We start from the raw sequence: 55,571 nt of genomic DNA, 5'->3' as shown, positions 1-55,571 counted from the left end.
GTGGATCGGTACGGCCCCGCAGGGTGTGCTCGAAAATGCCCTGGCGTTCCACCGGCGGTGCGATGAGAGTGGTGCCATGACGGCGACAAATGCGTCAAGGAGGACCGGCAGGTCGATTGCCGCACATTCCGTATGACGGCCTGAGAGCGAGGGTCAGTGGTGGTGAACTGGATTGACGAGCCGATCGTGGATCCCGGCATTCCCGAACGGGACAGGTGGCGCCTCATCGGCGCGTCCACACTCCTGCTCGGCCGCCCGGAGCCGGCCCCGCCGCGCTGGGCGCGCCGCCTGTTCGCGCTGGGCGCCGCCACGGCGGCGGCGGGAGGAGCCGCGCTGAGCCTCGCGGCCGTCCAGACCGGCCACGAATCCACCGGGTTCGCGGCCCTGATGGTCTTCCTCACCGCGCTGATCTTCATCGGCGTCGCCCGGCCCAGCATGGGCCAGCGCCTGGCCGGTCAGTACGGCGACCACTACGTCATCCCCGTGGAACTGGACGCCCCCGCCCTCGAACTGGTGACCCGGGCCAGGAAGGCGATCGACGAGGTCACCGCCTCCCGCGTGCACCACCTGGGTCTCCTAGACGGCATCGCCAACGACATCGTGCTGCCGGAGCGCTTATGGGAGGTCGCCCGCCTCGTACGCATCCAGGCCACCCTGCGCGCCGAGCAGGCCGAGGCGATGACCGAGCTGATGACCCCCGAGCTCACCGCCGTGCTCGAACCCCAGCGGGAGGCCCTGAACCGCTCGGTGGCGGCGGTCACCGAACGCGTCTGGGACCTGGAGACGTACGCCGCCCGCGTACGGGAGGCCGACTCGGCCCTGCGGGCGAGCGAACTGCAGAAGAGCAACGACAAGTATCGCGACCTGCTGGCCCAGACGGGCGACACGGCGGGCCTGCGCGACCTGGCCGACCAGGCCGACACCCTGACGAGGAGCCTACGCGAGGCGATCACCGCCGGCCAGACGCTGAGCCTGTAGAAGGCGTCAGGAAGGGCCGGGCCCGTGACGCCGTCAGAAGTCGTGCCACCCGTCGAACCACGCCCCGGCCTCCGCGTGCGGGACGCCCGCCCGCCTCGCCAGCCCCATGAAGGCGTCGAACGCCTCCTCCCGCAGCACGGTGTCGATCATCCCGTGCCGCTCCTCGATCGTGTTGAGCCTCTCGACGAACTCCCGCAGGATCCCCCGCGCGTCGGCCACGGCGGCCGGATGATCGTCGACCCCCAGCCCCTCGATCGCCCGCTCCGCCGCCGCGTAGGCCCGGCACGCCGCCGCGCCCCCGCGCTTGTGATCGTCGACCCAGTCGCGCAGCGGATTGTCGATGTTGACCGCCAGCCATTTGTCCGACTTGGCCCCGCTGATCCGGACCGCCACCTCACTGCCCCGGTAGCGCTGCTTGATCGCCCTGACCTGGCTGCTCCGCAGGCAACTGATGCCGAGCCGCCGCAGCGGCCCTCCGGGAGCGGGCAACATCGCGGCCTCGACCCCGTAGGCGTCGCTCAGCTCCAGGGTGTGCAGCCGGTCGAACCCGTCGAGCCCCGCCAGGGCGCCGTAGGACCCCGCCCACCGCACCCGCAGCGACTCCAGCCCGGCCGCGGCCGGCACCACCGCCTCGCCCGTCACGTCGAGCTCCAGGTCGCGCACCCCGCGCAACCCGTCGGGCGCAGCCACGCCGCCCACCAGGGCCAGGGTGATCCAGCGCCCGGCCGAGGCCGCCGTCACGACCTCCGGCGCCGCACCCCCGAGCCGTAACGACATGAGCTCCGCCGGCAGCGCGAGCCGTCGCGGCGCCCGCCCGGGAAAGACCAGGCCCCGCAGACCGGTCCGGCTCACATCGACCTCGTCAGGCGGATCCTCCCAGGTCAACGCGGTGATCATGGGCCTGCCCTCCAGCGCCCGCACGAGCCCCCGCTCGGCCCCCGCCCAGCTCAACGTGGTGACCTGCGGCAACGCGTCGAGCCCCGCCCACCGGACCTCGTCGCGATGCTCACGGAGATCCAGCCGCGACACCTGGCCGGGCCTGCGCAGCGGCGGACCGCCCAGATCCACCTCGACCTGCCGGGCGGAGGCGGCCTTGTAGGCGGCCTTGGCCGCGGCGGGCAGCCGCAGGTCCCAGTGCCGCTGCAGCTCGACCTGGAGCGCCTCGCCCTCCCACGGGCCGTAGGAGTCGCACTCGCGGGGCATGGCCGCGTGCAGCGGTAGCGACCCCAGGACCACGAAGCCGGCGGGAAGGGGCACGTCGGCGCTCACCCACGTGGGCTTCGGCCCGCCCTCCCAGCTATGGTGATCGACGCTCAGCGGGCCGGCGTCACGCAGGTCGCCGAGCACGGGCGGTGAGTCGGAGCGCCAGTCGAGCGCGCACACCATCACCAGGCCGTCACGCACGCCGGTCACCTGGCACGCGCCGTGACCTCCCAGGGGCAGTGGCATGACCACGACGTCACCCATCTCGAGCATGCCGGGGAGGCTAGCAACCGCCTACGACAACCCCGGCCGCGTCGCCCGGTCGAAGATCTCCACGAGCTCGTCCGCGACACGCCTCGCCGGGGACCCCATGTCAGCCCGGACCGCCACGTCCGGCGGCGAAGCACGCCCAGCCGGATGACAGGCAACCGCGGAACAGCCGTGATCGGTACGGACCCGCCGTACCGATCACACCGGGGGAAACTACATGTTGATCATGTGTCCGGCGAGGCCGTGGACGGCCTCCTTGACCGCTTCCCCGAGCGTCGGGTGCGCGTGGACGTTGCGCGCGACCTCGTGGACGGTCAGGTCCCACTGCTGGGCCAGGGTCAGCTCGGGCAGCAGCTCGGTCACCTCGGGACCGATCAGGTGCGCGCCGAGCAGCTCGCCGTGCGTGTTGTCACTGATGATCTTGACGAAGCCGGCCGTGTCGCCCAGGCCGTGCGCCTTGCCGTTGGCCGTGAACGGGAACTTCGCCACCTTCACGTCAAAGCCCAGCTCACGCGCCTGCGCCTCGGTGTAGCCGAAGCTCGCCACCTGCGGCTGGCAGTAGGTCGCCCGCGGGATCATCACGTAGTCGAGCTCCATGGTCTCCGCGTCGCCGATCGTCTCGGCGGCGATGATGCCCATGGACTCCGCGGCGTGCGCCAGCATCAGCTTGGCCGTGACGTCGCCGATGGCATAGATGTGCGGCACGTTCGTCCGGCACCGCCCGTCGACCTCGATCGCGCCCCGCTCGGTCAGCGCCACGCCGGTCTTCTCCAGCCCGTAGCCGTCGACACGCGGCTGGAACCCGATGGCCTGCATGACCTTGTCCGCCTCCAGCACCCGCGTCTGGCCGTCGCGCGTGACGGTGACCTTGACGGAGGAGCCGGTGTCCTCGATGCCGTCCACGCGGGTCGAGGTCAGCACCTCGATGCCGAGCCGCTTGTAACGCTTGGCCAGCTCGGCCGACACCTCCTCGTCCTCCAGCGGCACGACCCGGTCGAGGAACTCGACGATCGTCACCTTGACGCCGTAGTTGTGCAGCACGTACGCGAACTCCACGCCGATCGCGCCGGCGCCCGCGATGACGATGCTGCCCGGCAGCTCCTCGGTGAGGATCTGCTCCTCGTACGTCACCACCCGCTCCGACAACCGCGTGCCCGGGATCAGCCTGGTCGAGGCCCCCGCGGCGATGATGCAGTTGGAGAAGGTGATCGTCTCGCCGTTCACCTGGATCGTGTTGGCGTCCAGGAAGGTGCCGCGGCCGTCATATTCCGTGATGGCGTTCTTCTTCATCAGGTAGTGAACGCCCTTGACCCGCCCGTCGGCCACCTTGCGGCTGCGCTGGAAGGCCGCCCCGTAGTCGAAGGTGACCTCACCGCTGATGCCGAAGGTCTTGGCCTCGTTGTGGAAGATGTGAGCCAGCTCGGCGTTGCGCAGCAGCGCCTTGGACGGGATACAGCCCACATTGAGGCAGACGCCACCCCAGTACTTCTCCTCGACGACCGCGGTGCGCAGTCCGAGCTGGGCGGCGCGGACCGCGGCCGTGTATCCTCCCGGACCCGCGCCGAGAACGACGACGTCATAGTGAGTGCTCATGAGTCGGACCATACCGTCCGGCCGTCATGACTCCCGACGTCAGACCTCCACCTTGTACGACAGAGTCAGCTCATCTGCGGGAACCCCGCGAATTCCCCAGTTGACCTTGGGCATCTCGATGATCGTGATCTCCACGTCGGCGGCGTCGTAGCCCGACTTGTCGTAGATCTCCCGGATCAACGCCCGCTTGGCGTCGTCGCTGCGACCCGTGAAGCAGACCACCTCGATGATCAGATAGCGCTCGCTCCGCGCCGGGCACACGAAGTCGTCGGCGTCCAGCAGCAGGAACCGGTGGAACCGCTTGTCCTGCGGCACCCCCCAGGCGCTCACCAGACACGACTGGATCAGGTCGGAGACCTCCCGCTGCCGCCCGGCCCACACGTCTTTCCTGCCGTACACCTTCACCTGAGCCATGCCCGCCAATATAGGTCGGCCACTATAGAGGTGTGATCCGCATCCTCCTGGCCGACGACGAGGCCATGATCCGGGCCGGGGTCCGCGCGATCCTCGCCTCCGACCCCACGCTGGACGTCGTGGCCGAGGCCGGCGACGGCCGGCAGGCCGTGGACCTGGCCATCAGCCACCACCCCGACGTCGCGCTCCTGGACATCCGCATGCCCAGGCTCGACGGGCTGGCCGCGGCGGCGGAGATCCGCAGGGCCGCGCCGGGCACGGCCGTGGTGATGCTCACCACGTTCGGGGAGGACGACTACATCGCCAAGGCGCTCGACGTCGGGGCCAGCGGGTTCCTGCTCAAGTCGGGCGACCCGCGCGAGCTCATCGCGGGGATCCACGCGGTGGCGGACGGGGCGGCGTACCTGTCGCCGAAGGTCGCCCAGCGCGTCATCACCCAGCTCGCGGGCGGCCGGATGGCCAAGGGGGCGCTGGCCCGCGACCGCATCGCGGCGCTCACCGAACGCGAGCGGGAGGTGCTCGCCCTGCTCGGCGCGGGCATGTCCAACGCCGAGATCGCCCGTGAGCTGCACATCGTGGAGGGCACGGTGAAGGCGTACGTGAGCGCGATCCTCACCCGGCTCGACATACGCAACCGCGTACAGGCCGCGATCATCGCCTATGAGGCCGGCTTGGTAGCCTGACGCGTGATGTATCGCCTCGTGTTCTCGCAGGTCTTGCGGCGTTTCGACGCCGAGGCCGTGCACCATCTCACCGTGAGCGCCCTCGCGCTCCTCGCGCGGCTGCCGCTGCTCAAGCGGCTGCTGCACCAGGCGTTCGCGCCGCACGACCCGGCCCTGCGCGTGAGCGCGTTCGGTGTCCACTTCCCGGGGCCGCTCGGCCTGGCCGCCGGGTTCGACAAGGACGCCGCGTGCGCCGAGGCCGTCGCCTCCCTGGGCTTCGGCCACGTCGAGGTCGGCACCATCACCGCGCACGCCCAGCCGGGCAACCCGCGCCCGCGCCTGTTCAGGCTCGTCCCGGAGCGGGCGGTGATCAACCGGATGGGCTTCAACAACGCCGGCGCCGTGGCCGCCGACCGCAGGCTGCGCCGCACCCGGGGCGTCCCGGTGGTGGTCGGGGTGAACATCGGCAAGACCAAGGTGGTGCCCGAGTCCGAGGCCACGGCCGACTACGTGGCCTCCGCCAGGAGACTCGCCCCACTGGCCGACTACCTGGTGGTCAACGTCAGCTCGCCCAACACGCCGGGCCTGCGCAACCTCCAGGCGGTCTCGCTGCTGCGCCCGCTGCTGACCGCCGTCAAGGAGGTCGCCGACGCCACCCCCCGCCGCACGCCGCTCCTGGTCAAGATCGCGCCCGACCTCGCCGACGAGGACGTCGACGCGGTCGCCGAGCTGGCCGTGGAGCTGGGCCTCGACGGCATCATCGCCACCAACACCACGATCAGGCATGGGGGCGAGACCGGCGGCCTGTCGGGCCGTCCGCTGAAGGCCCGCTCGCTGGAGGTCCTCAGGCGCCTGCGCGCCAAGGTCGGCGACCGGCTCACGCTGGTGTCGGCGGGCGGGGTGGAGGACGCGGACGACGTCTGGGAGCGCCTCCTGGCCGGCGCCACCCTGGTCCAGGGCTACACGGGCTGGATCTACGGCGGCCCCCTGTGGGCCTCCCGCATCCACCGGCAGCTCTCCCGCCGCGTACGCCGCCACGGCATGAAGTCGATCACCGAGGCCATCGGCCGGACATCCTGAGGCCCCGGGAAGACCGCACCCCTTCATCTCCTATGGTGGGACGGTGATCGAAGCAGTAACGCTCGCGGGCGATGTCGTCCTCCGCCCGGTGACCGAGCGTGACACGGAGGCCCTGGTCGACGCCTACATCCGCAACCGCGATCACCTTCGCAGGTGGGAGCCCAGCAGGCCGGCGGAGTTCTTCACGCACGCCGGCCAGGCCGAGCGCCTCAAGAGCCTGCTCGAGCAGCAGGCCCGGGGCGGCGCGGTGGCCTGGGTGCTGGCCGACGGTGAGCGCGTCGTGGGCCGCATGACGCTCAGCACCATCGTCCGCGGCCCGTTCCTCAGCGCCGACCTCGGCTACTGGCTGGACGCCGGCTACACCGGCCGCGGCCTGGCCACCCAGGGGGTGCGGGCGGTGTGCCGGATGGCCGACCAGGAGCTCGGCCTGCACCGGATCGCGGCGAGCACGCTGCTCGACAACGTGGCCTCCCAGACCGTCCTGCGCAAGGCCGGGTTCGAGCCCTACGGCCTCGCCCCGCGCTACCTCGCGATCGACGGCAAATGGCAGGACCACCGGTTGTTCCAGCGCATTCTCCACGAGCGGCCCGCCTAGCTCACATGCTGGGCCGGGTCGACTCCGCGTCGTGCGTCATCGAGTCGATCCGGGCCATCACGTCCACCACGCGCACCCCGCTGGGCCGGTGCGGGCGCCGCCGCTGCCACGGGTGCGGCCCCGCCGGCGGGCGATACTCCACGCCGAGGGCGTCCAGCCGCCCGTAGTGCCCGGCCAGCCGCGCGCCGAAGTCCGCCGAGGCCGAGCCCGACCAGGCCACCTCCGCCAGCGCACAGGCCCGCGGCCACAGGCGGTAGTCCACCGTACGGGGGTCGGGCACGCGCTCGGTCCACAGTTGCGCCTGCACCCCGATGACACGGGCCCGCTCCTCCTCCGTCCAGTCCTCGGGCGCCGGCCGGAACGCGGCCACGTCCTCGACCGTGATCGCGTCGCCGATGGCCATCGGCTCGTCCGGCGAGGCGGCCTCGGCGTAGTCGAAGTACAGCGGGTAGACCGGCGTGGCCACCACGTCGTGCCCCGCCGCGGCCGCCCGCCAGCCCACGCCCATGCCGCGCCACGGCATGACGATGGTGTCCTGGCGCAGCCCGCCGCTGACGAACGCCTCGTCCCACACCACGGCCCGCGCGCCCCGCTCGGCCAGCGCGTCCGCCAGCCGCCGCAGGAACCACGCCTGCAGGTCGTTGGCCGTGGCCAGCCCGAGCGAGTCACGGTAGGCGACGATCTCCGCCGACTCCGTCCAGCGGTCGAGCACGACCTCGTCGCCGCCGATGTGCACGTAGGGTGTCTCGCCCAGCGCCCCGATCAGCTCGTCGAAGATCGTGGTCAGGAACTCCACGGTCCGCGGCAGCGGCGACAGGATCGCGGGGGAGATGCCCCACCGGTCGAGCACGTCGTGCGGTTCCCCGGTGGCCCCGAGCGCAGGGTAGGCCGCCAGGATCGCCGACGCGTGCCCCGGCACGTCGATCTCGGGCACGACGGTCACGCACCGGGACCGCGCGTAGGCGCCGATCTCGGCCAGGTCGTCGAGCGTGTAGTAGCCGCCGTGCGGGATGTCGTCGTAGGTGTCGGGCTCGCGGTAGTAGTTGGTCGCCGTGCGAGGCCGGTGCGAGGACACCTCGTGCAGCAGCGGATAGGCCCGGCTCTCCACCCGCCAGCCCTGGTCGTCCACCAGGTGCAGGTGCAGCCGGTTGAGCTTGTGCACCGCCATCAGGTCGATCAGGCGCAGGATCTCCCGCTTGGGGAAGAAGTGCCGTGCCACGTCAAGATGCAGCCCCCGCCACGCGAACCGTGGCGCGTCCTCCACCCGCACCCCCGGGACGGGCCACGAAGCGCCGTCGGAGAACCGGTAGGAGGCGTCCGGCAGCAACTGGTGCAACGACTGCGCCGCGTAGAACGCCCCGGCCCGCCCACCGGCGGTGATCTCCACTCCCCGCGACCCGGTCACCAGCCGGTAGGCCTCCGCACCCAGCGCGGGGTCCCGCCGGACCTCGATCTCGCCCGAGTCTCCGGGGCGCGGGTCGAGCCGGGGCAGCGCCAGGCGTACGGTGTCGGGAAAGTCGCCGGACACCGTCGCGCCCGAGGTCAGCACATAGGAACCGGACAGATCACTGAGCAGCTCTGGGCGAGGAATCATGCTTTGAGATAGTGCTGCAATCCGTTCGCCAGCGCCAGCGCGATCCGCTGCCGGAACTTCGGGTCCTGGAACTTGGCCGCCTCGGCGGCGTTGCGCATGTTGCCGCTCTCCACGAAGATCTTCGGCACCGTGGACAGGTTGAGCCCGCCGAGGTCGTTGCGGTAGTCGAGCGCCTTGGCGCCGATGTAGGTGGAGTAGGGCAGCCCCGTGCCCTTGGCGAAGGCGTCGCGCACGGCGATGCCCAGCTTGCTGGAGGCGCCCACGACCTTGTCGACCGGCCCGTTGATCTTCTTGGGCATGATGACGTGGAAGCCGTGGTTGGCCGCGGCCGAGCCGTCGGCGTGCACCGAGATCGCGGCGTCGGCCTCGGCCTTGTTGCCGATGGCGGCCCGCTCGGTGATGCAGGGGCCGACGCCGTTGTTGCCGGTCCTGGTCAGCTTCACGGTGGCGCCGCGGCCTTCGAGGATCTTCACCATGCGCTTGGACACGTCCCAAGTGAAGGCGGCCTCGCTGTAGCCGTTGTTGGTCGAGGTGCCGGTCGTGTCGCAGGCCTTCCACTGGGTCAGCACGTTGACCTTGCGGTTGATGGCCTTGGGGTTGCGGTAGTTGCCGCCGTTGTGGCCCGGGTCGATGACGATGACCTTGCCGTCGAGAGGCTTGGCGTCCGGCGGCGCGTCCTTCGCCTGCGCGGGTGAGGCGGCGGTGGAAGCCTGCCCCGCCCCGGCCGCGGGGGCGGCCTGACCTGCCGCGGCGTCACCGGAGCCGGTGCCGCCGCAGGCGGAGGCGATCAGGCCGCAAACGGCGAGGACTGTGGCTGGTAGAGCACGCATGGCGTCCAACTTACGTCACGCCTGGAGCTCAAGCCCGTTTTATGCCAAGTGCGGTGCGTGGCCACTCACCAGGCGTGCTCGCCGACCTCCTGCCGCTCGAGCAGGGCGGCCAGCTCCCGCGCGTCCTCGGCGTCGAGGCCGAGGACGACGCGGGGGCGGCCCCACGGATGGTCGAGCGAGTGGGCGACGTAGCTGGCGACCGATTCCGCGCCGCCATCGGTGCCCCGTCCCCTGCCCGCCCGCCAGTGTCCCCAGGCGCGCTCGAGCTCGGCCGCCGCGCGCTGGGCGCATGACACCAGTTCCGGATCACGCATGACTGTTCCCCCGGATCAGACGTGACCGGAGCGAATCCGGCCACTCTTAGCATGACCCTGCCGAGTAAACCGCCGTGCGGCCGCGCCTCCACACGGCTTGACCCAGCCTTGGTGTGTTCTTAGGCGGGACCCGTGCTCCGTCGCACGATCAGTTCTGGGCGGATCTCCCGCAGGCGCGCGAGCTTGCCGGGATCACCGATGCGGTCGCTCAGCATCGCGGCCGCCGACCTGCCCATGGCCCGGCGAGGCTGGTCGACCGAGGTGAGCGAGATGTGGCGGGACGCGGACAGGTGCGTGTTGTCGTAGCCCACCACCGAAAGGTCCTCAGGCACGCTCAGGCCCAGTTCGCTCGCGGCTGCGAGCACGCCGAGCGCCACCACGTCATTGGCGGCGAAGATCGCCGTGGGCCTGGGGTCGCGGGTCAGCAGCGCGAGCGCCGCCTCCCTGCCGCCCTCTTCGGTCGAGTCCGCGGCCTCGACCATGATGTACGGCGCCAGCGAATGCCTGCGCATCGCCACGAGATAACCCTCGCAGCGCGACGATCGCCGGCCCTCGATGTGCGCGATCCGCTTGTGACCGAATTCGACCAGGTGGTCGATGGCCAGACGGGCACCGAGCTGGTCGTCGTCGCACACGATGTCGACGCCGTCGAGCTCGATGTCACGTTCCCCTACGACGACCGTGGGGGTGTAGGCGGTCGCCTCGATCAGCGTCTCGCTGGTCGGGGCTATGCCGAGCAGGACCAGCCCGTCGACCCTGAGCTCGAGGAAGGCCTCCACGGCCTCGTCCTCGAACGCCGGGTCCCATTGGCTGTTCCCGATCAGCATGCGCAGTCCGTCGCCGTGCAGGCTCTCCTGCAGTCCGTCGAGGAACTCCGCGTAGAACGGGTTGTGCAGGTCGGCGACGAGCGCGCCCACCAGGTGTGTACGACCCTCCACGAGGCTGCGGGCGACCGCGTTCGGCCGGTAGCCGAGCTCGCGGGCGGCCTGCAGCACGGCCTGGCGCCGGTGCTCACTCACGTGCGGGGAACCGCGCAGCACGAGTGACACCAGCGATTTGGACACGCCGGCTCGTTCGGCGACGTTGCGGATGGTCGGTCTGGGCCGAGGCAGCGTATCTACCTCTCTGAGCTCAGCGATGGTTGAAGTGTTGACGGGCGGTCCTGACATGTGTCTCCCCCGCGATGCGGATATGGGCACCTGTCTGACCAAACGATCGAGTTCGCCGCAGGGTACGGCCTCCGTAACGGATTGGCTTAACATCTGTCACGGCGAGGCTGATTTTGGCGGAAAACCCACACGTCAGCTATTGGGCAGGACGTCGGATACTGTGCAGGTGTGACACCCGGGAAGTCAGCCGAGACGGCACGGCCGGCACGGCGCAGGCTCAGCGTTGACCGGCGTCGGGAAGAGCTCATGACGGCCGCGCTGGAGTTGTTCAGCACCCGCGACGCGGAAGACGTCTCGATAGACGACGTGGCCTCGGCGGCGGGGGCTTCACGGGCCCTGGTCTACCACTACTTCGGCGGCAAGCAGGAGCTCTACGTGGCGGCGCTGAGAAGCGCGGCGGAGCAACTGGAGTCCCGGCTGCGCCCCCAGGAGGGCGGCAGGCCGCTCGACGAGCTGGCCTCCGGGCTCAGGCGCTACTTCGACTTCGTCGAGGAGCACGCGGCCGGTTTCGCCGCGCTCCTGCGCGGTGGCCCGGCCAACAGGACCGGTGAGGTCGGCGAGATCGTCGACGGCGTGCGCCGGCGGCTGTTCCGCCTCATCCAGAAGCAAATGGGCGTCGAAGAACCGAGCCCGGTGCTGCGCACGACCCTGCGGTCGTGGATCGCCTCGGTCGAGACGGCCGGTCTCGACTGGCTCGAGCATCGCGACCTCGAACGGCCGATGCTCGAGAAGATGCTCGTCGAGCACATGGCCGCGCTGCTTGGCGTCGCCGCCGCGCATGACGGTGACGTCGCCGAACTGCTCGAACGCATGGCGTGACCAAGGGAAGAATGGCGCCGGGCGGGCGACGCCAACTTCCCGAACGACGTCATGTCGTCACAGTGGTGGACCGGGCCCGGTCGTGACCTGGTCCACCCTTCTAACCCCCCTGAGGTCCGTGACGACCCTTCGCTACTCGGAGCGCTGCTGCGGAATCCCCGCGAGCAGTGCGCGAACCTCGGTCTCCCGGTAACGCCGATGACCGCCGAGGGTACGAATCGACGTCAACTTGCCCGCCTTGGCCCACCGCGTAACGGTCTTGGGGTCGACCCTGAACATGGTCGCGACCTCAGCGGGCGTGAGCAGCGGCTCGGCCTCGGGTGTACGAGCTGACATTTGTGCGGCCTCTCCTCCGTGTGGACCGGCTTAGCGATCCTGTGACTGCCTTTGCGCGTGTCACGGATGTCCCCCTATGGCGCAGAGCGTGCGGCTTTTCTGAGCCATATGCGGCATCACCCGATGTGACCATACCGCCACGCAGAGCGATTGGCGAGCCCTTCTTTGACCCAACTGCCCGCCCCCCGTGGCCATGTCACGCTCGGTGATTCTAGCGACACGGTTCGTGGTATCGCAGTGAAAACGGCAAACTACTCAGTTCGCAGAAGAGAGCAGCCGCGAGACGTGACCTACTCATGCAGGTCAGACGGCCGTATTGGGGCTCAGTTGGCAGATTCCAGCTGTTGCATTGACTTCCACCGGAGAATGACCCTCTGGTACATGGCGTAGGCAAGTTCTTCTTGACCCGTGTCCAGGCCCGTCAGGGCCGCCGAGAGCTCCGCGACGGACTGGTCTGCCTGCAGCGCGTCGTCGTCCATGAGGTGCACGAGGCCGCCGTAGTCGAGCTCGACCAGGGAATGGGGGTGGAACTCCTCCAGCCACCTGGCGATGTCTTCCACGTCGAAGTTGGCCGCCACGTCGCCCAGGTGCCGGCGGAGCACGTTGAGCGCCCGCGCCGACCGCCTCCTGGCCTGCGCCATGGAGGTCACGTAGATCAGGTTACGCCCTGTAGCGGTCGTCACGTCCTGTCCAGGGTTGGCCGAGCCGAGCACCAGCCAGCGCTCGTTCCCATCAAACGGCACGAACCACGATGGCGGCACATGCCACGCCGTGGTGCGAATGTGCGTGCGCAATGCCGCCGAACCGGCCTTCCGCTTGTACCGGTCGAAGTCGTCGGCGGTCTGCTCGGCGATCGCCTTGGGCACGAGGTGATCCATCAGCTTGACCGGAGTGGTGCCACGAAGCCGTGAGAACGCCAGCCACGAGCGCAGGCGGGTTTGCCAGGGACACACGTACAAGCGGTCCTCAACACGCCGGAGATAGGCGTTGGGGCTCTCCTGGGCGGGAACGGGTTGAGGGGGCATGCCGAGCAGGCGCATGACGGACTCGCCGTGCTCCGCATTGAGCGCGTTCGCGCGGCGCGGGCGGTCACGTGAGTCGGCGTAGTCGGCCCACACCTTGCGCTCGGACTCGGCGAACGCGGTCAGTGGCTCATAGACACGGAGGTAGGCGGCATAGGGCAGCACGGAGGCATCGTGTCACGAAGCGAACCTGCATGCACCGTTGTGGCTTACTACTCTGTGAGGTGATCTCCGCCGCAATGGAGCGGTGGACCGGACAGGGAGTCACTACCGTGACCGACGTCTTCGGAGCGTCCCACAAGGACGTCCACGAGCAGGTCGTGTTCTGCGCCGACGAGCAGAGCGGCCTGCGCGCCATCATCGCCATCCACAACACGGCGCTGGGCCCGGCCCTGGGCGGCACGAGGTTCTATCCGTACGAGAGCGAGCAGGCGGCCCTGGCCGACGTGCTCAACCTGGCCAAGGGCATGGCCTACAAGAACGCGCTGGCCGGCCTCGACCTGGGCGGGGGCAAGGCGGTCATCATCGGCGACCCGGCCAGGGACAAGAGCGAGGCGCTGCTGCGCGCGTACGGTAGGTTCGTGCAGTCGCTCGGCGGGCGTTACATCACCGCCTGTGACGTCGGCACCTACAGCGAGGACATGGACATCGTCGCGCGCGAGTCGCGCTTCGTGACCGGCCGCACGCTCTCCCACGGCGGGGCCGGCGACTCCTCCATCCTCACGTCGTTCGGCGTGTTCCAGGGCATGCGCGCCTCGGCCGAGGTCGTCTACGGCACGCCGTCGCTCCATGGCAGGAGGGTCGGCGTCGAAGGCGTCGGCAAGGTGGGCCACCGCCTGGTCGACCTCCTGCGGGAGGACGGCGCCGACGTCGTCGTCTGCGACGTCGACCCCAAGGCCGTCGAGCGGGTACGCCTGCGCCATCCCGAGGTCGAGGTGGTGGCCGACGCGCGGGCGCTGGTGGCCGCCGACATCGACGTCTTCGCGCCCTGCGCGCTGGGCGGCGCGCTCGACGACGCGAGCGTGGCCGCGCTGAAGGCGAAGATCGTCTGCGGCGCGGCGAACAACCAGCTCGCCCACCCCGGGGTGGAGAAGCAGCTCGCCGAGCGCGGGATCCTGTACGCGCCCGACTACGTCGTCAATTCGGGCGGTGTGATTCAGGTCGCAGACGAGATCGAGGGTTTCGACATGGAGCGAGCCAGGTCGAAGGCGGCCCAGATCTACCAAACGACTCTGAAGATCTTCGGAATCGCCGCGGAGGAGGGCGTTCCTCCCGCGGTCGCAGCGGATAGGCTAGCCGAGCGCAGAATGTCGGAAGTCGGGCGTATTAGGGCCATTTGGCTAGGCCACTGACGCCCCACGCCCATACGGCGTACCGAGCTGGGCACAAAACAGGTACGGTAATAGGCGAACGATAGGCTGACGCCCAAAGTCAGGCGGCGTCAGTGTGTGGTGCGTTAGCGACGAGGGGTCGGGGACGACCCCACACGAGGGGGTCGAGCCAATGGGGCGCGGCCGAGCAAAGGCCAAGCAGGTCAAGGTTGCTCGCCAGCTGAAGTACAACAGCGGTGGCACGGATCTTGACCGTCTTCGCGACGAACTCGGGGTCGGAGACTCCAGTAATGACGACGCCGACGACCTCAATGATGAGCTGGCGGATCGCTATGCCGATTACGCCGATGACTATGGCGCCGGAGACGACGACGATGGCCGTACGTCCGGTCGTCGATAGCCGTTCTCCTGGTTGACGTGGCCGAGGGCCCGGCGCGGGTGCCGGTTCCTCGCTCACGATCGTCGGGCCCCACGGGCAACCGTGGGGCTTTCGTCACGTGGTCAGCCTTTTTGAGGAAGCCGGCCTGATCTGCGGCAGTTCCTCCTTGAGCGCGACGTGTCCGGTGTGGGGTACCTCACACCGGTACGCGTGAGCGCGCTGCCGGCGTAGCCGTGCCTGCCGCGATGTCCTGGAACGTGCCGACATCGGTGATCTAATGCGTCAACGGTGAGCGGTACCATTAGCGGCCATGGACTTACTGACAGGTGAGCCCCTGGCACTCGACCTGGTCAACACGCGCGTCGTCACCCCATCGGGCGCCGTCCACGACGCCCTGGACCGCGCGGACGACTTCCAGGCATGGCTGAGCGGCCAATCCCACCGGCTGACCGTTCCCGAGCGCCCTCTCACGGCCTCCGGCCTGCGGGCCGTGAAAACGCTCCGCGGCCACGTGGAGCTGATCCTCGGCGCGACCCGTGAGGCCACCCCGCCGCCCGCCGCGTCACTCGAGGCCCTGAACGAGGCGCTGAGGGCGGCGCCGCCGTACGCGTACGTGGAGGCCAGGGGCGCCGTGCTGGTGAGCGGCAGCCGCAGGGACGGCCCCGTCCTGTCCCGGCTGCTCACCGAGCTGGCCGAGGCCGCCATGACCTTGCTGACGGACCCGAGCGTGGGCAAGGTCCGATCCTGCGAGGCCCCGCACTGCCGCATGCTCTTCCTGCCGGCCCACCCCCGCCGCCGCTGGTGCTCACCGGACCTGTGCGGCAACCGGGTCCGCGTGGCCCGCTACTACCAGCGCCACAAGCCGGCCTGACCGCCCGGCGCGAACGAAAGCGGGCGGCCCCGGAAGGACCGCCCGCCCGTCAGCGCCCACGTCAGCGGTAGCGCGCCTGCCCCGAGCCGCCGACGACCTCGCCCAGCACCCAGGCCGCGAGCCCGCGCCCGCGCAGCACGCGGAGCGCCTCGTCGGCCGAGCCGGCCGCGACCACCGCGGCCATCCCGATCCCGAGGTTGAAGGTCCGGTCCATGTCCCGCTGAGCGATCCGCCCGTATCCGGCCAGCACCCCGAAGACGGGCGGCGGGGTCCACGACGACCGGTCGAGCACGGCGTCCAGGTGGGTGGGCAACGAGCGTGCCAGGTTGTTCTCCACGCCCCCGCCGGTGATGTGCGCGTAGGCGTGCACGTCCACCGCCCGTGCCAGCTCCAGGCAGTCGAGCGAGTAGATCCGGGTCGGCTCCAGGAGCTCCTCGCCCAGTGGCCGCTCCAGCTCGGGCAGCACCGTGTCCAGCGACAGCGACGACTCGCGCAGCACATGCCGTACGAGCGAGTAGCCGTTGGAGTGCACCCCGGAGGAGGCCAGCCCCAGCACCACGTCACCCTCGGTCACCCGCTCGGGCCCGAGCATGGCGGAGGCCTCCACCACGCCGGTGCCGGCGCCCGCCAGGTCGTATTCGTCGGGCCCCATCGCCCCCGGGTGCTCGGCCGTCTCGCCGCCCACCAGCGCGGCCCCGGCCAGGCGGCAGCCCTCGGCGACGCCGCCGACGATCTCCGCGATGCGCTCGGGCACCACCTTGCCGCAGGCGATGTAGTCGGTCATGAACAGCGGCTCGGCCCCCACGACCACCAGGTCGTCGAGGACCATGCCCACCAGGTCGATGCCGATCGTGTCGTGCTTGCCGTACTGCTGGGCGATCATGACCTTGGTGCCCACGCCGTCGGTGGAGCTGGCCAGCAGCGGTCGCCGGTAGCGCAGCAGCGCCGAGGCGTCGAACAGGCCCGCGAACCCGCTGGCGTCGTCGACCACCTCCGGCCGCCGGGCGCGCGCCACCTTGTCCTTCATCAGCTTGACGGCGAGCTCACCGGCCTCGATGTCGACACCCGCGGCTTCGTACGTGCTCACGCTTTCGTCTCCAAAACGAACTTGCCCACGTTGTCCTGGTCGATCGGGATCGGGTAGGAGCCGTCGAAGCAGGCCATGCAGAGGCGCTCGGCCGGGATCGTGGTGGCCTTGGTCAGGCCCTCCAGCGAGATGTAGCCGAGCGAGTCGGCCCCGAGCGAGGCGCGGATCTCCTCCACCGTCAGCGAGCCCGCGATCAGCTCGGCCCGGGTGGCGAAGTCGATGCCGTAGAAGCACGGCCAGGCCACGGGTGGCGAGGAGATGCGTACGTGCACCTCACGCGCCCCCGCCTCGCGCAGCATCTTGACGATCGCGCGCTGGGTGTTGCCGCGCACGATCGAGTCGTCCACGACCACCAGCCGCTTGCCCTCCACGACCTCGCGCAGCGGGTTGAGCTTGAGCCGGATGCCGAGTTGGCGGATGGTCTGCGAGGGCTGGATGAACGTGCGGCCCACGTAGGAGTTCTTGACCAGGCCCTGGCCGTAGGGGATGCCGCTCTCCTGCGCGTAGCCCACGGCGGCGGGCGTGCCGGACTCAGGGGTCGGGATGACCAGATCGGCCTCCACCGGGTGCTCGCGGGCCAGCTCGCGGCCCACCTCGACCCGGGTGACCTGCACGCCGCGCCCCGCGATGGTGGTGTCGGGGCGGGCGAGGTAGACGTATTCGAACAGGCAGCCCTTCGGGTCGGCCAGCGCGAAGCGGCGGGACCTGACGCCGCGCTCGTCGATGGTGAGCATCTCGCCGGGCTCGATCTCGCGGACGAACGTGGCGCCCACGATGTCGAGGGCCGCCGTCTCCGACGCCACCACCCAGCCGCGCTCCAGGCGGCCCAGGACCATCGGGCGGATGCCCTGCGGGTCACGGGCCGCGTAGAGGGTCTGCTCGTCCATGAACACCAGCGAATAGGCGCCCTTGACCTGCGGGAGCAGCTCGGCGGCCGAGTCTTCGATGGAGCGGGTGCGGTCCTGCGCGAGCAGCGTGGTCAGGACCTCGGTGTCGGTGGTGGCGCGCGTGGAGCCCGGGGTCAGACGCTGGGCCAGCTCCGGGGTGTTGATGAGGTTGCCGTTGTGGGCGAGCGCGAGCCCGCCGACGTCGGTCGAGCTCAGCGTGGGCTGAGCGTTCTCCCACACGCTGGATCCGGTCGTGGAGTAGCGGCAGTGACCGATGGCCAGGTGGCCGCGCAGGGTTCCGAGCACCGACTCGTCGAAGACCTGGGCCACCAGGCCCATGTCCTTGTAGACGAGAATGCGGCTCCCCTCGCTGACCGCGATGCCCGCGGACTCCTGGCCGCGGTGCTGCAACGCGTACAGCCCGTAGTAGGTGAGTTTGGAAACTTCCTCGCCTGGCGCCCAGACGCCGAAGACGCCACAGGCGTCTTTAGGTGCACGGTCGTGGGGGTCCAGGTCATGGCCGAGCCGGCCGTCGCCCTTCAGCACATGCCTCAGTCTAGGTTGACGACTTCCGTGCTCGCACACCCGGGGCCGATATCACGGTGCGTGTGCTGACCTGCCCGCATTCGAACCGTCCCGGATGATCTCTCCCGTGAGGTTGCGGTTCGCGGCGGATCCGAGGAAGACGATGAGCGCCGCCATGTCGTCGGCGGTGGAGAGCCGGCGGCTGGGTGTGCGGGCCGCCAGCCGGTCGAGGGCCTCCTGGGGGATGTGGACGGGCCGGTCGGTGATCGTGAGCCCGGCGACGGCCACGTTGACCAGGATGCCGTCGCGGCCGGCCTCCCATGCCAGGGCGCGGGCCAGGCCGTGCAGGGCCGCCTTCGCGGTCCCGTACGGCCCCGGCCCCGGCACCCCCTCCTCCGCGATCCCCGACGAGACGAACACGATCCGCCCGAACCCCTTACGCCGCATCTCCGGCAGCACGGCCTGGGCGAGCAGGGCGTTGCCGGTCACGTTCGCGTGCAGGGCGGCGGACCACTCGGCGGCCGGCACGTCCTCGAACGCCACGCTGCCCGGCATGAGGGTGCCCCAGCGGACGGCGTTGGCCACGAGCGCGTCCACAGGGCCGCTCTGCGCGACCGCGGGCGCGATGGTGGCGTGCTCCTCCAGGTCCAGGTGTACGGCCGCCGCCTGGCCGCCCTCCGCCCTGATCCGCTCGACCACGCCGGCCGCCCGGTCCGCGCCGGTGTTGTAGGTGATCGTGACCCGCGCGCCGGTCCTGGCGTAGGCGAGCGCGGTGGCGGCGCCGATGCCGGACGAGCCACCGGTGATGAGCACATGCATGGAAAACTCCTAGTTAGCCGACTAATTAGCCAGCTAACCCACCTGCATGGCTCCTCCGCAAGGGCGTTTCGCTAGGAGTGAAACGGCGGATGGGGCATGGCACGGATGAGCCGGGACAGCAGGTCGCGCTCTTCGGGCGTGAAGTCCCGCAACATGCTCTCGTCCATCCGGTTCCAGATCTCCTCGACCGGCTCGCGCAGGGCCTTGCCCGCGTCGGTGAGGTGCACCCGGCCCACCCGGGGCCGCTCGGGGTCGGGGGCCCGGTAGACGACGCCCGCGCGCTCCAGGCGCTGAAGGGTCTTGGTGACGGTGGGAGGTTCGACGCCGAGTCTGGCGATCAGCTCGCCCTGGGTCAGGCCGTCCTCCCGCCATAGCTGGTTGAGCAGCAGTTCCTGGCCGACGTGCAACCCGAGCGGGACCAGCGCGGCGGCCAGTTGGTTGCGGTGCGTCTTCATGACCATGATCAACGCGTACGTCAGGGTCTCGTCCAGCATGCACTCATCTTGCCCTCCGCCTGCCGTTTTGGCGCATGGTGACCCAAGGATGAGCGCCCTCTTACCGTGTCGCGCGGTTTAGCCGGCGCCTTCCGCGAAAGGGTGAAGTATCCGGCACGCAGACCCGTCGGGAGACGCAGACGTGACCACACCTGGGGACCCGCGCGAAGACCGTCCCGAAGAGGACGAGTCCGGCCACACTCCACCGCCGCACACGCCCGAGTGGTGGAGCGAGGGCACGTTGGAGGAGGACGAGCGGACGCCCGCCCAGCCCCCGCGCGAGAAGGGGGCCACGGGCGGCGAGGACCCGGGCATGTGCATGATGCCCGGCGAGGGGCCCGACGAGAAGCCCGGTGAGAGGCCCGGGGAGAGGCCGGGTGAGAGGCCCGGTGAGAGGCCCGGGGAGAGGCCGGGTGGCGAGGAGCCGATCACGCCGCGGCCGCCCGTGGTGCCGCGGCCCGACGCGCCGCCGGAGCGCGGCCCCGCCGGGGAGCCGTCCCACCCCGACCTGCCGACCTCGCCGGAGACTCCGAGGCCGACGGGGGACGACGCCGAGGAGACGCAGGTGTACCGGGTTCCGGGCGCCACCCCCACCTACCCGGGCTGGGAGGGCGCCCCACCGGAGGGCGAGGCGCCGGGCAGGCAGTCGCCGTCGCGTTACGACCAGGAGCCGAACTTCGCCCCGCCACCGGACGAGCCGTCCCGGAACGAGCCGTCCCGGAACGAGCCCCAGCAGGGCGAGCCCCGCCAGAACGAGCCGTACCAGAGTGGGCCCTACCAGAACGAGCCTTACCGGAGCGAGCCGTCCCGGAGTGACGAGCCGACGGTGCCGGGCACGACGCCCTCCAGCCCGTACGGCGGCCCGCCCGGCTACCCGCCCCCGCCCCCCGGCGCCTACGGAGCGCCCTACCAGCAGCGGGCCCAGCCGGGCAGCGGCCTGGCCACCGCCTCGCTCGTCCTCGGCGTGGCCAGCCCCTTCCTGGTGTTCGTCTGCTTCACCGGCCTGATCACCGCGATCCTGTCGATCGTCTTCGGCTGCGTGGCGCTGGCCAAGCAGGCGGGCAAGGGCCGCGCCATCGCCGGCATCGTCATCAGCATCCTGTCGCTGATCCTCTTCGCGATCGTGGCCATCTGGTTCTGGAACGTGGTCCAGGAGTGCGCCCACCTGCCCGGCCAGCTCGCCGACCAGTGCTTCGAGGACCGCTTCCCCTGGATGAACGGCAGCCGCTAGAGCGGCAGATGCGCTGACAGGTCCGCGCGGGAGCCGCTGGCGGCGACCGCGCCCTTGGCCATGGCCTCGGCCCAGGTCAGCCGGCCGAGGGCGAGCTCGATCCAGGTGCGCCCGTCCGTTTCGACCACGTTGGGCGGGGTGCCGCGGGTATGGCGGGGCCCGGGGATCGCCTGGACGGCCGCGTACGGCGGGACGCGTACTTCGACGGTCCTGCCCGGGGCCGCGGTCGCCAGTTTGTCGAGCAGATAACGCACCGCCTGCCTGGCCGCGTCGCGCTCGGGCTGCCGCCCGCGGTCGTACGCCGCCAGCACGGCGGCCACGAGCGCGTCGGGCATGGCGGACGCCGGCCCGTCGTAGGCGGGTTCGTCGAGGGCGATGAGCTGGCCGTCGAGGGCGGATCTCAGCTTTTCCTGGTCCATCTTGCGTGGTGGCACCCCAACATTGTCTCCCGGGAAGCGTTCACCGAGATGGAGGTCGTCGTTCACCTGTGGTTTCGACGGCGACCGTAGCCTCCCCGCCGTACAACCGCGCACATTTATGGAGGACCTGTGGCGAACCCCAACGGGGTCGGGCGGCCGCTGCCGCTGCTTTCCACCCCGCACAAAGGTGGCCGATCCGCCCTGACCTGCCAGTTCCGCTGCGGCAACGCGTGCGCGCATGACGTGGCGAACACGACCTCGAACGCCTACTTCGGCGACGTGGTGAAGGAGGCGCTGTCGCGGCGCGGCGTGCTGCGGGCCGGGGCGCTCGGCGCCCTCGTGGCCGGCGTGGGCGTGGCGGGGGCCGTACCGGCCCTGGCCGACGAGCCGGCACCGACTCCGACGCCGACGCGGCCCGCGCCCGGCGGACCGTCTTTCACCCCTGTGCCGCCCAACAAGGACGACGCGTTGACCGTCCCGGACGGCTACCAGTCCTCCGTGGTCGTGCGCTGGGGCGACCCCGTGCTGCCGGACGCGCCGGCCTTCGACTTCGACAACCAGACCGCCGACGCCCAGAACAAGCAGTTCGGCTACAACTGCGACTTCGTGACGGTGTTCCCGATGGGCACCGACCGGGCGCTCATGTGGGTCAACCACGAGTACTCCAGCGAAGGCATGATGTTCCGCGGTTACACCGGCGGCGCCGCGGCCACCTTGGAGCAGATCAAGATCGGGCTCGCCGCGCACGGCGGCTCCGTCGTGGAGATCGCGCGGGTGGGCGCCACCGGCCAGTGGAAGCTGGTCACCGGGGGCCGCCGCCGCTACAACCGGCGGATCACCGCTCAGACCCCCATGAAGTTCACCGGCCCCGCGGCCGGCAGCGACCTGCTCAAGACGGCCGCCGACCCCGACGGCCGCACGCCCCTCGGCATGCTGAACAACTGCGCGGGCGGCACCACCCCGTGGGGCACCGTGCTGACCGCCGAGGAGAACTTCGACCAGTACTTCGTCAACGGCGACAAGGTGCCCGAGGCGCAGAAGCCGTACATCTCCCGTTACACGATCACGACCGGCACCCCTTCGAGCAGCCGCAGGTTCGACCGCGTGGAGGAGCGCTTCGACCTGGCCAAGCACCCGAAGGAGGCCAACAGGTTCGGCTGGATCGTCGAGATCGACCCGTTCGACCCCGAGTCCACGCCGGTCAAGCGCACGGCGCTGGGCCGGTTCAAGCACGAGGCCGCCACCACGACGTTGGCCGAGGACGGCCGCCTGGTCGTCTACATGGGCGACGACTCCCGCTTCGAGTACATCTACAAGTTCATCTCGAAGGACCGCTTCATCACCGGCAACGACGCCCACAACCGGGCGCTGCTGGACGAGGGCACCCTGTACGTCGCCAAGTTCACCGGCGACAGCCCGGCCTCCGAGATCGACGGCACGGGCAAGCTGCCCGCCGACGGCGACTTCGACGGCTCGGGCGAGTGGATCCCGCTGGTCTCGGGCACCACGTCGCACGTGCCCGGCATGTCGGCCATCGAGGTGCTCGTCTACACCCGCACCGCGGCCGACAAGGTGGGCGCCACCAAGATGGACCGCCCCGAGGACATGGAGCGCAACCCGATCACGGGCGGCGTGTACGTGGCCCTGACCAACAACACCAACCGCACCCCGGCCCAGGCCGACGAGGCCAACCCGCGCTCGTCGAACAAGCACGGCCACGTCCTGGAGATCCTCGAGCAGGGCAACGACGCGGGCCAGACCTCGTTCGCCTGGTCGCTCCCGCTGGTCTGCGGCGACCCGAAGGACCCGGCCACGTATTTCGCCGGGTACGACAAGACCAAGGTCTCCCCGATCTCCTGTCCCGACAACGTCACGTTCGACCGCGACGGCAACCTGTGGATCTCCACGGACGGCAATGCGCTCGGCACCAACGACGGCCTGTTCGTGATGCCCGTCAAGGGCGCGGAGCGCGGCCACCTGCGCCAGTTCCTCACGGTCCCGATCGGCGCCGAGACCTGCGGCCCCCTGGTCTCCAATGACCAGCGCAGCGTGTTCGTCGCCGTGCAGCACCCCGGCGAGGTCGACGGCGCCTCCCCGGACAACCCGGGCAGCCGCTGGCCCGACAACGGCCAGCCCCTGCCCTCGGTCGCCGTGGTCTGGCACGCCCAGGGCCAGAAGGTCGGCTCTTGACCTCAAGTTAAGTTGAGGCCATAGCGTCCATGCCATGAGCATGGAGATGACCGCTTGGCACCAGCTTTACTCGATGAACAACCGGCCGGAGCGTCGCCCCCTGTCGCGGGTGACGCTCCGGCGCATAGTGGGCTTCGCCCGTCCGCACCGCCGAAGACTCACCCTGTTCCTGCTGCTCAGCGTGGTGACGGCGGGGCTGGCGGTGGGCTCGCCGCTGCTCGCGGGGCGGGTCGTGGACGCCATCTTCAAGGGCGAGCCGCTGGACGTGGTCGTCGTGGTGGCGCTGCTGATCGCGGGCCTGGCGATCGCCGAGGCGGGGCTCGGGCTGCTGATCCGGTGGCTGTCGGCGGGCCTGGGCGAGAGCCTGATCCTCGACCTGCGCACGGCCGTCTTCGACCACGTACAGAAGATGCCGATCGCGTTCTTCACCAGGACCCGCACGGGCGCGCTGGTCAGCCGCCTGAACAACGACGTGATCGGGGCGCAGCGGGCGTTCACCGACACGCTGTCGGGTGTGGTGGGCAACCTCGTGACGCTCATGCTCACGCTCGTCGCGATGATCGGCATCTCCTGGCAGATCACGCTACTCGCGCTGCTGCTGTTGCCGGTGTTCGTGCTGCCCGCCCGGCGCATGGGTACCAGGATCGCCCGGCTGCGGCGCGAGGCGGCCGACCACAACGCGGCCATGGGCACGCAGATGACCGAGCGCTTCTCGGCGCCGGGCGCGACGCTGGTGAAGCTGTTCGGCCGGCCCGCGCACGAGTCGGCCGAGTTCGCCGGGCGAGCCCGCCGCGTCCGCGACATCGGGGTGCGCTCGGCCATGACCCAGTCGGCCTTCGTCACCGCGCTGACCCTGGTCTCGGCGCTGGCCCTGGCCCTCGTGTACGGCCTCGGCGGCTTCTACGCCCTGCGCGGGGAGCTCGCCCCCGGCGCCCTGGTGGCGATGGCCATGCTGCTCACCCGCCTCTACGCCCCCTTGACCGCCCTGGCCAGCGCCCGCGTGGACGTGATGAGCGCCATCGTCAGCTTCGAGCGCGTCTTCGAGATCCTCGACCTCAAACCCCTCATCCAGGACAAGCCGGACGCCCGCGTGGTCCCCGAAGGGCCGGTGGCGGTCGAGTTCGACGACGTGCGCTTCGCCTACCCCTCGGCCGACAAGGTCTCGCTCGCCTCGCTGGAGGAGGTCGCCACGCTCGACTCGCGCGGCGGCGTCGAGGTGCTGCACGGCGTCTCGTTCCGGGCCGAGCCCGGCCAGATGGTGGCCCTGGTCGGCTCCTCGGGGGCGGGCAAGTCCACGATCGCGCAGTTGCTGCCCCGCCTGTACGACGTCGACTCCGGCGCCGTACGGCTCGGCGGCGTGGACGTCCGCGACCTGAGCGCCGACTCCATCCGCGACACGCTCGGCATGGTCACCCAGGACGGCCACCTCTTCCACGAGACGATCAGGGCGAACCTGCTGCTGGCCAGGCCGGAGGCGAGCGAGGAGGAGGTCTGGGACGCGCTCACCAGGGCCAGGCTCGCCACCCTCATCGAGTCGCTGCCCGACGGTCTCGACACGGTCGTGGGCGAGCGCGGCTACCGGCTGTCCGGCGGCGAGCGCCAGCGGCTGACGATCGCCCGGCTGCTGCTGGCCAGGCCCAGGGTGGTGATCCTGGACGAGGCCACGGCGGCGCTCGACTCCACCTCGGAGGCGGCCGTGCAGGCGGCGCTCGGCGAGGCGCTGGAGGGCAGGACCGCCGTGGTGATCGCGCACCGGCTCTCCACGATCCGCGCCGCCGACGTGATCCTGGTGATCGAGGACGGGCGGGTGGTCGAGCGTGGCACGCACACCGACCTGCTCGCCGCCGGGGGCCGCTATGAGGAGCTGTACCGCACTCAGTTCGACGAGCCCACCGTGGCCGCCGCCTGAGGCTCGTCGTCGCGCTCCATGGGGGCGGGGCGTAGCGAGTGGAGCGCGACCGGGATCGCCGCCAGCACCACGACCGCCGCGATGACCAGCGTGAACTGGTAGGCGTCGAGGAAGGCCGGCAGCGGTGCCTGGTCGCTCGCGCTCTGCCTGGCGCTCAGGAACGCCCCCAGCACCGTGATGCCGAGCAGGCCGAACACCTCGCGGGAGACGTTGAGCATGCCCGAGGCCACGCCTGACCTCTCCTTGGGCATGCCGTTGAGGATGGCGGCCGTCAGGGGGACCAGCATGCCGCCGCCGAGGCCGTACAGGATGAACCAGGGCGCCACGTCGGCGTAGTCGCCGTCGGCGCCCACGCGCGAGATCAGGAAGATCGCGCTGCCCATGAGCGCCATCCCGAGCGCCACCGTGCGGCCGATGCCGATCGCCGCGCTGATCGACTGCGACAGGAGCGCGATCACGAACATCACCAGCGCCATCGGCACGAACGCGCCGCCGGCCTCGGTGGGGGAGAAGCCGAGCACGTTCTGCAGCCACAGGGCGCTGAAGAAGTAGATCCCGAACACGCCGAATGACCAGATCCCGCTGGTGAGCAGCCCTCCGGTGAACACCCGTGACCTGAACAGCGACATCACGATCATCGGCTCGGCGGCCCGCGACTCGGCCAGCACGAACGCCACGGCCGCCGCCGCGAACACGCCGAACGCGGCCAGGATCTCCGGCGAGGTCCAGCCGGCGGCCTGGCCCTCGATGAGCGCGTAGGTCAGGGCGAACAGGGCGATCGCCGAGGTGGCCAGGCCGGGCAGGTCGAGGTTGTGGCGTACGCGCTCGAACGCCGGCCTGACGGCCCACAGTGCCAGCCCGAGCGTCGCCAGCCCGATCGGGACGTTGATCAGGTAGATCCAGCCCCAGTGCAGGTTCTCGCTGATGAAGCCGCCCGCCGCCGGGCCGAGGGCCATGGAGAGCGCCCCCGAGGCGCTCCAGATGCCCACGGCCCTGCCGCGCTCGGCCGGGTCGGGGAAGATCTGGCCGATCAGCGCCAGCGCGGTCGGCGTGAGCAGCGCGGCCCCGACCCCCTGTACGGCCCGCGCCCCGATCAGCATCCCGCCGGAGGTGGCCAGCCCGGCCGCCAGCGACGAGAGTGTGAAGATCGTCAGCCCGCCGAGGAACACCCTGCGGGCCCCGAACACGTCCGCGAGCCGCCCGCCGACCAGCATGAGCCCGGCGAAGACCAGGATGTACGAGCTCACGATCCACTCCAGCCCCGAGATCGTGAGCCCGAGGTCCCGCTGGATCGTCGGCAGGGCGACGTTCCCCACGTTGTTATCCAAATAGGTCATGAAGGTGCCCAAAGTCACCGCGACCAACGCCCACCAGCGCATGACGACATCCTCCTATACAGCGTACTTGTACGTCGTATAGTTGAACTTGTACGGCGTATAGTTGTCAACCGTGATGGGAAAACTGACGGCGCGGGCGATCGCGGACCGTGCCCTGGAGATCGGCGACGCCGAGGGCCTCGACGCCGTGACGATCAGGCGCCTGGCCACCGACCTCGGCGTGACCCCGATGGCCCTCTACTGGCACTACAAGAACAAGGAGCAACTGCTCGTCGGCATGGCCGACCACCTGATCGGCGGCTTCGCCCCCAAGCCCGCCGACGAGCGGCCCTGGCAGGAGCAACTGCGCGACCTGACGGAGGGCCTGATCAGGACGCTGCGCACCCACCCCTGCGCCAAGAACGTGATCGAGCAGATCGACCCGGTCGAGGTGCCGAACTTCCTGACCGTCTGGGACCGGGCGCTCGGGCTGGCCCGCACGGCGGGGTTCGGCGTGGAGGAGAGCTGCCTGATCACCAAATACATCCTGCAGAGCGCCATCGCCATCGCCGACGCCCCGGTCCACCACCAGTCCGGCCGGTCGGACGAGGAGGCCGAGCAGATCGTCAGGACCAAGAAGGCCGGCCTGCAGTCACTGCCGACCGACCGCTACCCGCACCTGGTGGAGATGGCGGGGCCACTGGTGGCGGGCATGGACTCGGCCCTCTACGACACCTTCGGCGTCGACCTCGTCCTCAGCGGCATCGAGGCCCTGGCGACCCGGCGGTAGAGCAGCGATGTCCTGACGACCACACCGGCGGGGCGACCGTGTCCAGCGTGGCCGTGGCCCACGAGGTCGAGGCGATGGGCGGGCGCGGCATCGCCTGCCTCAACCCCCCGTGACCGCAACCTGCTGGGCTTCCGGCGCGACCTGCTGACGGCGGCGGCGTACCTCGCCCGCCTTCCGTCTGGGTGCGGCCGCCGCGTTGCGCCCGTTGCCGGCCTGGAAGCGTACGGCCGACTTCCTGTTCTCTCAGGTGAGCTTCTCGGTGGAGGCCCAGCTCCGCTGGCGCGAGGAGCACCCGGCCGCCGCGCCCGTCTACGCCGGCGTCCACCTCATCCCGGTCTCCCGCTACCGCGACGTGGAATCCCGGCTCTCCGCCGCCCTCAGATGAGGCCGAGCTTCAGCATGAGGGCACGATCCAGCGCCGTGATCTCGTGCGCTTCGAGCGTGCCCCTGAACTCGCCCAGCCTCGACGGAGACACGGAGTAGATCTGGTCTGTCAGGATGCGCGACTTCGTGTCGTCGAACTCCACCTCTGGCCGGTAGCCGGCGGGCCCGGCGCTCGTGGAGGTCATGGCCACCGTGATGGTGCTCGTGGCGAAGCGATCCGACTGAATGATCACCCCATGGCGGCGGCCCTGTTGCTCGTGGCCGCGAGCTTAATGCGCGCGCGGCCGGGCGAGGGTCGCGAGGGCCAGGCCGGCCAGGGCCACGGTGAACAGCACCGCGTACGCCCGCTGGAACCCGTCCATGAGCTGCCCCACCGCCACCGGCGAGAGCCGGGACAGCGTCCCCGCGTAGACCTGCTCGCGCAGTGCCGGCCCCACAGAGGCGGTCAGGACGCTGAGCGACAGGCCGACACTGATCACGATGCCGACGTTCATGATCATGACCCGGAAGCCGTTGACCACCCCCAGACTGCCCACCGGCAGCGCCCGCATGACCTGGGTGGTGTTGCCGGTGAGGAACGTTCCGCTGCCGCAGCCGGCCACGAACAGGCCGATCCCGATCACCCAGTAGGGCGTGGCGGGGTCGGCCGTCAGCATGAGGGTGCCGAGCCCGGCCGTGGTCATCGCCGCGCCGCCGATCGACAGCGCGTACGGCGACACCCTCCGCCCCAGCATCCCCACGATCGGGGAGGCCAGCCCGATCCCGACGGGCACGGGCAGCACGCTCAGCCCCGCCGTGAACGCGTCCACGCCCCTGGCCGCCTGGAAGTACAGCGCCACCACGAGGATCAGCGCCGAGCGGGCGAGGGCGTTGCAGAACGAGGCCGCGTTGGCGTAGGCCAGCAGCCGCCCCCCGAACAGCCGCAGATCCAGCACCGGGTTCGAGGAGCGCCGCTCGGCCAGCACGATCAGCGGCAGCAGCACCACGAAGACGGCCGCCCCGGTGAGCACCACGGGGCTGGACAGCCCGCCCGAGCCCGCCTCCGACAGCGCCAGCAGCACCGCCGACAGCGCCGCGAACAGCAGGACGTTGCCCAGCGCGTCCACCGGTTCCTTCGGCCGCCTGGGCATCTTGCGCAGCAGCGACGCGCCCACCCCGAGCGCGATCAGCCCGGCGGGCACGTTCACCCAGAAGATCCACTGCCAGCCGGCGACCTCCGCGATCAGGCCGCCCAGCGTGGGCCCGGCCAGTTGCGCCACCGACAGGGTGCCGATGTAGACGCCCATGCCCTGGCTGAGCCGGTCGGGCGGGAACGCGTCGGTGATGATCACCGTGCCGTTCGCCAGGATCATCGCCGCCCCGACGGCCTGTAACACCCGCATCGCGATCAGGAACCACACGTCCGGCGACAGCCCGGCCAGCAGCGAGGCCAGCGTGAACAGGCCGAACCCCGCCAGGTACACCTCCCGCCTGCCGAGCAGGTCGGCCACGCGGCCGAAGAACACCAGGCTCGCGGTGTTGACCAGCAGGAACGCCAGCAGGATCCACCCCGACTCCAGGGCGTTGGCCTGGAAGTGCCGCACCACCGCCGGCAGCGCGACGTTGAGCGTGCTGCCGGCGATGCCGATGAGGACGAGACCCAGGCTGGTGACCGCGCACACCCGCCAGGCATAGCGGAGACGGTTGTCGTCCTGGGGGGTGACCGCGACCATGCCCTCCACTATGACGTACGACGTACGTCCGTTTTGTGCCAGGGGTTACCGGGCGCGCTTGCGCAACCCGTCGATGTCGTGGATCACCACGCGCCGCCGGCCGGTCTCGATCAGGCCCCGGTCGCGCAGCGTGCGCAGCGCCTTGCTGACGGCCTCGCGGGAGGCGCCGGTCCAGCCGGCCAACTCGTCCTGCGACAGCGGGAGCGCCACCCGTACGCCGCTGTTGGTCTTCTCCCCGTAGCGGTCGGCCAGTTCCAGCAGCCGCGTCGCCACCCGCCCGGTGGTGTCGAACGCGCCGTACTCGATGCGCTTGCGGTCGGCGTCGCGCAGCCGCCCGCTGACGAGCTGCATGAGCAGCACGGCCACGCGCCCGTGGGTCTCCAGGAAGGAGGGGAAGTCGCGCACCACGATGCCGGAGATCGGCTCCAGCGCGGTGACGGTCGTCGAGCGCGGCGAGCCGTCGATGGCCGACAGCTCGCCGAGCAGCGCGCCGGGACCGCGTACGGCCAGCACCACCTCGGTGCCGCTGCTCGTGTGCGAGGAGCACTTGACCCGGCCCTCCAGCAGCAGGAGAACCCAGTCGGAGGTGTCGCCCTCGGTCATGATGGTGGTGCCTCGGTCCCAGCGCCGTGGCCGTCCGGCCGAGCGCAGGGCCTCGGCCTCCTCGTTGGTGAGCATGGACAGGAACTCGCCGGGCTCTGGATCCATGCGCCCGATTATGTCGGTAGTGGCCTCCCCCTTCTATCCCATTTCGGTCAGAACGTAGGCCGCAACCAGTTCTTCCTTTCCCTTGAGGTTGAGCCGTCCCAGCGGGTTCACCGTCACGTTGGGCCCCAGTTGCTTGAGCGTCGTCTCGCCGATCACCACCGTTCCCGGCTCGGCGATGCCCTGGAGCCTGGCGGCCACGTTGACGGCGTCGCCCATCGCGTTGAACCCGCGCAGCTCGGGGCTGCCGATGTTGCCGACGAGGGCGGGACCCGTGTTGACCCCCACCCGGAACGTCGGCCACTCCACGCCGTCCTCCATCCGCCAGGCCATCTCCTCGGCGATCTCGGCGGCGGCCTGCTGCATGTCGAGCGCGGCCCGGCAGGCGGCGCGCGCGTGCCCCGTCTGCATGGCTGGGGCGTTGAACAGGGCCAGCAGCGCGTCGCCGACGAACTGCACGATCGTGCCGCCGTTGTTGAGAATGCAGGGGACGGCGGCCGTGTGGTAGCGGTTGAGCATCTCGACGATCTCGCCGGGCGTGACCTTCTCCGAGAAGGTGGTGAAGCCCTTGAGGTCGGCGAAGAGCGCGGTCAGCTCCTTCAGCTCGCCGCCCAGCGCCGCCTGCCCCGGGTCGGCGAGCAGCGCGTGTGCCACGTCGGGCGACATGTACTGGTGGAAGAGCGTGTGCAGCTCCGAGTAGAGGCGGGCGTTCTCCAGCGAGATGGACAACTGCCCGGCCAGCGTGGCGGCCAGCGCCTCGTCCTGGTTGGTCCGCCCGACCGGCACCTCCAGCACGCCCGCCAGGTTCCCCTTGACGGTCAGCGGGAAGGCGAGCAACTGGTCGCGCTTGATCGGGTTGCCGTCGTCGAACTGGTAGTGACGCGAGCCGATCTGCGTCTTGCCGTCGGCCACCAGGGCGATCTTGACGTCGCCGTACGCCTGCCGCACCCGCTCGAGCGAGGTGGTCAGCAATTGGTCCTCGGGCAGGCCGATCCTGGTCTGCGCGCTCACGGCCACCAGCGCGGCCAGCCGCTCCGACAGCTCCCGCTCGTTGGCCAGCGCCTCGCCCGCCCGGTCGAGCACCGCGGCCTGGCTCTCGTTGAGCCGGAACTTGCCCGACAGCCGGGTGGCCGCCAGCGGCTCGCCCCTGCGCACGTGCTCGACCATCTCCTCCAGCGCCTCCGCGTAGTCGCGCTGGATGCGCGCCACGGTCGCCGCCAGCGTCACCGAGTCGAACAGGCCCGCGCTGGAGCCCTCGCGCCTGAACTGCAGGTAGGCGCTGTAGGCCACGAACACGAAGGCGAGGGTGAGCAGGAGGTGCCACTCCCACCAGGACAGGTGCCAGTTGAGCTGCGACATCCCGGCGACCATGGATTCGGCCAGCAGCGCGTACGCGGTGATCAGGCTGATCAGCATGGCCGACGGGCGACGCCGGTGGAGCAGGAACATCATCACGGTGGCGGCCACGTACAGGAGCAGGCCGGGGATGGAGGCCCAGGCCAGCCAGGGGACCGGGGTGACCGGGGGCGGGTCGCTGAGCGCCGTCAGGCCGGGCACCAGCGACGCGATCCCCCACAGGACCATGAAGCCCAGCAACGCCCCGCGGATGAAGTGCTGCGCGTTGAGCACGGTCTTGGCCGCCTGCTCGCCCAGCGGCAGGGCCGAGGTGAACGCGAACACCGCCGCGACCGAGAGCCCCACCTGCTGGCCCACGTCGAAGCCGAGCGAGCCGATCGGCAGGATGATCATCGGGGTGGCCAGGCCGTGCATGAAGAAGAAGCCGGCGCTGCTGAGGAAGACCATGGACACCAGGAACAGCCGCGCGTCCTGGCGCCGCCGCGACGCCTCGCTGATCATCAGGCCGAGGAACACGTTGATCCCGGCCACGACGATGATCAGCCAGAAGTGGCTCGGGTTGTGGTGCCACTCGATGTTGATGGTCGGCTGCGCGAGCAGCAGCCAGAGGCCGAGCAGCGGCAGGACGAGGTGGATCCCCCAGACGACGCCGCGCACAGGTTGCGTGGCGGGAGGAAGGTAAGGGGTGGGACCAGGGATTGGCACAGACCGATTATCCACGGGCGATCGCCGCCGCCAACGCGTCCTTTTACATACCCGTGTCGGCAACTATCGGTCAATCACGTCAGTAACCCTCTGTTTCGTGATGGATACGTTACGTAATTCTTGTCATCCCTTGGAACGTTTGAAACGTGACTCTCATGCACCACATGAGCAACACACGTTCCTCTGGAAGGAAAGCCGTGGCTATCAAGGTTCGCGGCGGGCGCACGATCACGCTCGCCACCGTCGGGGCGCTGGCCGCCTCGCTCCTCGCCATCGGTGGCACCGCCACCGCCTCCTCCGCCGGCGCGGCCGAGGTGCACGCCTGCGTGCACAAGAAGACGCGGTACGCACGCATCGTCAACCCGTCCACCAAGTGCAGGAGGACGGAGGAGCGAATCCTGATCGGCGGCGGCACGTCCACGACCACCGTCCAGCAGGGCCAGCAGGGTGAGCAGGGCAGGCCGGGTCCGCAGGGCCCCAAGGGCGACACCGGCCTCAGCGGACCGCAGGGCCCCCAGGGCAAGCAGGGCCCGAAGGGCGACGCCGGCCCGCAGGGCCCGAAGGGGGAGCAGGGACCGAAGGGCGAGCAGGGCCTGCCCGGCAAGCAGGGGGAGCAGGGGCCGAAGGGTGACACCGGCCCGCAGGGCCCGAAGGGCGCGACCGGTCCTGAGGGGCCGAAGGGCGACCGCGGCCTGCCCGGCTCGAAGGGCGACAAGGGTGACAAGGGTGACAAGGGCGACCGCGGCTTCCAGGGCCCCAAGGGCGACGCCGGCCCGCAGGGTCCGAAGGGCGAGCAGGGGCCGAAGGGTGAGCCCGGCAGCGGCGCCAACTACACGACGTACGTCAAGACCGCGTCCATCAACTCGACCGGCGAGGAGACGGCCAGTTGCGGGCAGGGCGGCATGGTGACCGGCGGCGGCTTCTCGTTCGGCACGCTCAAGAACGCCGTCGTCATGAGCAGCGCCCCTGAGGGCAACGGCTGGTCGGTCTACGTGGCCAAGGACGACAACGGCTACGGCAACAACTCCGTGGCCGACACCCCCGCCACCGGCGAGACCGCCAAGACCACCACCAGTGGCAACCACGGCACCAGCGTCAACGGCACCGTCTACGTGGTCTGCCTGAAGAAGGCGTAACACGCGAAAGAGGGCCGGTACGCGGTGGCGTACCGGCCCTCGTGCGGAAACCTCAGCCGAACAGCGCGGGAAGCGCCGCCGAGTGCGTTTCCCGCAGCTCCTCGACCGGCACCTCGAACACGCCCTCGATCATCAGCGACGTCCCGCCGGTCCTCCCGAGCCCGTAGCAGGGCACCTCGTGCCGCCCGCACAGCGAGGCGAACTCGTCGTACGCCTCCGGCCGCACGACGACCAGCGCCCGCGCCGCGGACTCGCTGAACAGGTCGGTGAAGGCGTCACCGCTCAGCGCCACCGAGGCGCCGATGCCCCGGGCCAGGCAGGACTCGGCCAGCGCGATCGCCAGCCCGCCGTCCGACAGGTCGTGCGAGCCTTCGAGCAGCCCCCGGCGCGCCGACTCGACCAGCACGGTCGCCAGCGCCTGCTCCGCCTGGAGCGCGGCGTGCGGCGGCAGCCCGCCCAGGTGGCGGTGCGCCACGTGCGCCCACTCGGAGCCGCCGAACTCCTCGTGCGTGTCGCCGAGCAGCACGACCCGCAGCCCCTCGGCGACGAATCCGGTCGGCACCCGCTTGGCCACGTCGTCGATGACGCCGAGCACGCCCACGACCGGCGTCGGGTGGATGGCCGCCGAGCCGGTCTGGTTGTAGAAGGAGACGTTGCCGCCGGTCACCGGCACGCCCAGCGTCCGGCAGGCGTCGGCCAGGCCGCGCACGGCCTCGGCGAACTGCCACATGACCTCCGGGTCCTCGGGGGAGCCGAAGTTGAGGCAGTTGGTGACGGCCAGCGGCTTGGCCCCGGTCACGGCCACGTTCCGGTACGCCTCGGCCAGCGCGAGCTGCGCCCCCGCGTACGGGTCGAGCTTGGCGTAGCGGCCGTTGCCGTCGGTGGACAGCGCGATGCCGCGGGTCGTGGGTTCGGCGCCTGCGATGACCTCGGAGATCCGCAGCATGCCCGCGTCGGCCGGCTGCGCCAGCACGGTGTTGGAGCGGACGTAGCGGTCGTACTGGGAGGTCACCCACTCTTTGGAGGCCAGGTTGGGCGAGCCGAGCAGCTTGAGCAGCGTCTCGCGCAGGTCGGAGGGCCGTTCGAGCCGGTCAACCGTGTCGGCGTTGAGCGCGGCCTGCCCGGCGGGCTCGTGGAACGGGCGCTCGTAGACGGGCCCGTCGTCGGCGGCGGTGCCCGGCGGGATGTCCACGATGACCTCGCCGTCCCAGGTCATCACCAGGCGGCCGGTGTCGGTGACCTCGCCGATGACGGTGGCGGGCACGTCCCACTTCTCGCAGATCGCCAGGAACGCGGAGATGTCGTCGGGCCGGACCACGGCCATCATCCGCTCCTGCGACTCGCTCATGAGGATCTCCTCGGGCCTGAGCGAGGGGTCGCGGAGCGGGACCAGGTTGAGGTCGACCCGCATGCCGCCGGTGCCCTTGGCGGCCAGTTCGGTCGTGGCGCAGGAGACGCCGGCCGCGCCGAGGTCCTGGATGCCCACGACCACGTCGGCCGCGTACAGCTCCAGGCAGCACTCGATGAGCAGCTTCTCCATGAACGGGTCGCCCACCTGCACGGCGGGCCGCTTGGCCTGCGACTCGTCCTCGAACGTGGCGCTCGCCAGCACCGAGGCGCCGCCGATGCCGTCAGGACCGGTGGAGGCGCCGAACAGCACGACCTGGTTGCCGGGGCCCGGTGCGGTGGCCAGCTTGATCTGGTCTTTGCGCAGCAGGCCGACGCAGAGCGCGTTGACCAGGGGGTTGCCGATGTAGCAGGGGTCGAAGGCGACCTCGCCGCCGATGTTGGGCAGGCCCAGGCAGTTGCCGTAGGAGCTGATGCCCTCGACCACGCCCGGCAGCACCCTGCGGGTGTCGACGGCGTCGGCGCCGCCGAAGCGCAGCGCGTCCATGACGGCGATCGGGCGCGCGCCCATCGACATGATGTCGCGCACGATCCCGCCGACGCCGGTGGCCGCGCCCTGGTGCGGCTCGACGTAGGACGGATGGTTGTGCGACTCGATCTTGAACGTGGCCGCCCAGCCGTCGCCGATGTCGACCACGCCGGCGTTCTCGCCCATGCCCACCAGCAGCGCCTCGGACTTGGGGGCCTTGGTGGCGAACTGCCGCAGGTGCACCTTGGACGACTTGTACGAGCAGTGCTCGGACCACATGACGCTGTAGATGGCCAGCTCGGAGCCGGTGGGACGGCGGCCCAGGATCTCTTTGACCCGGTCGTACTCGTCCTGCTTCATCCCCAGCTCGGCGAAGGGCATCGGCTCGTCGGGAGTCTCGGCCGCCCGCTGCACGCTGTCGGTCATGCGTTCACCAGATTCTTCAGGATGGAGGTGAAGAAGCCCAGGCCGTCGGTGCTGGGGGCGCCGACGAGCTCCTCGACGGCGTGCTCGGGGTGCGGCATGAGGCCGACCACGTTGCCCGCCTCGTTGCGGATGCCGGCGATGTCGTTGAGCGAGCCGTTGGGGTTGCCCAGATAGCGCACGACCACGTGGCCGCCCGCCTCGAGCGCGGCCAGGGTGTCGTCGGAGGCGACGTAGCGGCCCTCGCCGTGCTTGATCGGCAGCACGATCTCCTGGCCCCGCTCGAAGGAGTTGGTCCAGGCGGTCGCGGTCTGCTCGACCCTGATGCGCTGGTCACGGCAGACGTAGTGGAGCGAGCCGTTGCGGGTCAGCGCGCCGGGCAGCAGGTGCGCCTCGCACAGGATCTGGAACCCGTTGCACGTGCCGATCACCGGCAGCCCCGCCCTGGCGGCGGGGATGAGCTCGTCCATGAGCGGCGCGAACCGCGAGATGGCGCCGCAGCGCAGGTAGTCGCCGTAGGAGAAGCCGCCGGGCAGGAAGACGGCGTCGACTCCCTTCAGGTCGTGGTCGGCGTGCCACAGCGGGACCGCCTCGGCGCCCACGAGGCGCACGGCTCTGGCGGCGTCCTGGTCGTCGAGAGTTCCTGGAAACGTGACTACGCCCACGCGGGCAGCGCTCATGACAGTCGTCCCCTCCGGAGGAATGCGCGCGCCACCGCCCTTGCGGGGTGGACGGCGGTGTAATCAGGTTATCGGGTGCTCTGAAATGGTCCGCATCGGCTCGCGCGGCCGGACGCACAGGCCGGGCGAACGGGCAGGTCAGACCGCGGCCAGCTCGCGGGGACGGGCGTCGGCCCCATCTTCCCAGGCGAGCAGCTTACGCAGGTGGACCGTGGTGCCCCGGCCGGGCGTGATGCCGAAGGAGATCTCGTCGACCACGGAGCGCATGATCAGCAGGCCGCGGCCGTTCTCGGTGTCGGGAGGGGGAAAGCAGGGCGGGAACGACGGAACGCCGTCACCGTTGTCCGCGACGCGCACGTCGCACTGTCCGTAGCCGATCGCCGCCGTCACCTCGTAGCGGTTGGCCGGCCCTCCGTGCCGAACCGCGTTGGAGCATGCCTCGGAGACGGCGAGCAACATGTCGGCGATGCACGTCTCGCTCACGTTGAGTGAACGCATGGCATCGCCAAGCACTCGCCTGACCATCGGTATGCCGATCGCATCCCGAGGCAGTGCCAACGAGAACTCAATATCCACCGGACTCCTCCGGGCGCCTGAATGTCACCTCGAGTAGGTTTCCCTGAGAAATCGGGGCTAACCGCAAAATCACGTTGTTGTTATTTAGTGTTGGCAAGCCCGTGGCATTGTGGCACGTCAGAACCCGGCTTTAACCGCCCAGGGGGAAATCCGGGGAGCAAAAGTGCCTTCTAGTCCTCAACCCGGACGCTGTAGTCCTCGATGACCGTGTTGGCGAGCAGGGTCTCGGCCATCTTGCGGACCTCCTCCAGCGCCGCCTCGTCGGCCGGGCCCTCAAGTTCGACCTCGAAGCGCTTGCCCTGACGCACGGCCGAGACGCCGGAGAAGCCGAGCCGGGGCAGTGCCCTGGCGATCGCCTGGCCCTGCGGGTCGAGGATCTCGGGCTTCAACATGACGTCCACGATGACGCGGGCCACTGCGTTCCTCCTGGGAGCGGTGGGTGAATGGGAAGCACAGCCTACCGGCGCGTGTGGCTGCCGACACAACGGGAACGGGGAGGACATGGGGCTTGCGCACAGGGCTGTGACGTCTGCCACGATGGCCCCAAACGCGTACGAACCACCACCTCATGGTTCATCGCAAGGTAAGGCTGGCCTAAGGTGGCAACCCCATCGACACCAGCCCCGACCAGCAGGAGTGGCATGACGACCGACGCCTCTCGCGGTGCGGAAGCACCCCCGGAGCTCGTCCAGTTGCTCACCCCGGAGGGCGAGCGGGTCGAGCACCCCGACTACGACATCGACCTGACCCCGGAGGAGATCCGGTCGCTCTACCGCGACCTGATGCTCGTCCGGCGCATCGACCTGGAGGCCGTGGCCCTGCAACGCCAGGGCGAGCTGGGCATCTGGGCCTCGCTGCTGGGCCAGGAGGCGGCCCAGATCGGTTCCGGCCGCGCGCTGACCGACTCCGACATGGCCTTCCCCACCTACCGTGAGCACGGTGTGGCGTGGTGCCGCGACGTCGACCCGGTGAAGCTGCTCGGCCTGTTCAGGGGGGTCAACCACGGTGGGTGGGACCCCAAGGAGCACAACTTCCACCTCTACACGATCGTGATCGGCAGCCAGACGCTGCACGCGGTCGGTTACGCGATGGGCATACAGCGCGACGACGCCAACGCCGCGACCATCGTCTATTTCGGCGACGGCGCCACCTCCCAGGGCGACGTCAACGAGTCGTTCATCTGGGCCAGCGTGTTCAACGCGCCCATCGTGTTCTTCTGCCAGAACAACCAGTGGGCCATCTCCGAGCCGCTGGAGAAGCAGACGCGCATCCCCCTCTACCGCCGGGCCTCCGGGTTCGGGTTCCCCGGGATCAGGGTCGACGGAAACGACGTGTTCGCCTGCCTGGCGGTGACGCGCAAGGCGCTCGAGGCCGCCCGTACGGGGCAGGGGCCGACGCTCATCGAGGCGTTCACGTACCGGATGGGCGCCCACACCACCACCGACGACCCCACGCGCTACCGGGTGGCCAGCGAGCTGGAGGCGTGGAAGCTGAAGGACCCGATCGAGCGGGTCAAGTCCTACCTGTTCAAGAACGAGCAGGCCGACCAGGCGTTCTTCGACTCCGTCGACGCCGAGGCCGACCAGCTCGGCGCGGACCTGCGCAGGCGCTGCCTGGCCATGCCCGACCCCGAGCCGCTCGACATGTTCGACCACGTCTACAGCGAGCCCCACGCCCTGATCGACCGGGAGCGCGCCCAGTTCGCCGCCTACTTGGAGGGGTTCGAAAAGTGAGTGTCATGAGCCTGTCCAAGGCGCTCAACGAGGGCATGCGCAAGGCCATGGAGGACGACTCCAAGGTCCTCATCATGGGCGAGGACGTCGGCAAGCTCGGCGGCGTGTTCCGGGTCACCGACGGCCTGCAGAAGGACTTCGGCGAGGACCGCGTGATCGACACGCCGCTGGCCGAGTCGGGCATCATCGGCACCGCGATCGGGCTGGCGCTGCGCGGATACCGGCCGGTGTGCGAGATCCAGTTCGACGGGTTCGTCTTCCCGGCGGCCGACCAGATCATCACCCAGCTCGCCAAGATGCCGATGCGCGCGCTCGGGGCGATCCGGCTGCCCGTCGTCGTACGCATCCCCTGCGGCGGCGGCATCGGCGCGGTCGAGCACCACAGCGAGTCGCCGGAGGCGTACTTCACCCACACGGCGGGGCTGCGCGTGGTCGCCTGCTCCAACCCGGCCGACGCCTACACGATGATCCAGCAGGCCATCCGCAGCGACGACCCGGTGATCTTCTTCGAGCCCAAGCGCCGCTACTGGGAGAAGGCCGACATCGACACCACCTCCACCGACTGGTGGACGCCGCTGCACAACGCCAAGGTCGTACGCCCCGGCACCGACGTCACGCTGCTGGCCTACGGCCCCATGGTCAAGACCTGCCTGGAGGCCGCCACGGCCGCCGAGGACGACGGGCGTTCGCTGGAGGTCATCGACCTGCGCTCGCTCAACCCGCTGGACGAGTCCGTGGTGATGGAGTCGGCGACCAGGACCGGGCGGGTCGTGGTGGTGCACGAGGCGCCGGTCAACAGCGGCTTCGGCGCCGAGCTCGCGGCCGGCATCACCGAGCGGTGCTTCTACCACCTGGAGTCGCCCGTGCTGCGGGTCGGCGGCTTCTCCACCCCCTACCCCCCGTCGAAGCTGGAGGAGCACTATCTGCCGGACCTGGACCGGGTGCTCGACGCCGTCGACCGGACCTTCGGCTACTGAGGGGATTGCCATGCGACGCGAGTTCAAGCTCCCGGACGTCGGCGAGGGCCTGACGGAGGCGGAGATCGTCCGCTGGCACGTCAAGGCGGGTGACGACGTCAAGGTCAACCAGATCGTCGTGGAGATCGAGACGGCCAAGTCGATCGTCGAGCTGCCCATCCCGTGGGACGGCGTGGTGGCGGGCCTGCTGGCCGACGAGGGCCAGACGGTCGACGTGGGCGCCCCGATCATCGCCGTGAACACCGGCGAGGACGACGGCCCCGCCGGCGCGGGCCGGGTCGAGGCGCTGGCCGACGACATGGTGCCGAAGCCGCCGGCGGAGGGCGCGGTCGAGCCCGGCGCCCACGGCAGCCCGGCGCCCAAGGAGGAGCGCCAGGCGGTCCTGGTGGGTTACGGCGTCAAGACCGGCGCCACCAAACGCCGCACCCGCAAGCAGCCGGCGGGCCGCATCGCGGCCAACCCGGTCGCCAACCCCGACCGCGTCGAGGTCGGCGGCCCCCGGGCCGGCCAGGCGGTGGAGGCGCCCGCCCCCGGGCCAGAGGTCGGTGCGGCGCCCGCGATGCCCGGCCGGGTGGCCGTGCTCGCCAAGCCACCGGTACGGAAGATGGCCAAGGACCTCGGCGTGGACCTGACGGCCGTCACGGGCACGGGCCCCCAGGGCTCGATCACCCGCGAAGACGTCCAGGCGGCGGCCCAGGAGGGCGAGGTCGTCACGGCGGCCCCGAGGCCCGCGCTCCAGCGCGAGGAGCGCATCCCCGTCAAGGGCGTGCGCAAGATGACCGCCCAGGCCATGGTCGCCAGCGCGTTCACCGCCCCCCATGCCACCGAGTTCCTCCAGGTGGACATGACCAGGACCATGGAGGCGGTCCAGCGCCTGCGCGCCCTGCCCGAGTTCGCCGAGGTCAAGGTCTCGCCGCTGCTCCTGGTGGCCAAGGCCGTGCTGACCGGGGTCGGCCGCCATCCGATGATCAACTCGGCGTGGGACGAGGAGGCCCAGGAGATCGTGGTCAAGCACTACGTGAACCTGGGCATCGCCGCCGCCACTCCGCGCGGCCTCGTGGTGCCCAACGTGAAGGGCGCGCACGAGCTGTCGCTCCCGGACCTGGCACGGGGGCTCGCCGAGCTCACGGAGACGGCCCGGGCCGGCCGTACGCAACCGGCCGAGATGTCCGCGGGCACCATCACGATCACCAACGTCGGCGTGTTCGGCGTCGACGGCGGCACCCCGATCCTCAACCCCGGAGAGTCGGCCATCCTCGCCTTCGGCCAGGTCAGGGACATGCCCTGGGTGGTGGACGGCGAGCTGGCGGTCCGCAAGGTGACGACGCTGTCGCTCTCCTTCGACCACCGGATCGTGGACGGCGAGCTGGGCTCGCTGTTCCTGCGCGACGTGGGCGCCATGCTGGAAGACCCGCTGCGCATGCTCGCCTGGAGCTGACCGGGGATACGGCGACCGCCGGGAGGACCCCTCTCCCGGCGATCGCCGTAGGCGGGACACCCGCACCCGACTACCTCAGAGGAGGGATGGGCCCGATCGAATACATCGATCCGGCCTCCGGATAAAGTTGCCCGCATGATCCGCCACATCGTGCTGTTCACCTGGACCGAAGACGCGACCGACGAGCAGAAGGCCGCCGTGACGGCCGAGCTGGGCAAGCTGCCCGGCCTCATCCCGCAGTTGCGCTCCTACACCGTGGGCGCCGACGCGGGCATCAACCAGGGCAATCACGAATACGGGGTGGTGGCCGACTTCGACAGCGTCGAGGACTACCTGGTCTACCGCGACCACCCCCAGCACCAGACGGTGATCGCCGAGCACATCAAGCCGATCCTGGCGAGCCGCGCCGCCGTCCAGCTCAGCCTTTAGAGATCAGGCGGGTTGTTCTCGCGGTGCATCAGCCGGCCGTCGGAGGTCTGGCCCCGCCGGGGAGCCAGCACGATGCTCAGCACCACCCCCACGCCACCGACGATCATGAAGATGACGCCGATGACATCCATGCGGACGCTCTCGCCGAACACATCGGGGTCGATCGCGAACTTCAGGATGGCGCCAAGCGTGAGGAAGAAGATGCTTACTCCGACACCCATGACGACCTCCAGGCAAACGGCTGGTACAGCCACGGTCATACCCGGCTATCACGGATCACACCCGTGACATGTCACGCGAGACACGACAGTGGTTCGCCGCCGTTGTAGGTGATCATGTCGAGTACGGCGGTGACCAGGTCGATCGGGGCGCCGAGGGGCCGGCCGTCGAGTTCGGAGTAGGCGCGGTGCAGGTTGCCCACGATGCGCTCCGAGTCCAGCAGCCCGCCCCACTCGCCGAGGTCGGTCTCCCTGGCCGCGTCCAGCGGCGACAGCCCCGCCGCCCTGCCGCGCTCGGCGGTCTCCTGCACGAAGCGCAGGTAGCCCTCGACCCGGTCGTACACCTCCGGCCCGCACACCTCGCCGTGCCCCGGCACGATCGTCTCGGCCCCCAGCTCCCTGAGCTGGTCGAGGGAGCGCAGCGCGCCCGCCACCGAGCCCATCAGCACGAACGGCGTGCCCCCGTTGAAGACGAGGTCACCGGCGAACAGCAGCCGCCGCTCCGGGATCCACACGTAGGAGTCGTTGGTGGTGTGGGCGGCGTGCCCGACGTGCCTCACCTCGCAGCGCAGGTCGTCGGAGTGCACCGTGATTCGGTCGGTGAAGGTCAGGAACGGCGGCGCGAGCTCCAACCGGCCCCACTCCACCTCGGGCGACCACGCCGCCCGGTAGGCCGGGATGCCGTCGGCGATGATCTGCTCGCGCACGCCCTCGTGCCCGACGATCGTGGCCTCGGGGAAGAGCCAGTTGCCGAACGTGTGGTCGCCGTGGTGGTGGGTGTTGATCAGCGTGGTGATCGGCCGGTCGGTGACCTTGCCGATGGCCTCGCGCAGACCCCGCGTACGGCGCTCGGTCGAGCAGGCGTCGACGCAGATGACGCCACGCCGCCCGGCCAGGAAGCCGGTGTTGTTGATCCACCAGCTCCCGTCAGGCTGGAGGTAGGCGTAGACGCCGTCCGACACCTCCTCCACGTGCGGCGGAGGCAGGGGATGGTCCTGGGCAGACGAACTCATGCCGGTGAAGCTACTCGCCACCGGCGCGCCTGACTGTGCCTTTCACGACAGAACGCCCGCGCGAAGGCGGGCGTTCTGCCGGTGCGACTGCCGCGGGTGGCAGAGGCGGACTAGAAGGCCTCTTCGGGCAGCTCCATGAGCTCCTGGCCGGTCGAGGCGAGCACGCGCCGCTCGGCGGTGAGCCGGGGCAGCACGGTCTTGGCGAAGAAGGAGGCGGCGGCCACCTTGCCGAGGTAGAAGGGATCCTCGGCCTCGGCCAGCCTGGCCAGGGCCACCTCGGCCTGGCGCAGCAGCAGCCAGCCGATCACCAGGTCGCCCAGGGAGAGCAGGAAGCGGGTGGTGTTCAGCCCGACCTTGTAGACCTCCGCGGGCGCCTCCAGGGAGCCGAGCGCCCAGCCCGCCATGATGTCGCCCATGGCCTTGACCTCGGCGGCGGCCTCGATGAGCAGCTTGCGCTCCTCCTTGAGCCGCCCGTTGCCGGCCTCGGAGCCGGCGAACTCGTTGATCTCGGCCAGCAGCGACCCGACGGCGGCGCCCTGGTTGCGCAGGATCTTCCTGAAGAACAGGTCGAGGCCCTGGATCGCGGTGGTGCCCTCGTACAGGGAGTCGATCTTGGCGTCGCGGATGTACTGCTCGATCGGGTAGTCCTGGAGGTAGCCGGAGCCGCCCAGGGTCTGCAGCGAGCGGGAGAGCAGTTCGTACGACCGCTCGGAGCCGACGCCCTTGACGATGGGCAGCAGCAGGTCGTTCATGGCGCTGGAGTGCCGGTCGTCGGGGTCGATCAGCAGGGCGTCCTGGAAGGTGGCCGTGTAGAGCACCAGGGCGCGCATGCCCTCGGCGTACGCCTTCTGCAGCATCAGCTCGCGGCGTACGTCCGGGTGGTGGGTCACGGTCACCCGGGGGGCGCCCTTGTCGGCCATCCTGGTCAGGTCGGCACCCTGCACGCGGGACTTGGCATATTCCAGGGCGTTGAGGTAGCCCGTGGAGAGCGTGGCGATGGCCTTGGTGCCGACCATCATGCGCGCGTGCTCGATCACCGTGAACATCTGCCTGATGCCCTCGTGCACCTCGCCGACCAGCCAGCCGACCGCCGGATGCTTGTCGCCGAACGTGAGCTCACAGGTCGTGGAGACCTTCAGGCCCATCTTCTTCTCAACATTGGTCACATAGACGCCGTTGCGCTCGCCGAGCTCGCCGGTCTCGAGGTCCACATGGAATTTCGGCACCAGGAACATCGACAGGCCCTTGGTGCCGGGGCCGTGGCCCTCGGGGCGGGCCAGCACGAGGTGGAAGATGTTGTCGGCCATGTCGTGCTCGGCGCTGGTGATGAAGCGCTTGACGCCCTCGATGTGCCAGCTCCCGTCGGGCTGCCGCACCGCCTTCGCGCGCCCGGAGCCCACGTCGGAGCCCGCGTCGGGCTCGGTCAGCACCATGGTGGCGCCCCAGTTGCGCTCGATGGCCAGCTCGGCGAAGCGCTTCTGGTCCCGCGTGCCCAGCTTCCACAAGGTGTAGGCGAAATTGGGGCCGGCGGCGTACATGTAGAGCGCGGGGTTGGCGCCGAGCACCATTTCGGCCGTGGCCCAGGCCAGGCTCCGCGGGATGCCGGGGCCGCCCAGGTCGGCCGGCAGGTCGAGGTGCGCCCAGCCGCCGTTCACCAGCGCCTTGAACGACTTCTTGAAGCCCGCGGGCACGGTCACCGAGCCGGTCGCCGCGTCGAACACGGGCGGATGCCGGTCGCCTTCCTCGAAGGAGTCGGCGAGGACGCCGGTCGCCAGGCGGTTCACCTCCTCCAGGAGGCTGCGGGCGACATCCTCGTCCACGTCCGGGAAGGGCCCCGTGCCGAGGATTTCGCGTCTCCCGAACACCTCGAAGAGGTTGAACTCCAGGTCACGCACGTTGCTCTTGTAGTGGCCCATGGGCGTCGATCTCCTTGAACCGAGGCGTCTGTACTGGCGAGTAACCTTACTCTGAAATGCTACCCGCGGGTAACCCGTGCCATGCATGGCATGCTCGTCTCCATGGACGCCGAAGAACTCGCCACCCGATGGCGAGAGCGACTGGATTCCTGGGCCATTCCGCCCGAGATCCTGGCCAAGGCTCCCGTGGATCCGTGGAGCCATTCGCCCGAGCGGTTCGGCACCCGTACCGACAGGGCGCTGGCCGAGCCCGACGACGGCCCCACCATGACGCGCCTGTCCGAGGGGCTGCCCGACAAGGGCACGCTGCTCGACGTGGGCTCCGGCCCCGGCGCGTCGTCGCTGCCGCTGCACGCGCGCATCGGCCACCTCTACGCCGTCGACACCTCCGCGTCCATGCTGGAAGGGCTGACGGCCCGGGCGGAGAAGCTGGGCGTCCCGGTCACGACGGTCGTGGGCCGCTGGCCCGACGTGGCGGACCGGGTGCCGGTGGCCGACGCGGCCGTGGCGGCCCACGTGGTCTACAACGTGCCCGACCTGGCCGCCTTCCTGCGCGCGCTCGACGGGCACACTCAGGGGCGGGTCGTGCTGGAGTTGCCGCACCGCCATCCCATGAGCTGGATGGCGCCGCTCTGGCAGCACTTCCACGGCGTCGACCGGCCGGTTCGGCCCATCGCCGAAGACTGCGTGGCGCTGGCCGCGGCGCTCGGGTTCGCCGTTCACGTGGAGGAGAGAGAGGCTCCCCTGGAACGTTTCACGTCGCTGGAAGAGCTGGCCGCGAGCGTGTGCCGCCGGGTCTGCCTCGACCCCGCCAGGGCGGAGGAGGTGGCCGGCACGGTGGTGGAGCTGGGCATGTGGCCGATGCCGCGCGACCGATGGGTCACGATCTGGTGGGAATGACCGTGCGTCCCGCGACGTTCACCCAGATGAGCTGAGAAGGCTCCCGGACGAGACGCGCCGTACCCGGAACGCCAAGACGACGCACCGAGTCACTCGTCTTCAGGGAGTTGTCATCGTGGCGTGGATTCTGCTCGTCCTGGCCGGCGTCTTCGAGGTCGCCATGGCCCTTTCGCTCAAGCTCAGCAACGGGTTCTCCCACCTGTGGTGGACCCTGTCGTTCCTGTCCATGGCCGTGCTCAGCTTCGGCCTGCTCTCGTACGCGCTCAAGACCCTCGACGTGGGCACCGCGTACGCCGTCTGGACCGGCGTCGGCGCGGCCGGCACCGCGGTGCTCGGCATGATCGCCCTGGGCGACGACGTCTCGCCGGCGCGCCTCATCTCGATCGCCCTGATCCTGGCCGGTGTCATCGGGCTACGAACACTGGCTTGACGTCTTAGGTGGTGTCGGGTTGGGTGGGCGGATGATCGAAATCCATGCCGTCACCATTGACGCCGCCGACCCGTACGAGATCGCCAGTTGGTGGAGCAAGGCCACGGGCCTGCCCCTGGGAGAAGGGGACGTGCCCGGGGACGACGAGGTGATGCTGCGTACCGAGCACGACCCGTTCCTGCTGTTCATCCGCGTGCCCGAGGGCAAGACCGTCAAGAACCGGATACACCTCGACGTCAACGGGACCGAGGGGCGGACTCGTGACCAGGAGGTCGAGCGGCTGCTCGGGCTGGGCGCGACCGTCTTCGACGATCGGCGCACGCCCGACGGCACCGGCTGGGTGACGATGCTCGACCCCGAGGGCAACGAGTTCTGTGTGTGCAGGAGCCAGGCGGAGAGGGAGGGGCAGAGCGGCTGATCGGGTCACCGCTCGGGACGCGCTCGTCCCCGCATCGTGAGCGTCAGGATGGCGGCGATCAGGTAGACGAGCGCGCCGTGCCACATTGCCTGCACGGCCGAGCCGAACACGCCCTCGCCGTCGAGCACGAGCTGCACGGGGTAGTCGAGGGCGGCCGCGAGACCGGCGGGCAGGAGCGCGAACTTCCACGGGTGCCGTAGGGACCACTGGCGCGCCTGACGGGTCACCCGGTCGCCCTCGTGCGGCTTGGCCACCGCGCCGATGGCGGCGATCAGGGCGAACAGGCTGATGCCCAGGCCCAGCGCCCACACCAGGTCACCGCCGCCGGTGAGCAGGCTGACCCCGGTGCCGGCCACGGCCACGACGCCGCCGCCGACTGCGGCGGCCTTCCAAGGGGCGCCCCGCAGAGCGGCGCCCGAGAGCGATATCTCATCGCGTCGGCTGATTTCGTTCATGTCACCCATGCTGCCTTTTGCCCACCCCTGGAGGCATCGGGGATGGACCCTGAGCCGCCCCTGACATGATTCGGGCATGCAGGAAATCGACATTGTGCACCTCAAGCCGGGTGAAGGCGAGCGGCTGCGGCGGATCCGGCTGCGCGCGCTCCAGGACTCGCCGGACTCGTTCGGCTCCTCGTACGGCCGGGAGATCGAGTTCGCCCCCGCCGAATGGGCGCAAAGACTGGAGAACCCCGAATCGCGCTGGTGGGTGGCCACGGCCGGCGACGCCGACGTGGGGCTCGTCCGCGTGCAGATGGAGGACGGCGTGGCGCACCTGCTGGCCATGTGGGTCGCGCCGGAGGCCAGGGGCGAGGGCCTGGGCTCCCGGCTGGTCGACGTGGCCGTGGCGTGGGCCAGGAGCGCCGGCGCCGAGGAGATCGGGCTCTGGGCCGTGGACCGGAACCGGGCCGCCCGCGCCCTCTACACGCGCAAGGGTTTCACCCCCAGCGGCAAGGTGATGGCGCTGCCGTCCAACCCCGCCCTCATGGAGTCCCACTACGTGCTGTCGCTGATCTTCCGCCAGGCCCGCAGGGAGGACGTGCCCGCCATCGTGGCGATGCTGGCCGACGACCACCTCGGAGCCGCCCGCGAGGGCGACCCGGGTGACGAGCGGTATCTGGCGGCGTTCGCGCGGATCGACGCCGACCCCTACGACGAGCTGATCGTGGCCGAGCACGACGGCAAGGTGGTGGGGACGATGCAGCTCACGTACCTGGCCGGGCTGTCGCGGCTGGGCGCCGAGCGGTGCCAGATCGAGGCCGTCAGGGTCTCCGCCGCCGCTCGCGGCCAGGGGCTGGGCCGCAAGATGATCACATGGGCGATCGGCCGGGCGCGGGCGCGCGGCTGCGCGATGGTGCAGCTCACCTCCGACAGATCACGTACGGACGCGCACCGCTTCTACGACTCCCTCGGCTTCACCGACTCCCACGTGGGATACAAGCTCACATTGAGGTGATCTCGACCAGGTTGTCGTGGAAGCCGGGCCCCCTGCCCATGTCCCCGTCCCGCTCGGCCACCACCGCGTTGGGGTTGGCGCCGCCGGGGCTGAGCTTGGGCCAGCGGCCCTTGGGCGAGGCCACGACCCCGGCCGACACCCGGTCGCTGATCTCGACGTCGGCCAGGAACTCGCCGCCGTCGTTGTGCACGCGTACGCGCTGGCCGTCCACCAGCCCGCGCGCCGCCGCGTCGGCCGGGTTGACCATCACCACCGGGTCCTTGGCGCGGCGCCGCAGCTCCGGGTTGTTGCCGAAGGTCGTGTTGAGGAACATGTGCGAGGCGGGCGTGACCAGCCGCAGCCGGTAGGGCGAGCGCCCCGCCTCGCCGGCCCAGTGCGGCGGCACGTACGCCTTGCCCCGCGGCGGGAAGCGCAGCCGCCCTGAGGACGTCGGGAAGCCCTCGGCGAACGGCGCGAACGGCTGCGGGTAGTTCATCCGCACCCAGCCCTCCTTGCGCAGCCGGTCCAGCGTGATGCCCTCCACCGAAGGATGACCGCTCGACAGGAGCTGCTCGGCCAGCTCCAGGTCCGAGTCGTACAGGGACGGCTCGGTCATCCCCATGTGCTCCGCCAGCCGCCGGAACGTCTCCGTCGTGGACAGGCACTCGCCGGGCGGCGCGGTCGCGGGCTCGTTCCACAGCAGGTACATGTGGCCGTACCCGGCGTGCAGGTCGTGGTGCTCGGTCTGCATGGTCGCGGGCAGCACGATGTCGGCGTAGTCCACGGTGTCGGTCGGGAACTGCTCCATGACCACCGTGAACAGGTCCTCGCGGGCGAGCTGCCGCCTGATCGCGTTGGCGTCGGGGGTGGAGCCGAGGGGGTTGGCGGCGTACACCCACAGGCACTTCACGTCGTCGAGCTGTGAGGCCAGCTTGGTCATGACCAGCGTCCGGACCGGCTTGGCCAGCAGGTCGTCGCGCCTGTCGACGTTCAGGTGGACGTGGCCGCTGGTGGAGAAGGCGACGCCGCCGCCGGGGTGGCGCCAGTCGCCGGTGACGCCGGGGATCGCGGCGATCGTCCGCATCGTGGTGCCGCCGCCCGCGTGCCGCTGCAGGCCGTGCGTGGCGCGGATCGCGGTGGGGCGGGTGTGGGCCAGGCGTATCCCCAGCCTGTGGACGGCCTCGGCCGGGATCCCGGTGATCTCGGCCACCTTGCCGACCGGGTGGTCCAGGATCTCCTCCCGGAACTCCGCCCAGCCCTCGGTGTGCTCGGCCAGGAACTCCTCGTCCTGCGCGTTCTCCGCCAGCACGACGTTGAGCAGCCCGAGCGCGAGCACGGCGTCCGTGCCCGGCCTGATCGCCAGCCACTCGTCGGCCTGGTCGGCGGTCCTGGTGCGGATCGGGTCGATGGCGACGACGTGGGCGCCGCCGGCCTTGGCGTCCTGGATGAACTTCCACAGGTGGTGCCCGCTGGTCAGCGTGTTCGTGCCCCAGAGCAGGATCAGCCTGGCCTGCGCGAAGTTCTCCGGGTCCATGCCGCCCGCGGTGCCGTTCGTACGCCACAGGCCGGTGCTGCCCGCCGCCGAGCAGATGTTGAGCCAGTGCTTGGAGGCGCCCAGCATGTTCCAGAACCGCCGCCCGGCCACGCCCTCGCAGCCCTGCAGATAGCCGAGCGTGCCGGTGCCCAGGTACGGCCAGATGGCCTGGCCGCCGTGCTCCTCGACGATGCCGCGCAGCCGTACGGAGATCTCGTCGAGCGCCTCTTCCCAGGTGATCCGCTCGAACCGGCCGGAGCCCTTCGGCCCGGTGCGGCGCATCGGGTGAAGGATGCGGTCGTCCGCCTGGGTGTGCTCCAGGTAGCGGTTGACCTTCACGCAGAGCGCGCCCCTGGTGTAGGGCTGGTCGGGATTGCCCCGCATCTTGACGGCCTTACCGTCCTGGACAGTGACCACCCAGGAGCAGGTATCCGGACAGTCAAGGGGGCATGCCCCCAAAACCCTCAATTCACCCGACATGGGTCACAGCCTACGTCTCCTGCCAGGCATGATGGCCGCACAGGATATCGGAGGTGAAGGGTGGGAACTCCACCGTGTAGCCTGCCCGATGCGACGACTGGGGGAGGCACCATTGAGGAGACTGGAAGCCTAGAGATCGTACGGTCCGCCCGGGAAGGTGCAGAATCGCTGTCGGTGGCCGATATCAGGGAACGAGACGATACGGAGGGCCTCTCGGGGGAGGGGGAACCAGCCGTGGCCGAATCGCGCGCGCACAACGACATCTACGTCGTGGAGCCACTGCTGCCCCAGCGCCTGCGCCGCCCTTCCGACCTGCTGCGCTTCTTCGCCACGCTGATCGTGCTCAGCGCGGTCATCCTGCTCGCCCTCGTCGCCAAGCAGACGCTCATCGGCCTGGAGGCCGACGTCCAGGACGGCGCCGAGCTCGTACCGCTGCTCAGCAGGATCGCCGCGTTCCTCGGCGGCGCGGCCGTGCTCATCGTGCCCGCCGCCTTCGCCGTCGAGCGGGTCTTCCACCGTGACGGCCTGCGGGTCGCCGAAGGACTGATCGCCGCCATCATCGGCATGGCCGGGTCGTTCCTGCTCGGCCAGTGGCTGACCGCGGGCAACATCGACGACCTGCGCGTGCTGCTGACCGGCGACCGGGCGATCGAGCCGCTCAACACGCTGCTCACCTCGGTCATCGCCTACTCCACCGCCGTCCGCATCTCCCGCCGCCCCACCTGGCGGATGCTGATGTGGGCCACGGTCGCCCTCTACATCCTCGCCTTCTTCTCCGGCAGGCAGATCACGCTGCCCAGCGCCATCGTCACCGTCCTGGTCGGCATGGCCATCGGCTACGCCACCCTCTACGGCGTCGGCAGCCCCAACACCAGGCCGCCGGGCAGCGCCGTGGTGGCCGCGCTGCGCAAGCTGTCGTTCTCGCCGCTCTCCGCCCGCCGCATCGAGGACGACCACCAGGGCAGCCGCCGCTACGCCATCGGCCTCATCGACGGCACCAGCCTCGACGTCACCGTGCTCGACCGCGACCGCCAGGTGGCCGGGCTCCCCTACCGGCTGTGGCGGCGCATCCGGCTCAACTCCGAGACCAGGCGCCGGGCGATCAGGTCGCTGCGGGCCGAGCTCGAACGCGAGGCGCTCATGGCGTACGCGGCCCAGGCCGCCGGCGCCAGCACGCCCCGCCTGCTCGGCACCAGCGAGATCGGCACCGAGGCCGCGCTGCTCGCCTACGAGCACCTCGACACCCGCCCGCTCGACGAGGTCCCCGACGACGAGATCGACGACGCCCTGCTCGCCCAGATCTGGGAGCAGGTCGAGCTGCTGCAGATCCAGCGCCTGGCGCACCGGCGGCTCACCGGCGACGGCATCCACCTCGACCGGGCCGGCCGCGTGGTGCTCACCGACGCGCGCAGCGGCGAGATCGCCGCCGGCGACCTGCTGCTCAGGCTCGACGTCGCCCAGCTCCTCACCTACCTGGCGCTGCGCGTGGGCCCCGAGCGCTCGGTCCGGACCGCGGCGGCCGTCATGGGCCCCGACTCACTGGCCGCCGCGATGCCGCTGCTCCAGCGCATCGCGCTCACCAGGGAGACCCGCGCGGCCCTGTCGAAGGCCAAGAGCGTGCTGCCCGGCCTGCGCGACCACATCGTGGCGCTCAAGCCGCAGGGCAAGGTCGAGGAGGTGCGCCTCGAGCGGTTCAGGCCGCGCACGTTGATCACGATCATCGCCAGCACCATCGCCGCCTACATCGTGCTCTCCCAGCTCAGCCAGGTCGACGTCTACCACGTCATCACCACGGCCAACTGGGCCTGGACGGGGCTGGCGCTGGTGGCCTCGTTCGTCAGCTTCGTGGCCGCCGCGCTGATGCTGCGCGGGTTCGTGCCCGAGCCCCTGCCGCTCTGGCGTACGGTGCTCGTGCAGTTCGCGTCCTCGTTCGTCAAGCTCGTCGCGCCCGCGGCGGTCGGCGGTGTCGCGATCAACACGCGCTACCTGCAGAAACGCGGCATCCCGCCGGCGAGCGCGGTGGCCAGCGTGGGCGCCTCGCAGCTCATCATGCTGGTCTTCCACATCGCGCTGCTGCTGCTGTTCGCCTACATCACCGGCTCGACCACGGCCACCTCGTTCACGCCGTCGCGCGGGCTGGTCGTGGTGCTGCTCGCGGTCGCGGTGCTCGTCGTGGCCCTGCTCGGCGTGCCGCCGCTGCGCAGGCTGCTGACCTCGCGGCTGCACAAGCTGTTCTCGAATGTGCTGCCCAGGCTGCTCGACGTGCTCCAGTCGCCGCGCAAGATGGTCGAGGCGTCGGTGGGCACGCTCATGATCACCATCATGTTCGTGCTGTGTCTGCACGCCTGCGTCGCCGCGTTCGGCGGCTCACTGAGCTTCACCGCCGTCGCGGTCGTCTTCCTGACGGCCAACGCGATCGGCTCGGCCGCGCCCACACCTGGCGGTCTGGGCGCGGTCGAGCTGGCGCTCGTGGGCGGCCTGGTGCTGGCCGGGGTGCCCAAGGAACTGGCCACCTCGGCCGTCCTGCTGTACCGGCTGCTCACGTTCTGGCTGCCTGTGCTTCCCGGCTGGGCCTCCTTCACCTACCTCCAGCGGCACGAGGACCTGTGAGCTTCTCGATGGACCGAAGTTCGTCCTCGGTGAAGTCGGGGCCGTCCACGCAGGCCACGTTGTCCTCGAGCTGCTTCACGCTGCTCGCGCCGATCAGCACGCTGGTCACCCTCGGGTCCCTGAGCGTCCACGACAGCGCCATCTGAGCCAGCGTCTGCCCCCTGGTCTTGGCGATCTCGTTGAGGTCGCGCGCCAGGTCGCGGTCGATCTGGTCCTCGCTCAGGAACCGGCTCGTGGCCGCTCGCGAGCCGGCCGGCACGCCGTCCAGGTAGCGGTCGGTGAGTAGGCCCTGGGCCAGCGGCGAGAACACGATGCAGCCCATCCCCGCCTCCTCCAGCGCGTCCAGCAGGCCGTCCTCGATCCACCGGTTGATCATGGAGTAGGACGGCTGGTGGATGAGCAGCGGCGTGCCCAGCTCGCGCATGATCCGCGCGGCCTGGGTGGTCTGCTCGGCCGAGTAGTTGGAGATGCCCGCGTACAGCGCCTTGCCCGAGCGCACCGCCCGGTCGAGCGCGCCCATGGTCTCCTCCAGCGGCGTGCCCGGGTCGGGACGGTGGCTGTAGAAGATGTCGACGTAGTCGAGGCCCATGCGCTGGAGCGACTGGTCGAGGCTCGCCAGCACGTATTTGCGCGACCCCCACTCGCCGTACGGGCCCGGCCACATGTCGAACCCGGCCTTGGTGGAGATGACCAGCTCGTCCCGGTAGGGGAGGAAGTCCTCGCGCAGGATCCGGCCGAAGTTCCGCTCCGCCGACCCGTACGGGACTCCGTAGTTGTTGGCCAGGTCGAAGTGCGACACCCCGAGGTCGAACGCCCGGCGCAGGATCGCCCGCGAGTTCTCGATCGGCCGGTCGTCGCCGAAGTTGTGCCACAACCCCAGAGAGACCGCGGGCAGCTTGAGACCGCTGCGACCGCTGCGGTTGTAGGGCTGACGCTCGTAGCGCTGGTCGTCGGCCTGATAAGTCATGACGTGCCCCTCTCGATGATCCAGGAAAGCGCGAAGGCCTCCTCACGCCAGGCGTCGTAACGCCCGCTGCGGCCGCCATGCCCCGCGCCCATTTCCGTCTTCAGCAGGAACGGCCCACCGCTCGCCGTCACCCGCAGCCTCGCGATCCACTTCGCCGGCTCGTGGTAGAGCACGCGCGTGTCGTTCAGGCTCGTGATCGCCAGAATCGGCGGGTACGGCCTGCCGTCCACGTTCTCGTACGGCGAGTAGCTCTTCATGTAGGCGTAGACGTCGGCATTATGCAGGGGATCGCCCCACTCGTCCCATTCGATCACGGTCAGCGGGAGAGAGGGGTCGAGAATGGTGTTCAGGGCGTCAACGAACGGCACCTCGGCCACCACCCCCGCGAACTCCTCGGGAGCCAGGTTCGCCGCCGCGCCCATCAGCAGGCCACCGGCCGACCCGCCCCTGGCGATGACCCGCTCGCTCCAGCCGGCCGCCTTCAGGTGCCTGGCCGCGGCCACGAAGTCGGTGAACGTGTTGCGCTTCCTGGTGAGCTTGCCCTCTTCGTACCAGTGGCGGCCCATCTCGCCGCCGCCCCGCACGTGCGCGATGGCGAAGGCGAAGCCGCGGTCGAGCAGCGACAGCCTCGGCACCGAGAAGCTGGGATCGATGGAGGTCTCGTAGCTGCCGTACCCGTAGAGCACGGTCGGGGCGGGCCTGGCCGCGTCCTTGCGCTTGACGATCGACACGGGGATCTTCGTGCCGTCCTCGGCCGTGGCCCACTCGCGGAACTGCTCGTAGTCGGCCGGGTTGTAGCCGCCCAGCACCGGGCGCTGCTTGAGCAGGATCAGCTCGTGCGTGTCGAGTTCGTAGTCGTACACGCTGGGCGGGGTGACCATGCTCGTGTAGGCGAGCCTGAGGCGCGTGGTGGTGAACTCGGGGTTGCCGGCGGGGCCGACGTCGTAGAGAGGCTCGGGAAAGTCGATCTCGTACGCGTTCCGCTCCGCCGCCGCCACCCGCTCGCCCCACGTCTCCCCGGCCGGGCTGTAGGGGAGCACGCGCAGCCCCGTCAGGCCGTCGCGGCGGAAGTGCACCACGGCATGGTCGGAGAACGCGTCGATGTCGAGAAGCCTCGTGTCCTCACGGTGGGCGATCAGCGGGGTCCACGCGCCGGGGTCGTCGATCGGGGCGGTGGCCAGCTCGAAGTTCTCGGCGTTCTCGTTGTGGAGCACGTAGAAGAAGTCGCCCGCGTGCTCGACGTTGTACTCGACACCGGTGGTCCTGGGGCGCACGACCCGGAACTCGCCCGTGGGGTCGGTCGCGTCGAGGAGCCGCACCTCACTGGTGATCTTGCTGCCCGTGCCGAGAACCAGGTAGCGCTCGCTGCGGGTCAGCCCGATGCCGACCCAGTAACGCTCGTCGCCCTCCTCGTAGACCAGCACGTCCTCCTGGGTCCCCAGGGTGTGCCGGTAGACCTGGTAGGGACGCCAGGCGTCGTCCACGCGCGTGTAGAAGAACGCCGAGCCGTCGGCCGACCAGGCGCCCCCGTAGAAGATGTCGGTGATCTCGTCGGGGAGCACCTCACCGGTCTCGAGGTTCTTGAACTTGAGCGTGAAGCGCTCGGCGCCCTTGTAGTCGGTCGAGAACGCCAGCATCGTGCCGTCGGGGGTGACGGAGCTGGTGCCGACCGAGAAGAACGGGCTGTCGCCGGCGAGCTCGTTGCCGTCGAGGATCACGTGCTCGCGGTCGAGCCTGACGCCCGGGGTGATCACCGGCGGCGCGTCACTGTCGGCCGGTACGCGGCAGGAGACGGCGTACTGCTTGCCCTCCTCGGTGCGGGTGAAGTACCACCACGCGCCCTTGCGGCTGGGCACCGACAGGTCGGTTTCCTGGGTGCGGCCCTTGATCTCCTGGAACACCTGCTCCTGGAGCTCGGAGAGGTGAGCGGTCTCCTGTTTGAGAAAGTCGTTCTCGGCCTCCAGATAGGCCGTGGTATCTGGATCCTCCTTGTTGCTCAGCCAGGCGTACTCGTCGATGACGATGTCGCCGTGATGAGTGCGCTCCGTCGGAACCTTCTTCGCCACTGGCGGTGTGTTGCTGCTCACGTGGGGAGTCTATGTTCGGTTGTGATCGTTCCGTTGCCGGGGAAGATGTCGATCCGGTCCGAGAGGTCGGGAGCGCTGCTAATCTTTAGGAGCTGACGCAGTGCAGCGCAACCCTCCTCCTTCACCTAGGTGACTTTGGTGTGTTGCGTCACGAATGTCGGCAATCCCTTCCGGCTCGCGGGTCTGGAGATCGATTCGCAGATCGGTCGACAGGCTGGTAAGTTAGAGGGGTTGTCTCCGAAAGGGGACAGAGCTTAATTCCCGCAGAACGAGCAGGGCCGGTCAATTTGACAGGGACTTGAACGGC

At 70.1% G+C, this 55,571-nt stretch carries 52 protein-coding genes, 2 pseudogenes and 1 riboswitch; of the genes and pseudogenes, 24 read left to right on the top strand and 30 right to left on the bottom strand.

Annotated features, from left to right (window positions below):
* Positions 1-162: 162 nt before the first annotated feature.
* Complete coding sequence (locus AB0I15_RS38730; RefSeq protein ID WP_358107221.1) at positions 163-978, top strand: hypothetical protein; 816 nt, start codon at positions 163-165, stop codon at positions 976-978.
* A gap of 33 nt (positions 979-1,011) precedes the next feature.
* On the opposite strand, the gene AB0I15_RS38725 is transcribed toward AB0I15_RS38730, so the two are convergent.
* From AB0I15_RS38725 to AB0I15_RS38715, 3 genes are all read right to left on the bottom strand, one after another.
* Entirely contained in the window at positions 1,012-2,454 is a 1,443-nt protein-coding gene (locus AB0I15_RS38725) for a hypothetical protein (RefSeq protein WP_358107219.1), read from the bottom strand.
* 210 nt (positions 2,455-2,664) lie between these two features.
* Complete coding sequence (gene lpdA, locus AB0I15_RS38720) at positions 2,665-4,044, bottom strand: dihydrolipoyl dehydrogenase (RefSeq protein ID WP_358107216.1); 1,380 nt, start codon at positions 4,042-4,044, stop codon at positions 2,665-2,667.
* A gap of 39 nt (positions 4,045-4,083) precedes the next feature.
* On the bottom strand, positions 4,084-4,458 hold the full coding sequence (locus AB0I15_RS38715) for a tautomerase family protein (protein WP_358107213.1): 375 nt from the start codon (positions 4,456-4,458) through the stop codon (positions 4,084-4,086).
* Positions 4,459-4,490: 32 nt separating this feature from the next.
* On the opposite strand from AB0I15_RS38715, the gene AB0I15_RS38710 reads away from it, so the two are divergent.
* The 3 genes from AB0I15_RS38710 to AB0I15_RS38700 are packed head-to-tail and all read left to right on the top strand — an operon-like array spanning position 4,491 to position 6,795.
* Positions 4,491-5,141 (top strand): response regulator transcription factor, encoded by a 651-nt coding sequence (locus AB0I15_RS38710; RefSeq protein WP_358107210.1) that lies wholly within the window; start codon positions 4,491-4,493, stop codon positions 5,139-5,141.
* Positions 5,142-5,147: 6 nt separating this feature from the next.
* On the top strand, positions 5,148-6,200 hold the full coding sequence (locus AB0I15_RS38705) for a quinone-dependent dihydroorotate dehydrogenase (protein ID WP_358107207.1): 1,053 nt from the start codon (positions 5,148-5,150) through the stop codon (positions 6,198-6,200).
* 43 nt (positions 6,201-6,243) lie between these two features.
* Entirely contained in the window at positions 6,244-6,795 is a 552-nt protein-coding gene (locus AB0I15_RS38700) for a GNAT family N-acetyltransferase (RefSeq protein WP_358107204.1), read from the top strand.
* Position 6,796: 1 nt separating this feature from the next.
* Here AB0I15_RS38700 and AB0I15_RS38695 read toward each other — a convergent pair whose 3' ends face one another.
* The 4 genes from AB0I15_RS38695 to AB0I15_RS38680 form a co-directional block, all read right to left on the bottom strand.
* Positions 6,797-8,389 carry a beta-N-acetylhexosaminidase gene (locus tag AB0I15_RS38695; protein WP_358107201.1) on the bottom strand — a complete coding sequence of 531 codons (1,593 nt, stop codon included), beginning with the start codon at positions 8,387-8,389 and terminating at the stop codon, positions 6,797-6,799.
* The gene (locus tag AB0I15_RS38690; protein ID WP_358107198.1) at positions 8,386-9,219 is read right to left on the bottom strand and encodes an N-acetylmuramoyl-L-alanine amidase; all 834 of its coding nucleotides are present in this window, start codon (positions 9,217-9,219) and stop codon (positions 8,386-8,388) included. Before AB0I15_RS38690 ends, AB0I15_RS38695 begins: the two co-directional genes overlap by 4 nt.
* A gap of 65 nt (positions 9,220-9,284) precedes the next feature.
* Complete coding sequence (locus AB0I15_RS38685; protein ID WP_358107195.1) at positions 9,285-9,533, bottom strand: hypothetical protein; 249 nt, start codon at positions 9,531-9,533, stop codon at positions 9,285-9,287.
* Between the two features lie 119 nt (positions 9,534-9,652).
* Entirely contained in the window at positions 9,653-10,624 is a 972-nt protein-coding gene (locus AB0I15_RS38680) for a LacI family DNA-binding transcriptional regulator (protein WP_358107395.1), read from the bottom strand.
* Between the two features lie 324 nt (positions 10,625-10,948).
* Here AB0I15_RS38680 and AB0I15_RS38675 point away from each other — a divergent pair, with 324 nt between their 5' ends.
* Positions 10,949-11,521: a TetR/AcrR family transcriptional regulator gene (locus AB0I15_RS38675; protein WP_358107191.1), complete on the top strand. Its 573-nt coding sequence runs from the start codon at positions 10,949-10,951 to the stop codon at positions 11,519-11,521.
* 132 nt (positions 11,522-11,653) lie between these two features.
* Here AB0I15_RS38675 and bldC read toward each other — a convergent pair whose 3' ends face one another.
* Positions 11,654-11,857: a developmental transcriptional regulator BldC gene (gene bldC, locus AB0I15_RS38670; protein WP_013133571.1), complete on the bottom strand. Its 204-nt coding sequence runs from the start codon at positions 11,855-11,857 to the stop codon at positions 11,654-11,656.
* A gap of 323 nt (positions 11,858-12,180) precedes the next feature.
* Positions 12,181-13,044, bottom strand: coding sequence for a hypothetical protein (locus tag AB0I15_RS38665; protein WP_358107188.1), 864 nt, complete (start codon positions 13,042-13,044; stop codon positions 12,181-12,183).
* A 107-nt stretch (positions 13,045-13,151) separates the two neighbouring features.
* Between AB0I15_RS38665 and AB0I15_RS38660 the strand changes: the two genes are divergently transcribed.
* From AB0I15_RS38660 to AB0I15_RS38650, 3 genes are all read left to right on the top strand, one after another.
* Positions 13,152-14,231: a Glu/Leu/Phe/Val dehydrogenase dimerization domain-containing protein gene (locus tag AB0I15_RS38660; protein WP_358107185.1), complete on the top strand. Its 1,080-nt coding sequence runs from the start codon at positions 13,152-13,154 to the stop codon at positions 14,229-14,231.
* A gap of 151 nt (positions 14,232-14,382) precedes the next feature.
* Positions 14,383-14,610 (top strand): DUF3073 domain-containing protein, encoded by a 228-nt coding sequence (locus AB0I15_RS38655; RefSeq protein WP_195893850.1) that lies wholly within the window; start codon positions 14,383-14,385, stop codon positions 14,608-14,610.
* A 289-nt stretch (positions 14,611-14,899) separates the two neighbouring features.
* Positions 14,900-15,460, top strand: a complete 561-nt coding sequence (locus tag AB0I15_RS38650) for an ABATE domain-containing protein (RefSeq protein WP_358107182.1) — start codon at positions 14,900-14,902, stop codon at positions 15,458-15,460.
* Positions 15,461-15,521: 61 nt separating this feature from the next.
* Here AB0I15_RS38650 and purM read toward each other — a convergent pair whose 3' ends face one another.
* From purM to AB0I15_RS38630, 4 genes are all read right to left on the bottom strand, one after another.
* Positions 15,522-16,547: a phosphoribosylformylglycinamidine cyclo-ligase gene (gene purM / locus AB0I15_RS38645; RefSeq protein ID WP_358107179.1), complete on the bottom strand. Its 1,026-nt coding sequence runs from the start codon at positions 16,545-16,547 to the stop codon at positions 15,522-15,524.
* Positions 16,544-17,980, bottom strand: a complete 1,437-nt coding sequence (gene purF, locus AB0I15_RS38640) for an amidophosphoribosyltransferase (RefSeq protein ID WP_358107177.1) — start codon at positions 17,978-17,980, stop codon at positions 16,544-16,546. Before purF ends, purM begins: the two co-directional genes overlap by 4 nt.
* A 51-nt stretch (positions 17,981-18,031) precedes the next feature.
* Positions 18,032-18,778 (bottom strand): SDR family oxidoreductase, encoded by a 747-nt coding sequence (locus tag AB0I15_RS38635; protein ID WP_358107174.1) that lies wholly within the window; start codon positions 18,776-18,778, stop codon positions 18,032-18,034.
* A 71-nt stretch (positions 18,779-18,849) separates the two neighbouring features.
* Positions 18,850-19,272, bottom strand: a complete 423-nt coding sequence (locus tag AB0I15_RS38630) for a MarR family transcriptional regulator (RefSeq protein WP_358107171.1) — start codon at positions 19,270-19,272, stop codon at positions 18,850-18,852.
* A gap of 142 nt (positions 19,273-19,414) precedes the next feature.
* Between AB0I15_RS38630 and AB0I15_RS38625 the strand changes: the two genes are divergently transcribed.
* Complete coding sequence (locus AB0I15_RS38625) at positions 19,415-20,503, top strand: hypothetical protein (RefSeq protein WP_358107168.1); 1,089 nt, start codon at positions 19,415-19,417, stop codon at positions 20,501-20,503.
* On the opposite strand, the gene AB0I15_RS38620 is transcribed toward AB0I15_RS38625, so the two are convergent.
* Entirely contained in the window at positions 20,500-20,922 is a 423-nt protein-coding gene (locus tag AB0I15_RS38620) for a sterol carrier family protein (RefSeq protein WP_358107393.1), read from the bottom strand. The genes AB0I15_RS38625 and AB0I15_RS38620 overlap by 4 nt on opposite strands.
* Before the next feature lie 129 nt (positions 20,923-21,051).
* On the opposite strand from AB0I15_RS38620, the gene AB0I15_RS38615 reads away from it, so the two are divergent.
* Positions 21,052-23,112: a PhoX family phosphatase gene (locus AB0I15_RS38615; RefSeq protein ID WP_358107165.1), complete on the top strand. Its 2,061-nt coding sequence runs from the start codon at positions 21,052-21,054 to the stop codon at positions 23,110-23,112.
* Positions 23,113-23,146: 34 nt separating this feature from the next.
* On the top strand, positions 23,147-25,021 hold the full coding sequence (locus AB0I15_RS38610; RefSeq protein ID WP_358107162.1) for an ABC transporter ATP-binding protein: 1,875 nt from the start codon (positions 23,147-23,149) through the stop codon (positions 25,019-25,021).
* Here AB0I15_RS38610 and AB0I15_RS38605 read toward each other — a convergent pair.
* A complete protein-coding gene (locus AB0I15_RS38605; protein WP_358107159.1) occupies positions 24,988-26,400 on the bottom strand; it encodes an MFS transporter in 1,413 nt (470 codons plus the stop codon). The two genes, AB0I15_RS38610 and AB0I15_RS38605, sit on opposite strands and share 34 nt — an antisense overlap.
* A gap of 73 nt (positions 26,401-26,473) precedes the next feature.
* Between AB0I15_RS38605 and AB0I15_RS38600 the strand changes: the two genes are divergently transcribed.
* The gene (locus AB0I15_RS38600; RefSeq protein ID WP_358107390.1) at positions 26,474-27,127 is read left to right on the top strand and encodes a TetR family transcriptional regulator; all 654 of its coding nucleotides are present in this window, start codon (positions 26,474-26,476) and stop codon (positions 27,125-27,127) included.
* A gap of 205 nt (positions 27,128-27,332) precedes the next feature.
* On the top strand, positions 27,333-27,512 hold the full coding sequence (locus AB0I15_RS38595) for a hypothetical protein (protein WP_358107156.1): 180 nt from the start codon (positions 27,333-27,335) through the stop codon (positions 27,510-27,512).
* On the opposite strand, the pseudogene AB0I15_RS38590 reads toward AB0I15_RS38595, so the two are convergent.
* The 4 genes and pseudogenes from AB0I15_RS38590 to AB0I15_RS38575 all read right to left on the bottom strand — a co-directional run.
* Positions 27,505-27,765, bottom strand: a pseudogene (locus tag AB0I15_RS38590) (type II toxin-antitoxin system PemK/MazF family toxin); the annotation flags it as partial. The gene AB0I15_RS38595 and the pseudogene AB0I15_RS38590 overlap by 8 nt on opposite strands.
* A gap of 15 nt (positions 27,766-27,780) precedes the next feature.
* A complete protein-coding gene (locus AB0I15_RS38585) occupies positions 27,781-29,223 on the bottom strand; it encodes an MFS transporter (RefSeq protein ID WP_358107153.1) in 1,443 nt (480 codons plus the stop codon).
* A 45-nt stretch (positions 29,224-29,268) separates the two neighbouring features.
* Positions 29,269-29,931: a Crp/Fnr family transcriptional regulator gene (locus AB0I15_RS38580; RefSeq protein WP_358107150.1), complete on the bottom strand. Its 663-nt coding sequence runs from the start codon at positions 29,929-29,931 to the stop codon at positions 29,269-29,271.
* 33 nt (positions 29,932-29,964) lie between these two features.
* Positions 29,965-31,941 (bottom strand): adenylate/guanylate cyclase domain-containing protein, encoded by a 1,977-nt coding sequence (locus AB0I15_RS38575; protein ID WP_358107147.1) that lies wholly within the window; start codon positions 31,939-31,941, stop codon positions 29,965-29,967.
* Positions 31,942-32,186: 245 nt separating this feature from the next.
* Here AB0I15_RS38575 and AB0I15_RS38570 point away from each other — a divergent pair, with 245 nt between their 5' ends.
* On the top strand, positions 32,187-33,125 hold the full coding sequence (locus AB0I15_RS38570) for a hypothetical protein (RefSeq protein WP_358107145.1): 939 nt from the start codon (positions 32,187-32,189) through the stop codon (positions 33,123-33,125).
* A 52-nt stretch (positions 33,126-33,177) separates the two neighbouring features.
* Here AB0I15_RS38570 and purL read toward each other — a convergent pair whose 3' ends face one another.
* The 4 genes from purL to purS form a co-directional block, all read right to left on the bottom strand.
* On the bottom strand, positions 33,178-35,427 hold the full coding sequence (purL, locus tag AB0I15_RS38565; protein ID WP_358107143.1) for a phosphoribosylformylglycinamidine synthase subunit PurL: 2,250 nt from the start codon (positions 35,425-35,427) through the stop codon (positions 33,178-33,180).
* Positions 35,424-36,104, bottom strand: coding sequence for a phosphoribosylformylglycinamidine synthase subunit PurQ (gene purQ / locus AB0I15_RS38560; protein WP_358107141.1), 681 nt, complete (start codon positions 36,102-36,104; stop codon positions 35,424-35,426). The genes purL and purQ overlap by 4 nt, the downstream gene beginning before the upstream one ends.
* Positions 36,105-36,242: 138 nt before the next feature.
* The gene (locus AB0I15_RS38555; protein ID WP_358107139.1) at positions 36,243-36,629 is read right to left on the bottom strand and encodes an ATP-binding protein; all 387 of its coding nucleotides are present in this window, start codon (positions 36,627-36,629) and stop codon (positions 36,243-36,245) included.
* Between the two features lie 221 nt (positions 36,630-36,850).
* On the bottom strand, positions 36,851-37,096 hold the full coding sequence (purS, locus tag AB0I15_RS38550; protein ID WP_358107136.1) for a phosphoribosylformylglycinamidine synthase subunit PurS: 246 nt from the start codon (positions 37,094-37,096) through the stop codon (positions 36,851-36,853).
* 225 nt (positions 37,097-37,321) lie between these two features.
* On the opposite strand from purS, the gene pdhA reads away from it, so the two are divergent.
* From pdhA to AB0I15_RS38530, 4 genes are all read left to right on the top strand, one after another.
* Positions 37,322-38,413, top strand: coding sequence for a pyruvate dehydrogenase (acetyl-transferring) E1 component subunit alpha (gene pdhA / locus AB0I15_RS38545; RefSeq protein ID WP_358107133.1), 1,092 nt, complete (start codon positions 37,322-37,324; stop codon positions 38,411-38,413).
* Positions 38,410-39,390: an alpha-ketoacid dehydrogenase subunit beta gene (locus tag AB0I15_RS38540; protein WP_358107130.1), complete on the top strand. Its 981-nt coding sequence runs from the start codon at positions 38,410-38,412 to the stop codon at positions 39,388-39,390. Before pdhA ends, AB0I15_RS38540 begins: the two co-directional genes overlap by 4 nt.
* A gap of 10 nt (positions 39,391-39,400) precedes the next feature.
* Positions 39,401-40,828, top strand: a complete 1,428-nt coding sequence (locus AB0I15_RS38535; protein ID WP_358107127.1) for a dihydrolipoamide acetyltransferase family protein — start codon at positions 39,401-39,403, stop codon at positions 40,826-40,828.
* 135 nt (positions 40,829-40,963) lie between these two features.
* Positions 40,964-41,257, top strand: coding sequence for a Dabb family protein (locus AB0I15_RS38530; RefSeq protein ID WP_358107124.1), 294 nt, complete (start codon positions 40,964-40,966; stop codon positions 41,255-41,257).
* On the opposite strand, the gene AB0I15_RS38525 is transcribed toward AB0I15_RS38530, so the two are convergent.
* From AB0I15_RS38525 to AB0I15_RS38515, 3 genes are all read right to left on the bottom strand, one after another.
* A complete protein-coding gene (locus AB0I15_RS38525) occupies positions 41,254-41,517 on the bottom strand; it encodes a hypothetical protein (RefSeq protein WP_358107121.1) in 264 nt (87 codons plus the stop codon). The two genes, AB0I15_RS38530 and AB0I15_RS38525, sit on opposite strands and share 4 nt — an antisense overlap.
* Before the next feature lie 32 nt (positions 41,518-41,549).
* A complete protein-coding gene (locus tag AB0I15_RS38520; RefSeq protein WP_358107118.1) occupies positions 41,550-42,488 on the bottom strand; it encodes an MBL fold metallo-hydrolase in 939 nt (312 codons plus the stop codon).
* A gap of 110 nt (positions 42,489-42,598) precedes the next feature.
* Entirely contained in the window at positions 42,599-44,404 is a 1,806-nt protein-coding gene (locus AB0I15_RS38515) for an acyl-CoA dehydrogenase (RefSeq protein WP_358107115.1), read from the bottom strand.
* A 90-nt stretch (positions 44,405-44,494) separates the two neighbouring features.
* Between AB0I15_RS38515 and AB0I15_RS38510 the strand changes: the two genes are divergently transcribed.
* The 3 genes from AB0I15_RS38510 (at position 44,495) to AB0I15_RS38500 (ending at position 46,152) form a co-directional block, all read left to right on the top strand.
* The gene (locus tag AB0I15_RS38510) at positions 44,495-45,304 is read left to right on the top strand and encodes a methyltransferase domain-containing protein (protein ID WP_358107111.1); all 810 of its coding nucleotides are present in this window, start codon (positions 44,495-44,497) and stop codon (positions 45,302-45,304) included.
* A 25-nt stretch (positions 45,305-45,329) separates the two neighbouring features.
* Positions 45,330-45,390: riboswitch (guanidine-III (ykkC-III) riboswitch) on the top strand.
* 29 nt (positions 45,391-45,419) lie between these two features.
* The gene (locus AB0I15_RS38505; protein WP_358107108.1) at positions 45,420-45,734 is read left to right on the top strand and encodes a multidrug efflux SMR transporter; all 315 of its coding nucleotides are present in this window, start codon (positions 45,420-45,422) and stop codon (positions 45,732-45,734) included.
* Positions 45,735-45,765: 31 nt separating this feature from the next.
* Entirely contained in the window at positions 45,766-46,152 is a 387-nt protein-coding gene (locus AB0I15_RS38500; protein WP_358107105.1) for a VOC family protein, read from the top strand.
* A 5-nt stretch (positions 46,153-46,157) separates the two neighbouring features.
* Here the strand turns inward: AB0I15_RS38500 and AB0I15_RS38495 are convergent, their stop codons facing one another.
* A complete protein-coding gene (locus AB0I15_RS38495) occupies positions 46,158-46,607 on the bottom strand; it encodes a hypothetical protein (RefSeq protein ID WP_358107102.1) in 450 nt (149 codons plus the stop codon).
* A gap of 76 nt (positions 46,608-46,683) precedes the next feature.
* Here AB0I15_RS38495 and AB0I15_RS38490 point away from each other — a divergent pair.
* Positions 46,684-47,094: pseudogene (locus AB0I15_RS38490) on the top strand (GNAT family N-acetyltransferase); the annotation flags it as partial.
* Between the two features lie 42 nt (positions 47,095-47,136).
* On the top strand, positions 47,137-47,607 hold the full coding sequence (locus tag AB0I15_RS38485) for a GNAT family N-acetyltransferase (protein ID WP_358107387.1): 471 nt from the start codon (positions 47,137-47,139) through the stop codon (positions 47,605-47,607).
* Here AB0I15_RS38485 and AB0I15_RS38480 read toward each other — a convergent pair.
* Positions 47,594-49,600 (bottom strand): molybdopterin oxidoreductase family protein, encoded by a 2,007-nt coding sequence (locus AB0I15_RS38480; protein WP_358107099.1) that lies wholly within the window; start codon positions 49,598-49,600, stop codon positions 47,594-47,596. The genes AB0I15_RS38485 and AB0I15_RS38480 overlap by 14 nt on opposite strands.
* Positions 49,601-49,834: 234 nt before the next feature.
* Between AB0I15_RS38480 and AB0I15_RS38475 the strand changes: the two genes are divergently transcribed.
* Positions 49,835-52,210 (top strand): lysylphosphatidylglycerol synthase transmembrane domain-containing protein, encoded by a 2,376-nt coding sequence (locus tag AB0I15_RS38475; protein WP_358107096.1) that lies wholly within the window; start codon positions 49,835-49,837, stop codon positions 52,208-52,210.
* Here the strand turns inward: AB0I15_RS38475 and mgrA are convergent.
* Complete coding sequence (gene mgrA, locus AB0I15_RS38470) at positions 52,179-53,177, bottom strand: L-glyceraldehyde 3-phosphate reductase (RefSeq protein ID WP_358107093.1); 999 nt, start codon at positions 53,175-53,177, stop codon at positions 52,179-52,181. The two genes, AB0I15_RS38475 and mgrA, sit on opposite strands and share 32 nt — an antisense overlap.
* Positions 53,174-55,264 carry a S9 family peptidase gene (locus AB0I15_RS38465; protein WP_358107090.1) on the bottom strand — a complete coding sequence of 697 codons (2,091 nt, stop codon included), beginning with the start codon at positions 55,262-55,264 and terminating at the stop codon, positions 53,174-53,176. Before AB0I15_RS38465 ends, mgrA begins: the two co-directional genes overlap by 4 nt.
* Between the last annotated feature and the right edge of the window lie 307 nt (positions 55,265-55,571).

Origin of the sequence: Nonomuraea sp. NPDC050643 (genome assembly GCF_040654715.1) — a bacterium.
Lineage (GTDB): Bacteria > Actinomycetota > Actinomycetes > Streptosporangiales > Streptosporangiaceae > Nonomuraea.
Note: the sequence above shows the minus strand (reverse complement) of the source record. Positions and strands in the feature narration are given on the sequence as shown.

Excerpts from the sequence above, each read along its gene's own strand:
- AB0I15_RS38725 (WP_358107219.1), bottom strand. The coding sequence starts at position 2,454 with ATGCTCGAGATGGGTGACGTCGTGGTCATGCCACTGCCCCTGGGAGGT.
- lpdA (WP_358107216.1), bottom strand. The coding sequence starts at position 4,044 with ATGAGCACTCACTATGACGTCGTCGTTCTCGGCGCGGGTCCGGGAGGA.
- AB0I15_RS38715 (WP_358107213.1), bottom strand. The coding sequence starts at position 4,458 with ATGGCTCAGGTGAAGGTGTACGGCAGGAAAGACGTGTGGGCCGGGCGG.
- AB0I15_RS38705 (WP_358107207.1), top strand. The coding sequence starts at position 5,148 with ATGTATCGCCTCGTGTTCTCGCAGGTCTTGCGGCGTTTCGACGCCGAG.
- AB0I15_RS38695 (WP_358107201.1), bottom strand. The coding sequence starts at position 8,389 with ATGATTCCTCGCCCAGAGCTGCTCAGTGATCTGTCCGGTTCCTATGTG.
- AB0I15_RS38690 (WP_358107198.1), bottom strand. The coding sequence starts at position 9,219 with ATGCGTGCTCTACCAGCCACAGTCCTCGCCGTTTGCGGCCTGATCGCC.
- AB0I15_RS38685 (WP_358107195.1), bottom strand. The coding sequence starts at position 9,533 with ATGCGTGATCCGGAACTGGTGTCATGCGCCCAGCGCGCGGCGGCCGAG.
- AB0I15_RS38675 (WP_358107191.1), top strand. The coding sequence starts at position 10,949 with ATGACGGCCGCGCTGGAGTTGTTCAGCACCCGCGACGCGGAAGACGTC.
- bldC (WP_013133571.1), bottom strand. The coding sequence starts at position 11,857 with ATGTCAGCTCGTACACCCGAGGCCGAGCCGCTGCTCACGCCCGCTGAG.
- AB0I15_RS38655 (WP_195893850.1), top strand. The coding sequence starts at position 14,383 with ATGGGGCGCGGCCGAGCAAAGGCCAAGCAGGTCAAGGTTGCTCGCCAG.
- AB0I15_RS38650 (WP_358107182.1), top strand. The coding sequence starts at position 14,900 with ATGGACTTACTGACAGGTGAGCCCCTGGCACTCGACCTGGTCAACACG.
- AB0I15_RS38635 (WP_358107174.1), bottom strand. The coding sequence starts at position 18,778 with ATGCATGTGCTCATCACCGGTGGCTCGTCCGGCATCGGCGCCGCCACC.
- AB0I15_RS38630 (WP_358107171.1), bottom strand. The coding sequence starts at position 19,272 with ATGCTGGACGAGACCCTGACGTACGCGTTGATCATGGTCATGAAGACG.
- AB0I15_RS38620 (WP_358107393.1), bottom strand. The coding sequence starts at position 20,922 with ATGGACCAGGAAAAGCTGAGATCCGCCCTCGACGGCCAGCTCATCGCC.
- AB0I15_RS38610 (WP_358107162.1), top strand. The coding sequence starts at position 23,147 with ATGAGCATGGAGATGACCGCTTGGCACCAGCTTTACTCGATGAACAAC.
- AB0I15_RS38605 (WP_358107159.1), bottom strand. The coding sequence starts at position 26,400 with ATGCGCTGGTGGGCGTTGGTCGCGGTGACTTTGGGCACCTTCATGACC.
- AB0I15_RS38600 (WP_358107390.1), top strand. The coding sequence starts at position 26,474 with ATGGGAAAACTGACGGCGCGGGCGATCGCGGACCGTGCCCTGGAGATC.
- AB0I15_RS38585 (WP_358107153.1), bottom strand. The coding sequence starts at position 29,223 with ATGGTCGCGGTCACCCCCCAGGACGACAACCGTCTCCGCTATGCCTGG.
- AB0I15_RS38580 (WP_358107150.1), bottom strand. The coding sequence starts at position 29,931 with ATGGATCCAGAGCCCGGCGAGTTCCTGTCCATGCTCACCAACGAGGAG.
- purL (WP_358107143.1), bottom strand. The coding sequence starts at position 35,427 with ATGACCGACAGCGTGCAGCGGGCGGCCGAGACTCCCGACGAGCCGATG.
- purQ (WP_358107141.1), bottom strand. The coding sequence starts at position 36,104 with ATGAGCGCTGCCCGCGTGGGCGTAGTCACGTTTCCAGGAACTCTCGAC.
- AB0I15_RS38555 (WP_358107139.1), bottom strand. The coding sequence starts at position 36,629 with ATGGTCAGGCGAGTGCTTGGCGATGCCATGCGTTCACTCAACGTGAGC.
- pdhA (WP_358107133.1), top strand. The coding sequence starts at position 37,322 with ATGACGACCGACGCCTCTCGCGGTGCGGAAGCACCCCCGGAGCTCGTC.
- AB0I15_RS38535 (WP_358107127.1), top strand. The coding sequence starts at position 39,401 with ATGCGACGCGAGTTCAAGCTCCCGGACGTCGGCGAGGGCCTGACGGAG.
- AB0I15_RS38530 (WP_358107124.1), top strand. The coding sequence starts at position 40,964 with ATGATCCGCCACATCGTGCTGTTCACCTGGACCGAAGACGCGACCGAC.
- AB0I15_RS38525 (WP_358107121.1), bottom strand. The coding sequence starts at position 41,517 with ATGACCGTGGCTGTACCAGCCGTTTGCCTGGAGGTCGTCATGGGTGTC.
- AB0I15_RS38520 (WP_358107118.1), bottom strand. The coding sequence starts at position 42,488 with ATGAGTTCGTCTGCCCAGGACCATCCCCTGCCTCCGCCGCACGTGGAG.
- AB0I15_RS38515 (WP_358107115.1), bottom strand. The coding sequence starts at position 44,404 with ATGGGCCACTACAAGAGCAACGTGCGTGACCTGGAGTTCAACCTCTTC.
- AB0I15_RS38510 (WP_358107111.1), top strand. The coding sequence starts at position 44,495 with ATGCTCGTCTCCATGGACGCCGAAGAACTCGCCACCCGATGGCGAGAG.
- AB0I15_RS38500 (WP_358107105.1), top strand. The coding sequence starts at position 45,766 with ATGATCGAAATCCATGCCGTCACCATTGACGCCGCCGACCCGTACGAG.
- AB0I15_RS38495 (WP_358107102.1), bottom strand. The coding sequence starts at position 46,607 with ATGAACGAAATCAGCCGACGCGATGAGATATCGCTCTCGGGCGCCGCT.
- AB0I15_RS38485 (WP_358107387.1), top strand. The coding sequence starts at position 47,137 with ATGGAGTCCCACTACGTGCTGTCGCTGATCTTCCGCCAGGCCCGCAGG.
- AB0I15_RS38480 (WP_358107099.1), bottom strand. The coding sequence starts at position 49,600 with ATGTCGGGTGAATTGAGGGTTTTGGGGGCATGCCCCCTTGACTGTCCG.
- mgrA (WP_358107093.1), bottom strand. The coding sequence starts at position 53,177 with ATGACTTATCAGGCCGACGACCAGCGCTACGAGCGTCAGCCCTACAAC.